This window comes from Kitasatospora sp. NPDC127111 (genome assembly GCF_042677465.1).
GTDB lineage: Bacteria > Actinomycetota > Actinomycetes > Streptomycetales > Streptomycetaceae > Kitasatospora.
Window position 1 is genome coordinate 1 of record NZ_JBHXTG010000017.1, and the last position, 57,671, is coordinate 57,671.

Genomic DNA, 57,671 nt, shown 5'->3' on the forward strand with positions numbered 1-57,671 from the left:
GCCCCGGTGGTGCGGGGGGGGGGCCCCGCGCGGGCGGGCCCCGGACCTCACCGGGCCGCCCGGCCGCCGCCGTCAGGACGCCGCCGCCACCTTCCGGCGCAGCCGCAGGATCATCAGCGTGCCCACCGCCAGCGGCACGTACTGCCAGCAGAACGCCCAGCGGAAGGCGGTGGCCGGGTAGCCGCCGGCGCCCTCCGGGGTGAGCAGGTCGAGCAGGACGCCGATCCCGAAGAGCGTGATCATCGTGCCGATGAAGCCGCCCATGTTGACGATGCCGGAGGCGGTGCCGAGCCGCTCGACCGGGTTGCGGGCGCGGGCGTAGTCCAGGCCGACCAGCGAGGCCGGGCCGTTGCTGCCCATCACCAGGATGATCGCGACCAGCAGCCAGAGCGGCGGCCGCCCGCCCGGCCAGGCCAGCACGAGGGCCCAGCCGGCCGCGGTGGTGGCGATCACGGCGAGCACGATCGGCATCCGGGCCCGGGCGGTGCGGGACAGCAGCCGGCCGAACACGAAGCCGAAGGTCATGTTGGCCAGCACCAGCAGCGTGAGCAGCCCGCCGGCCTCCGTGCGCGACATGCCCTGGCCCTCGACCAGGTAGGGCAGGCCCCAGAGCAGACCGAAGGCGTTCCCCGGGAACTGCGTGGTGAAGTGCACCCAGAGCCCGAGCCGGGTGCCGGGCTCGCGCCAGGCGAGCCGGACCTGCCGGCCGACGGCGGGCCGGGGCGCGGCCGGGCCCGGAACGGCGGTGACCGGCGGGCCGGGCGGGGCCTCCCGGAGGAAGAGCGCGACCAGCGCGAAGACGGCGGCGCCGAGCAGCGCGATCGCGGTGAAGGTGGGCGTCCACCCCTCGCTGTGCAGCGCCCGGGCGAGGACGACGGTGGTGACCAGGTTGCCGCCCATCCCGGCGAGGCCGGTGAGCTGGGCGACGAACGGGTTCTTCGCGGCCGGGAACCAGCGCGCGGCGATCCGCAGCACGCTGATGAAGGTCATCGCGTCGCCGCAGCCCAGCACCGCCCGGGAGGCCAGCGCGGGGACGAACGCCGAGCTGAAGGCGAAGGCCAGCTGCCCGGTGCTGAGCAGCAGGACGCCGAGCAGCAGCACCCGGCGCGGGCCGAACCGGTCGACCAGCAGCCCGACCGGTATCTGCATGGCCGCGTAGACCAGCACCTGGAGGATGGAGAAGGTGGAGAGCGCGGAGGCGCCGATGCCGAAGCGGTCGGCGGCGTCCAGTCCGGCCACGCCGAGGCTGGTGCGGTGGATGACGGCGAGCACGTAGACGCTGGCGCCGATGGCCCAGGCCAGCCACGCGGCGCGCCCGCCGGGGGGCGGCGGGACGCCGCCGCCGGCCGGGGGCGCGGGCTCGGCGGTGGAGCGGGGAGCGGGGACGGACTGGGGGCGGGCTGAACCGGCGGGCTCCACGGGCATAGTGCCCCCCAGGTTAGTCATCCCATCATTGGACGCCCAGCCCGGGGGCGAGCGGGGTCGGACACGAACCACCTCAGCCGGTCACCGTCCAGGACACCGACCTGGTCATGTACCGGTCGCGGAAGGCCTCGTCCCGGACCCAGTCGGTGGTGTCCCGGACGGTGGCCGTGACGGTGCTGCTGCGACCGGGCACCAGGTCGAGCCGGGCGGTGTCGAGCCAGCTGCGGTCCGCCGCCTGCGGCTCCACCGGGACGCCGTCCACCGTCCAGTCGACCTGGAGCTGCCGGGCCCCGGTCAGCGGCAGCGGGCGGACCTCAAGCCGCGGGCGGCCGGTGACCTCGCCCGGCGCGGGCACCGGCGCGTCGGTGGGCCGGACCCGGCGGTAGATCGCCTCGACGATGGCCTCCCGCGAGGGCAGGTTGTACGCCCCGCCGAGGGTGCGCATCACCGAGTCCGGGGTCGGCCGGTAGATCCCGTTGGCGCTCCGGTACGCCCCGACCGTCCCGGCCCCGTCCGGGGACTCCGCGCCCAGCCAGCGCCACCACTTGGACTGCTTGCGGCGCATCTCGTCCGCGTTGTCGGTGGAGAGGTTCGGGTACTCGGCGTCGTCCGGCGCGCTGTCGTACTCGTCACCGAGGTCCCCGACGGTGTGCCCTATCTCGTGCTGGATGATCCGCCCGGCGTCCGCGCTGCCGCCGGCCAGCGTGGTCACCCCGGTGCCACCCGCGCCGCCGTACTCGCTGGAGTTGGCCAGCGCGATCAGGTACTGCGGGCCCTCGTCGTCCCCGGCGTAGCGAGCGGTGGCGGCCTCGTCGGCGCAGAGCAGCCGGGCGGTGCCCTCGCACCAGAAGTGCATGCCGAGCGGGGTGGCGGGATTGCGGCCCCGGCTCTCGGTCTCGGCGATGCCGGAGACCGGGGAGACCACCTCGACCCTCCTTATGTTGAAGAACCCCTGGTAGCTGCGGAACGGCTCGATGTCCATCAGCGCCCGCCAGGCCCGGTCGGCCTGCTGGCGGAAGAGGTCCTGCTCGTCGGAGGTGTAGCCGTCGCCAAGCAGGACCAGGGTGATCCGGTTGGCCGGGTCCCCGGTGCGCCTTATGTCGACGGTCGGGGCGGTGCCGGCGGCGCGCAGGTCGGCCCGCTGCACGCTGTGCGGCGGCACCGCCCGGTCGGCGGGCGCGCCGGGCCCGATCACGCCGAAGGGCGAGGGGCCGGCCAGCTCCAGGGCGGAGGGCAGGACGGCGGTGGACACCAGCACGAGCGCGGCCAGACTCCGGACGAGACGGCCAGGGTTGCCAGGCGGCATACGGGTGCGTCCTCGGGGATCCGGTCACCCGGCGTCGCCCGGGTGGTGGACGCGTAGCCGTACCCGGCCCGGCGTGTCTCCCCATCCTGTCCGGCGAAAATGTCACCGACCTGGACGAACGACCGGGATCGTCCCGGTCATACCGATGAGTCCGACCAGGTGGTCGTTCCTCACCGACCGTGACCTCCGCCGGCCACCCGGCTCAGCCCTTCCGTCCCGGCCGCACCTCGATCACCAGGTGGACGGCCAGGCCGAACAGCAGGCCCCAGAACGCCGAGCCGATGCCGTACAGGCTCATCCCGGACGCCGTCGCCAGGAAGGTCACCACCGCCGCGTCCCGGCCGCGCTCCTCGGCGACCGCCGCGGCCAGGCTGCCCTGCAGCGAGGCCAGCAGCGCGACCCCGGCGATCACCGCGATCAGCTCCTTCGGCAGGCCGGTGAAGAGGCTCACCAGCACGCCGCCGAAACTGCCCACCAGCAGGTAGAGCGCGCCCGCCGACATCCCGGCGACATAACGACGGCGCGGGTCGGGATGACTCTCCGGGCCGGCGCAGATGGCCGCGGTGATCGCCGCCAGGTTGACGCCCGGCGAGCCGAACGGCGCCAGCAGGACGGAGAGCCCGCCGGTGGCCCCGATCAGCAGCCGGTCGTCCGGCCGGTAGCCGAAGGCCCGCATCACGCCCAGGCCCGGCGCGTTCTGCGAGGCCAGCGCGACGATGGTGAGCGGCAGCGCCAGCCCCACCATGGCCGGCCAGGAGAACGCGGGAACGGTCAGCACCGGCCGGGTCGGACCACCCGGGCCGAGGTGCAGCGGCAGCCCGACGGTGACGGCCGCCAGCACCGCGCCGGCCAGCAGCGCGGCCGGCACGGCGTACCGCGGCGCCAGCCGCTTCGCCAGCAGGAAGGCCGCGAAGCTGCCGAGCACCAGGGCGGGCGCGCCCTTCACCGCGCCGAAGATCCCGGCGCCGAAGGAGAACAGGATGCCCGCCAGCATCGCGTTGACGATCCCGGCCGGGACCGCCGCGATCAGCCGCCCGAACAGCCCGGTCACCCCGAACAGCGCCACCACGACCGCGCTCACCAGGAAGGCACCGACCGCCTCCCGGTAGGGGTACGCGCCGAGGCTGGTCACCAGCAGCGCGGCACCCGGGGTGGACCAGGCGGTGATCACCGGCGTCCTGGTCCACCAGCTGAGCAGCAGGCAGGTCAGCCCGCTGCCGATCGACACCGCCCAGATCCAGGAGGCGGTCTGCGCCTCGTCGAGCCGCCCGGCGGCGGCCGCCGCGAGCACCACCACCAGCGGTCCCGAGAACGACACCACGATGCACACCAGCCCGGCCAGCAGCGCCGGGACAGACGCGTCCCGGCGCAGCGACCGACGTTCCCCGCTCGCGACCGGTGTCGTCTCCGGTCGGATCGTCAGCTCATCCGTCATCCCGGCAGTATCCCGAAGCACCCCTCCGAAGACTTCCGAAAAAAGTTTTGAACCCACCTGCAACCCCCGGCGGGGATGCACGTCTGTACATGTGAAGGGCAACGGAGAGCGAGACCGGCGAAGCCGGGGGGCGCCACCGCTCGACAGGAGCGGCGCCGGTCACCTTCACCTCACACACCCGCACCACCATGACCCTGGGGAGACACGTCATGCGCAAGTCCGTTATCACCACTTCTGCGAAGAACGTCCGCTCGCTCTCCGCCCACCGCCGCCTCGCCACCATCGCCGCCACCGCCGTCCTCGCCGGCGGCATCCAGTTCCTCACCACCGACACCGCCTCGGCCGCCGACGCCGGCCAGGCCGCCAACCCCGGCTCCGCCCCGACGGCGTCCGCGGCGGTGCACAACGGCCACGTTCAGGCCGGGCTCTTCATGACGAAGTCCCTGAGCATCACCGCCGGCGGTCCGAAGGTCGAGATCCCGATCGAGGTGGTCAACTTCACCGGGGCGCCGTACCGCAACGTGACCGCCGGGGTGGCCTTCCGCAACACCGTCGACACGACCAACCTGGAGGCCGGCATGCTGACCGTCGAGGTGCACACGCCCCAGGGCTGGCGGAAGGTCTCCCTCGGACGCTCCTCCGACGGGTTCATCGGTGCGGAGACCCCGTACGGCGAGCCGCTGCAGGACGGCCGGGCCACCCACTTCACCTTCCGCGTCGGCCTCTCCGCCACTGCCCCGCACAGCCTGACCCGCATCCAGGTCAACATCTCCGGCTCGGCCGAGGACAACCACGGCGACTACCAGGAGAACGAGATGTCCGTGGTGCACCCCGCCGCCCCCGCCAAGCCCACCCCCTCGAAGACCGCCAAGCCCGCCCCGGCCAAGCCCTCGGCCAAGCCGAGCCCCGCCGCCGAGCCGGCCGCCGACACCACCACCGCGGCCCCCACGGCCCCCGAGGCCACCCCCACCACCGCGCCGGCCACCACCGCGCCCGCGGGCACCCCCGAGCTGGCCCACACCGGCTCCTCCGAGCGCAACACCTTCCTCGCCGCCTCCTCGGCCGCCTTCCTCGCCCTCGGCGCGGGCGTCCTGATCGCCGTGCGCCGGCTGCGACCCCAGCGCTAGTCAGAAGCACGGCCCCCAGGGGCCCGTCCTCGTACGCCGGTACGAGGACGGGCCCCTCGCCGTCCCCCCACCCCACCGAAGCCGACGCGAAAGATCCCGAAAAAGCTTTGAACCCACCTGCAACCCCCGGCGGGGATGCACGTCTGTACATGTGAAGGGCAACGGAGAGCGAGACCGGCGAAGCCGGGGGGCGCCACCGCTCGACAGGAGCGGCGCCGGTCACCTTCACCTCACACACCCGCACCACCATGACCCTGGGGAGACACGTCATGCGCAAGTCCGTTATCACCACTTCTGCGAAGAACGTCCGCTCGCTCTCCGGCCGCCGCCGCCTCGCCACCATCGCCGCCACCGCCGTCCTCGCCGGCGGCATCCAGTTCCTGACCACCGACGCCGCCTGGGCCGCCGACGCGGGCCAGGCCGCCAACCCCGGCTCCGCCCCGACGGCGTCCACGGCGGTGCACAACGGCCACGTTCAGGCCGGGCTCTTCATGACGAAGTCCCTGAGCATCACCGCCGGCGGCCCGAAGGTCGAGATCCCGGTCGAGGTCGTCAACTTCACCGGGGCCCCCTACCGCCACGTCACCGCGGGAGTGGCCTTCCGCGACACCGTCGACATGATCGGCCTGGACTCCACCATGATGACCGTCGAGGCACTCACGCCCCAGGGCTGGCGGAAGGTCTCCCTCGGGCACTCCTCCGACGGCTTCCTCGGCGGGGAGAGCCCGTACGGCGAGCCCCTGCAGGACGGCCGGGCCGCCCACTTCACCTTCCGCGTCGGCCTCTCCGCCACTGCCCCGCACGGCCTGACCCGCATCCAGGTCAACGTCTCCGGCTCGGCCGAGGACAACCACGGCGACTACCAGGAGAACGAGATGTCCGTGGTGCACCCCGCCGCCCCCGCCAAGCCCGCCCCGGGCAAGCCCACCCCCTCGAAGACCGCCAAGCCCGCCGCCGGGGCCACGCAGACCCAGGCCCAGCCCGTCGCCGACCGCACCCCGGCCCCGGTCGCCGCGGCGGCCGTCCCGGCCCCGGCCGCCGCGGCCGTCGTCCCGGCCGTGGCGGAGCCCGCCACCCCGCTGGCCGACGCCGGGCCGACCACCGGTGCCCCCGAGCTGGCCCGGACCGGTGTCGACGCCGGGTGGTTGACCGCCGCCGTCGGCGCCGTCCTGCTCGCGCTCGGCGCGGGCGCCCGGTTCGCCGCGCGCCGGCTGCGTCCCCGGCGCTGACCGGCCCGCGGGCACGAGAAGGGGCCCTCCTCCGCACCACCGCGCGGAGGAGGGCCCCTTCATCGGTTCCGGGTCGTCAGCCCCAGGTGATCAGGCGCTTCGGGCGCTCCAGCAGCGCGGCCACGTCGGCCAGCACCTTGGAGCCCAGCTCCCCGTCCACCAGGCGGTGGTCGAAGGAGAGCGCCAGCGTGGTCACCTGACGCGGGACCACCTTGCCCTTGTGCACCCACGGCAGTTCCCGGACCGCGCCGAAGGCGAGGATCGCGGCCTCGCCCGGGTTGAGGATCGGGGTGCCGGTGTCGACGCCGAAGACGCCGACGTTGGTGATGGTGACCGTGCCGCCCTGCATGTCGTTCGGCGAGGTCTTGCCCTGGCGGGCGGTGTCGATCAGCTCGCCGAGCGCGGTCGCCAGGCCGGAGAGGGTCTTGCCGCCCGCGTCCTTGATGTTGGGGACGATCAGGCCGCGGGGGGTGGCCGCGGCGATGCCGAGGTTCACCTGGCCCTTGATGACGATCTCCTGGGCCGCCTCGTCCCACTGCGCGTTGATCTCGGGGTGGCGCTTGATCGCGGTGAGCAGCGCCTTGGCGACCAGCAGCAGCGGGCTGACCCGGACGTCCCGGCCCAGTTCGCCGCTCTCCTTGAGCCGGCGGACGAACTTCATCGTGCGGGTGACGTCGACCTGGACGAACTCGGTGACGTGCGGGGCGGTGAAGGCCGAGGCCACCATCGCCTGCGCGGTCGCCTTGCGAACGCCCTTGATCGGCACCCGGACGTCGCCCGTGGTCGTGGCCGGCACGGCCACCGGGCCCGCGACGGGCGCCTCGGCCGGCTCGGCCACCGGGGCCTGGGCCGCCGCGGCGACCGCGGCCGCCGCCGAGGCGTGCGCGTGCACGTCCTCGCGGGTGATCACTCCGGCCGGGCCGGTCGGGGTGACGGCCCGCAGGTCGACGCCGAGGTCCTTGGCCAGCTTGCGCACCGGCGGCTTGGCCAACGGTCGGTCACCGGAGGGCTGTTCGGGCACCACCGGCACGGCCACCGGAGCCGGGGCGGCCGGGGCCGGCACCGGGGCGACGGGCGCCGCCGGGGCCTTGGCGGCCACCGTGGTGGTCGTCCGGCGGGCCCGGCGCTGGGTGCCGCCGGTCCGCGGACCGTAGCCGACCAGCACCTCGCGCCGCTCCGGCTCGGCCGGCTCGGCCTTCGCGGGGGCGGCCGCCGGCACGGCGGCGGGAGCGGCCGGGGCCGCGGCGGGGGCGGCGCCCGCCACCGCGACCGAGATGATCACGGTGCCGACGTCGACCGTCGCGCCCTCCGGGAAGAACAGCTGCTCGACCACCCCGTTGAACGGGATCGGCAGCTCCACGGCGGCCTTGGCGGTCTCCACCTCGCAGACGACCTGGCCGTCCGTCACGGTGTCGCCGGGCTTGACGTACCAGCTGAGGATCTCGGCCTCGGTGAGGCCCTCGCCCACGTCGGGCATCTTGAACTCGCGGAGCGAGCGAACTTCGGTGGTCATCTTCGCTCCCCGGTTCAGTACGCGAGCGCGCGGTCGACGGCGTCGAGCACGCGGTCCAGGTCGGGCAGGAAGGCTTCCTCGACCCGGGACGGCGGGTACGGCGCGTAGTAGCCGCCGACCCGCAGGACCGGCGCCTCCAGGTGGTAGAAGCACCGCTCGGTCAGCCGGGCGGCCAGCTCGGCGCCCATGCCCATGAAGACCGGCGCCTCGTGCACCACGATGCCGCGGCCGGTCCGCTTGACCGACTCCTCCAGGGTGGCGAAGTCCACCGGGGAGAGCGAGCGCAGGTCCACGACCTCCAGCCGGCGGCCGTCCTCCTCGGCGACCGCGGCGGCCTCCTGGCAGACCTTGACCATCGGGCCGTACGCGATCAGCGTCGCGTCGGTGCCCTGGCGGACCACCCGGGCCGAGTGCAGCGGGAACATCGGGTCGTCTCCGACCTCGCCCTTGTCCCAGTAGCGGCGCTTGGGCTCCAGGAAGATCACCGGGTCGTCCGACTCGATGGACTGGCGGAGCATCCAGTGCGCGTCGTGCGCGCTGGAGGGGGTGACCACCCGCAGGCCGGCGGTGTGCGCGAAGTACGCCTCGTGCGACTCGCTGTGGTGCTCGACCGCGCCGATGCCGCCGCCGTACGGGATGCGGACGGTGATGGGCAGCTTCACGTGACCGAGCGCACGGGCGTGCATCTTCGCCAGCTGGGTGACGATCTGGTCGAAGGCCGGGTAGACGAAGCCGTCGAACTGGATCTCGACCACCGGGCGGTAGCCGCGCAGCGCGAGGCCGATCGCGGTGCCCATGATGCCGGACTCGGCGAGCGGGGTGTCGATCACCCGGTCCTCGCCGAAGTCCTTCTGGAGCCCGTCGGTGATCCGGAAGACGCCACCGAGCTTGCCGATGTCCTCGCCCATCAGGACGGTCTTCGGGTCGTTCTCCAGCGACTTGCGCAGCGCGTCGTTGAGCGCCTTCGCGATGCTGAGCTGACCGGCCATCAGAGGTTCTCCCCCGCCTCGAAGGAGGCCGCGTACTCGACGTACTCGGCCCGTTCCTCATCGACCAGCGCGTGCGGCTCCGCGTAGACGTGGTCGAAGATCAGGGTCGGGTCCGGGTCCGGCATGCTGCGCACGCCCTCGCGGACCCGCAGCCCGAGCTGCTCGCTCTCGGCGTCGATCGAGGCGAAGAACTCCTCGTCGGCCAGGCCCTCCTTCTCCAGGTGGGCCTTGAGCCGGGTGATCGGGTCCTTGGCCTTCCAGGCCTCGGTCTCCTCGGCCTGCCGGTAGCGGGTCGGGTCGTCGGAGGTGGTGTGCGCGCCCATCCGGTAGGTGAACGCCTCGATCAGCACCGGGCCGTTGCCGCTGCGGGCGTGGTCGAGCGCCCAGCGGGTGACGGCCAGGCAGGCCAGCACGTCGTTGCCGTCGACCCGGACGCCCGGGAAGCCGAAGCCGGAGGCGCGGCGGTACAGCGGGATCTTGGTCTGGTTGGTGGTGGGCTCGGAGATCGCCCACTGGTTGTTCTGGCAGAAGAAGACCACCGGGGCGTTGTAGACCGAGGCGAAGGTGAAGGCCTCGTTGACGTCGCCCTGGCTGGAGGCGCCGTCGCCGAAGTAGGCGATCACCGCGTCGTCCGCGCCGTCCTTGGTGATGCCCATCGCGTAACCGGTGGCGTGCAGGGTCTGCGAGCCGATCACGATGGTGTAGAGGTGGAAGTTCTTCTCGTTCGGGTCCCAGCCGCCGTGGTTCACACCGCGGAACATCCCGAGCAGGTTCAGCGGGTCGACGTCGCGGCACCAGGCCACACCGTGCTCGCGGTAGGTCGGGAAGGCGTAGTCGCCGGTGCGCATGGCGCGCCCGGAACCCACCTGGGCCGCCTCCTGGCCGAGCAGCGAGGCCCACAGGCCCAGCTCGCCCTGGCGCTGCAGCGCGGTCGCCTCGGCGTCGAACCGGCGCACCAGCACCAGGTCGCGGTAGAGGGCGCGCAGCTCGTCCGGAGTCGTGGTGAGCGGGTAGTCCGGGTGCTCGACCCGCTCGCCTTCCGGGGTGAGCAGCTGTACGAGCTCCGGCTGGGCGTCCGTACCCGTGGCGCGGAGGGTGTCAGGGACGCCGGGGGCCGCCTTCTTGCGAGCCCTCGCCGTGCTTTTGACGGTCACGTTCACTCCTCGGTCTGTCCGGCCGCCCGGGGTCGCCGGTGACCGGTCCGGTCACCGCCTCGCGGGGCGCGCGTGGGTGTGCGCACCTACTGCGGGGCAGGTGGTGATCCTTTTCCGACGGCGTCCCTCACGAGAACGTTACCCAGCGGCAGCCCCTGGCGCCCTTGCGCTAGGACGTCCTACTTGTTGGGCTTCGACAACTGCGGGTGTGGCGCAGCTCTCAATTCGGTCGCCTTCAGGACACCAGCGCACGTTATCCGGGCGGAGCCCTCCGCGTAAGGGGGTTACGGGCATCGGTTTGGACTGCTCTGGCCGGATAGCGATCCCGGTCCGGTGCGGGCGATAGGTCTTTCGTAGGGTGATATGGGAGGCTTTGCGGGTGACTGATAACGGACAAATCAGGGTATTCCTCCTCGACGACCACGAGGTGGTCCGGCGGGGTGTGCACGAGCTGCTCTCGGTCGAGGACGACATCGACGTGGTCGGCGAGGCCGGCACCGCCGCCGAGGCGCTCACCCGGATCCCGGCCGTCCACCCCGACGTCGCGGTGCTCGACGTGCGCCTGCCGGACGGGAACGGCGTCGAGGTCTGCCGGGAGGTCCGCTCCCGGCAGCCGGAGATCAAGTGCCTGATGCTGACCTCGTTCTCCGACGACGAGGCGCTGTTCGACTCGATCATGGCGGGCGCCTCCGGCTACGTCCTGAAGGCGATCCGCGGCACCGACCTGATCACCGCCGTCCGGGACGTCGCGGCCGGCCGGTCCCTGCTCGACCCGGTGGCGACCAGCCGGGTGCTGGCCCGGCTGCGCAGCGGCGGCGAGAAGGAGGACGAGCGGCTGGCCCAGCTCACCAAGCAGGAGCGGCGCATCCTCGACCTGATCGGCGAGGGGATGACCAACCGCCAGATCGGCAACGAACTGCACCTCGCCGAGAAGACGGTGAAGAACTACGTCTCCAGCCTGCTCGCCAAGATGGGCATGGAGCGGCGCACGCAGGCCGCCGCCTTCGTGGCCCGTCACCAGGCCGACCAGCAGCACTGATTCGACCCGATCGTCTGTCGTCTACACATAACTGACGGTTTGTCAAGGGACCCCGCCGAGGGGCCCTACTCTCAGGCTGTGACTTTCAGCCAGACCCTCGCCTGTGCCCCGGCCCGCCCCGACCTCTCCGCACCCCCGATAGGGACCCTCAGCCCGCCCGTCCCGCACCCCGCTCTGGCCGAGGTCCTGCGCCGCTACCGGGTCGGGCGGCTGCTGGCCGCCGAGCCCGTCGCCGAGGGCCTGCTGAACCGGGGTTACCGCGTCCGTGCCGAGGCCGGCACGTACTTCCTGAAGTGCTACGTCGACGCCGCCACCGCCAACCGCACCGCGATCTCCGACCACCACCGCGCGATGGCCGCGCTGAACGCCCTCGGGCTGCCCGTCGCTCCCCCGCTCGGCTGCGGCGAAGAGCCCGGCACGGTGGCCGCGTTCGGCGGTCGGCTGTTCGCGCTCTTCCCCTGGGTGGATGGCCGACACCAGCACGGTACCGAGCTCTCCCTGCCGCAGTGCGACGCGCTCGGCGCGCTGCTCGGCCGACTGCACGGCGCGCTGGACGACGTCTGCGCCCCGGTCGCGCAACCGGCCGGCTACCGCACCGCCGACCCGCTGGACAGCGCCGCCCTCGCCCGCGACCTCCGGCTGCGGGCCCGGAACCACCGCCCGCACGGCGAACTGGACGTGCTCGCCGAGCGGCGCCTCACCGAGCGGCTCGACCTGCTCGCCGAGTACGCCCACCGGCGCCCCGCCCCCCAGGCCGCCCCGCCCACCGGCTGGACGCACGGCGACTTCCACGGGCTGAACCTGCTGCACCGGGACGGCCGGATCTCGGCCGTCCTGGACTGGGACAAACTGGGGCCGCAGCCGCGCGCCGAGGAGGCCGTGCGGGCCGCCACCCTGGTCTTCAACGACCGGACGACGGGCGTGCTCGACCTCGTCCGGGTCCGGCACTACTCGCAGGCCTACCGGGCCACCGGGGCCGCCACCGCGGAGCACCTGGCGGCCGCCGTGCACCGGGTCTGGTGGGAGCGGCTCAACGACTTCTGGATGCTCCAGTGGCGCTACCAGCGGGCCGACCACCGGGCCGACCCGCTCTACCCCGCCTCCGCGGGCCAGTTGGCGTGGTGGTGCCAGGAGTACGAGCAGGTCCTGGACGCCTTCGCCAACTGACCCGGGCGGTCAGGGGACCGCCGGGACGGTGGGGGTGGTGGCCGGCTTCGACGGCGGCGGCATCGTTCCGGTCTGGCCGGGCCCGCCGCTCGGCGTGCCGGTCGCCCCGCCCGTCGGGGTGCCGGTCGAGGTCGGGGTGCCGGTCGCCGTCGTGGTGGCCGTCGCCGACCTGGTGCCGGTGGGCGTCATGGTCGGCTGCGTGGTGTGCCGGCCGGACGGCTGGCTGGCCGCGGGGCTCTGGTTGTTGTTGTCGGTCGGCTGGGACGGCCGCCGGCTGTTGCTCTGCGTCGTCGGCGCCGTGGTCGAGGTCGGGCCGGTGCTCGGCGCGGTGGTCTCGGTGGCGGCAGGCGTCGAGACGGAGGCGCTCGGCGTCGAGTTGTGGTTGTTCCCGCCACCGCCGCCGGTGAGCGCGAGCGCGATGCCGACACCCGCCGCGACCAGCACCGCCGCGGCCCCGGCCACCCAGCCCCACGGGCCGCGCCGCCGGTCGTGGCCGTCGTCGTCGCCGCCCGAGCCGTCGTCGCCGCCGTACGGTCCGCCGGGCGCCTGGTAGGGCGTGGCCGGGGTGTGCGGGCCGCCGGGCCCCGGGTACGGGAGCATCGTCGTCGCTTCGCCCGAACCGCCGATGCCGCCGCCGAGCACGGCCGTCTCGTCCGTGCCGATCACCGGGTTGGCACCGCTGTGGCCCAGGGCCGCCAGCCCGGCCGCCGCCGCCCAGGCCCCGCCGGCACCGTGCATCTCGCGCAGCGCGTGCTGGAGGTGGGCGCGGAACTCGTCGGCGTCCTGGAAGCGGTCGTCCGGGTTCTTCGCCAGCGAGCGCAGCACCAGCGGGTCGAGCGCGGCCGGCACCCGCGGATTGGCCTGCGAGGGCGGCACCGGCGGGTCCTGCACGTGCTGGTAGACCACCGAGAGCGGCGTGTCACCGGTGAACGGCGGGCGCAGCGTCAGCAGTTCGTAGAGCATGCAGCCGGCCGCGTACAGGTCGGAGCGGTGGTCGACCGGCTTGCCGAGGGCCTGCTCGGGCGAGAGGTACTGCGGGGTGCCCATGACCATGCCGGTCTGGGTCATGGTGCTGGCGGTGCCGGTCAGCGCGCGGGCGATGCCGAAGTCCATCACCTTGACCGCGCCGGTGGTGGTGATGATGACGTTGGCCGGCTTGATGTCGCGGTGGACGATGCCGTGCCGGTGGCTGTAGGCGAGCGCCTCCAGCACCCCGGCGATGATGATCAGCGCCTGGTCGACCGGCGGCTCCTCCTCGTCGACCAGCAGCTCGCGGACGGTCCGGCCCTCGACCAGCTCCATGACGATGTACGGCGTCGACTCGTCGCCGACGTACTCCTCGCCGGTGTCGTAGACGGAGACGATCGAGTGGTGGTTCAGCGCCGCGACGGCGTGCGCCTCGCGGGTGAACCGCAGCCGGGCGATGTCGTCCTGGGCGAGCTCGCCGCGGAGCAGCTTGACGGCGACGGTCCGGCCGAGCCGGATGTCCTGGGCGGCGAACACCTCGGCCATGCCGCCGCGGCCGAGCCGGTGGGTCAGCCGGTAGCGGCCGTCGCCGACCGTGCCGAGCGGGGCCGCGGTGCCCCGGCCCGGGGTCTGCGGGCCGCCGCCGTACGGCGGGAGCGCGGTGGTGGCGGCGTCGCTACCGGCGTCGGGAGTCCTCGGGGCCCCGCCGGCCGGACCGGCCGCCCGGGCACCTTCGTCGTCGTCCGGCTGCTGCGTCTGTGCCATCGCTCCTCGCCCCGGGCCTTCGCTCGGATCGCGGTGCCCTGTCGCTTCGTATTCCCCGAACGCTACCGCCTCCGGCTGTCCCCCGTAGCACGCCCGATCCGGACGGAACGCATCAGAGCAGGCCATGCCGGTCGGCCGGGGCGTCCAGGTACAGGACGGTGGCCGTCCGCTCGGCGCTGCGCGAGCTGGGGCTGGTCTTGGTGTCCTTCTCGGCCTTGGTCACCACGATCGCGATGATGATGATCGCCAGCACGATCACGCCGAGGATGATGCCGACGATCACCAGGGCCGTGGAGCAGCCTCCGCTGCTGCTCGACGCGGGAGCCGGCTGGAACGGCGGCATCGGCTGCGGCATGGGCTGCGGCGGCGGGGTGTGCGCCTGCTGCGGGAAGGGCGGCGGGGTCTGGAACGCCGGCGGGGGCGTCTGGAACGCCGGCGCCGGCGTGTGGAAGGCGGGCGGCGGCGTGTGGAAGGCCGGCGGCGGGGTCTGGAAGGCGGGCGGCGGCGTCTGGTACTGCGGCTGCCCCCCTTGCTGGAGGAACTGCGGCTGGGGCGTCTGCGGCGCGGCGTGCGCCGAGCGCGGGCCGTCGGTGATCACCAGCGGCGTGCTGGCCTGCAGCTGGCTGGCGCCGCCGCCCTTCTCCGCCGCCATCAGCCGCTCGGCCTCGTCGCGCATCGCGGCCGCGGTCGGGAACCGGTGCGCCGGGTCCTTGCGCAGCGCCTGGGCGACGAAGGCGTCCACCGCCGGGCTGACCGCCCGGTTGATCGTGGACGGCGCGACCGGCTCCTCCTGGACGTGCTTGTAGGCGATCGAGAACGCCGAGTCGCCGTCGAAGACCAGCTGTCCGGTGAGCATCTCGAAGAGCATCACGCCGACCGAGTAGAGGTCGGAGCGGGCGTCCACCGGCTTGCCGAGCGCCTGCTCGGGCGAGAGGTACTGCGGGGTGCCGACCACCATGCCGGTCTGGGTCATCGACGTGACGCCGGAGTCCAGCGCGCGGGCGATGCCGAAGTCCATGACCTTGACGGTGCCCTTGCGGTCGAACATCACGTTGCCGGGCTTGATGTCACGGTGGACCAGGCCCTGGTCGTGCGAGGCCTCCAGCGCGTTCAGCACGCCGACGGTGATCCGCAGCGCCTCGTCGACCGGCATCGCGCCGTACTGCGCGACCGCCTCGTTGATCGCGTCCCGCAGGCCCTTGCCGTCGACCAGCTGCATCACGATGAACGGCGTGCTGGAGCCGTCCGGGGCGATGTCCTCGCCGCTGTCGTAGACCGTGACGATGTTGGTGTGCTCCAGCCGGGCCACCGACTGCGCCTCGCGGCGGAACCGCTCCTTGAACGTCTCGTCCCGGCCCAGCTCGGCGTGCATGCTCTTCAGCGCGACCTGGCGGTCCAGCACGTTGTCGTAGGCGAGGTGCACGGAGGCCATGCCGCCCTCGCCGAGCACCCGCTGCAGCACGTACCTGCCGTTGCCCAGGGAGTGGCCCTCGACCGCGTTGCCGTGCTCGCTCATGGTCCTCTGCTCCCCCTCGGCGCGGCCGTGCCGCCGCGACCGTGTGACGTTCGGTCTCGTCCGTGCGTGTCCGGGCCCGGCGCCCTCGGCCGGCCCGCCCCTGTCGCGTTGCTCGCCCGGCCCGCGACAGGGGCCCAGGGTATCGGCTCGCGGCGACACCGATCGGCGCAGGGCCGACACTGTGTCCGAGCCGCGACCGACGACCCGTCGTACTGCGTGCGGTGGTGCGTCCGGTACCGGATCGTGGCGGTACGTCCGAACACCCGGACCGCGGTGCGCCCGGCGCCCGGCCCGCCGCCGGCCGGCCCGCGGTGGCCGGGCGCGGTGGGCCCGGCCCGGCTACAGGTACGGGCCGGAACGGATCCCGCGGCCCTCGCCCGGCTCCTCGCCCTCCTGCTCACCGCCGTGCAGGCCGGGCGGCAGCGCCCGGCGCATCTGCTCCAGCTGTGCGCGCGCCGCCATCTGCTGGGCGAACAGCGCGGTCTGGATGCCGTGGAACAGCCCCTCCAGCCAGCCGACCAGCTGGGCCTGCGCGATCCGCAGCTCGGCCTCGGTGGGGATCGAGTCCTCGGTGAACGGCAGCGACAACCGCTCCAGCTCGGCGACCAGTTCGGGCGCCAGGCCGAGCTCCAGCTCCTTGATGGAACTGGCGTGGATGTCCTTCAGCCGGGCGCGGCTGGCCTCGTCGAGGGGGGCCGCCCGCACCTCCTCCAGCAGCTGTTTGATCATGCTGCCGATCCGCATGACCTTGGCGGGCTGCTCCACCATCTCGGTCACCGGCAGTTCGCGCGGCCCGTCGGGGTCGTCGTCCCCCGCGGACGCGGCGAAACCCTGGCCCACCGGCAGCCCGTCCGGTCCGACGATCAGCACCTTCTGGCCGTCCTGCGACTGCCCGCCCATGGCCTGGTGGAGCTCCTGCGGCGAGCGCTCGTTCATCGGATTCGTCATGAACAACATTCTCCCTCACTGGGGTTGGTCGGACGGAAGCCCCCGGTCGCACCGCCGTCGGCCGGTTCCGCCCGCCACCGCGCACGACGCTACGCCCCCGCGCGGCGGCCCGGCATCCGTACGGATACTCAGTTCGCGCGGGGGCGTGCGGGAGAACGCGCGGGACGGCGACGCGGGACAGCGGCGTGGGACAGCGGCGTGGGGACGGCCGCGCGGGGGACGGCGGCGCCCGGGCTCAGCCCTTGCGCAGGCGCAGGCCGATCAGGCCCAGGCCGCAGCCGATCAGGCCGAGGCCGGCGCCCAGCGGCAGCTGCGTCGTGGAGGCGTCGCCCCAGCGGGCCGGCACCACGACCGGCGGGACCGCGACGGCCTGCTGGGCCGCCGTCCCGGCCGCCAGCGTCGCGCTGTCGGGGGCTGCGGCGGCGTCCTCGGCCGGGCCGCCGGCCCCGCTCTCGGCGGGGTCCGCCCCGGTGGCGGGCCGGTCCGCCCCGGCGGACTGCCCGGGCACCTCGGCCCCGCGTCCGGGGGCCCGGTACGGCGCGCGGTCGGGGACCGTCCCGGCGCGCTCGGGCGCCGAGGCGGGCCGGTGCCGGTGCCCGGTCGTGTCCCACGCCGCCCACGGGCCGGCGGCCGGCCCGGGCCAGGGGCGGCCGCCCAGGTGCTGCGGCGGCGCGGCGGCCGGGCCGGACACGGCCGACGAGGGCTGCGCGACCGGGCCCGGGACGGGCTCCGCGCTCACCGTGGGTGCGGACGGGCCGGTCGGTGCCGGCGGTCCGCCCGGGGCGGCGGTCGCCGTCGGCGAGGCCTCCGGGGACGGCCCGGCGGAGGGCGGGAGCCCGGTCGCGGACGCGGTCGCGGTGGTGGCTCCCGCGGACGGCGAGCCGGACCGGACGGGACCGGTGGCCGGCCCGTCGGGGCCCGCGGGCCCCGACGGCTCGGCCGGGCCGGACGGCTGGACGGCCTCGGCGGGACCGGTGGCCTCGGCCGGGCCGGACGCGTCGGACGACGGACCCGACGGGAGGGACGCCCCCGCGCCGGCCGACTGCTCCGCGGGCCCGGCCGACTGCTCCGCGGGCCCGGCCGGCGCCGCCAGCGCCGGCGCCCCGACGCCCAGCGGCACGGTGAGTCCGAGCACCGCCACCGCGAGCAGCAGGCGAAGCCGGTGGCCGCCCCGGCGACGGTTGCCCGGGGTGCGACGGCGGGAGCGCGCGGCGGGCAGCGGCCCGAGGGACGTCTTCGAAGGTGCGGCCACGGTCGAGGTCCTTCCGACGGCCGACCGCGCACGGGCGGGGTCGGCGGCGGGACAGCTCCCGACCAGATTCACACAATCCGACATTCCGGGCATTTCGAACGGCTGTGCACCAACCGCCCCGCCGGCCACGCCGCCCGCCGCCGTGGGCCGGGGGCCAGGTCAGGCCCGCAGCACCACCTTGCCGACCTGCTCGCCCGCCTCCAGCGCCCGGTGCCCGGCGGCCGCCTCGGCCAGCGGCAGCACCCGGTCGATCACCGGCTTCACCACCCCGGACTCGACCAGCGGCCAGACGTGCTCGCGCACCGCCGCCACGATCGCGGCCTTCTCGGCCAGCGGCCGCCCGCGCAGGTTGGTCGCGATCACCGCGCCGCGCTTGCGCAGCAGCGCGTTGAGGTCGAGCTCGCCCTTCACCCCGCCCTGCAGCCCGATGATCACCAGCCGGCCGTTCACCGCCAGCGCGTCCACGTTCCGCTGCAGGTACTTGGCGCCCATGATGTCCAGGATCACGTCCGCCCCGGCGCCGTCGGTGGCCTCCCGGAGCGCCGCGACGAAGTCCTGCTCGCGGTAGTCGATCAGGATGTCCGCCCCCAGCTCCGCACACCGGGCCAGCTTCGCCGCGCTGCCCGCCGTCACCGCCACCCGGGCGCCGACCGCCTTGGCCAGCTGGATCGCCATCGTCCCGATGCCGCTGGCGCCGCCGTGCAGCAGCACCGTCTCGCCCGGCCGCAGGTGGGCGGTGAGGAAGACGTTGGACCAGACCGTCGAGACCACCTCGGGCAGCGCGGCGGCCTGCTCCACGGTGAGCCCCTTCGGCACCGGGAGCAGCTGCCCGGACGGCACCGCGACCAGCTCCGCGTAGCCGCCGCCGCTCAGCAGCGCGCACACCTCGTCGCCGACCGCCCAGCCCGCCACCCCGGGCCCGAGGGCGACGATCCGGCCGGCGCACTCCAGCCCCGGGTACGGCGAACTGCCGGGCGGCGGGTTGTAGAAGCCCTGCCGCTGGAGCAGGTCGGCACGGTTGACCGCGGAGGCCGCCACCTCGACCAGCACCTCGCCCTCGCCGGGCACCGGATCCGGCACCTCGGCCCAGACCAGCGCCTCGGGCCCGCCGGGTTCAGGAATCGTCATCGCATGCATGCCCCGAAGCTACTGCGTACCGGGCGCCCCCTCGCGACGGACGCCCCACGGTGACGGCCGGACGTCGACACGCCGGGGCGGCCCCGGCAGGGCCTCCACCACTCCGCCGCCACGCCATTCTTGACGACGTGACGAAAGGCGAGCAGCCCTCCGGGGCACGGCGGACCGGCCTCCGGCAGCGGCTGTCGGAGCGCCGCGCCGGCCGAACGGCGCCCGACGTCGAGGCCGGCGACCGGGTCGTCCTCCCGGCGCGGAGACCGCGGGCACCGCTGCGCCAGGTGTCCGGGCGGCTGCTGCTGGCGCTCGCCCTGCTGGTGGCCACCGCCGTGATCGTCTGGCTGGACCGCGACGGCTACCACGACAACGCCGACGGGAGCCTGAGCTTCCTCGACTCGGCGTACTACGCCACCGTGACGCTCTCCACCACCGGGTACGGCGACATCACCCCGTTCAGCGACAGCGCCCGGCTGACCAACATCTTCGTGATCACCCCGCTCCGCGTGCTCTTCCTGATCATCCTGGTCGGCACCACGCTCGAAGTGCTCACCGAACGCACCCGCCGGCAGTGGCGGCTCGGACGCTGGAGGTCCGCAGTGAGGGAACACACCGTCGTGATCGGCTACGGCACCAAGGGCCGCAGCGCCGTCGACACCCTGCTCGGACAGGGCGTGCGCCGGGCCGAGATCGTGGTCGTCGACCCGCAGCGCAAGGTGATCGAGCAGGCCACCCTGGACGGCCTGGCCGGCGTGGTCGGCGACGCCACCCGCACCGACACCCTGTTGCGCGCCGAACTCCCCCGTGCCTCCCGGGTGGTGGTCGCCCCCGAACGCGACGACACCGCCGCGCTGATCACCCTGACCGCCCGCCAGCTCAACAAGGGCGCCACCGTGGTCGCCGCCGTCCGCGAGGACGAGAACGCCCCGCTGCTGCGGCAGAGCGGCGCCGACGTCGTGGTCACCAGCTCCAGCTCGGCGGGCCGCCTGCTCGGCATGTCGATGCTCAGCCCGCACGCCGGCGCGGTGATGGAGGACCTGCTCACCTACGGCACCGGCCTTGACGTCTACGAGCGCCCGGTCACCCGGGACGAGGCCGGGCGCAGCCCGCGCGAGTGTGCCGATCTGGTGGTCGCGGTGGTGCGCGGCCGACGGCTGCTCAGGTACACCGACCCGGAGGCCGCCACCCTCCGGCTCACCGACCGGATCATCACCATCAGGCCGGCCGTCCCGCCGGGCGGTTGAGGCCGGTGACCCGCTCCGGGCCGCTCACGGGGCAGGTCACCCGCTCGCGCACCGGCCCGCTCAAGGGTCCGCTCAAGGGTCCGCTCAAGGGATCGCTCAAGGGATCGCTCAAGGGGTCACTCAAGGGGTCGCCAGCAGCTCCACCGTCCCGCCGGCGGCCACGCCGCCGGGCGGCACCACGGCGAGCGCCTCGGCCCGGGCCAGGCCGCGCAGCATCGCCGGGCCGTCGAAGGCCAGCGGGACGGCGCCGCGCACGGTCCGACGGACCGGCAGCAGCCGGGTGTCGGCGGGGTGACCGGGCAGGTCGACGGCGGCGGGGGCGAGCACCGGCTCGCCGGCCGACCGGCCGCCCAGGGCGTGCAGCAGCGGCAGCGCCAGCGTGACCGTGCCGGCCACCGCGGCCAGCGGATTGCCGGGCAGGCCCACCAGGTGGCGGCCGCCGGGCAGCCCGGCGAGCAGCATCGGATGGCCCGGGCGGACGGCGACGCCGTCCACCAGCAGGTGGGCGCCGGCCTCGGCGAGCGCCCGGTGCAGGAAGTCGACCGGCCCCGCGGCCGTCCCGCCGGTGGTCACCACCACGTCCGCGGTGGAGTGCCGGACGGCGTCCCGGAGCAGGCCGAAGTCGTCCCGGACCGCCCGCACCCCGCCCACCTCGGCGCCGGCCGCGCGCAGCCACGGCGGCAGCAGCGGGCCGAGCGCGTCCCGGACCAGACCGGGCCGCGGCAGGCCGGCGGCGAGCAGTTCGTCGCCCAGCACGAGCAGCTCGACCACCGGGCGGCGGCGGACGGCCAGCCGGTCGTGGCCGCAGGCCGCGGCCAGGCCCAGGACGGCCGGGCCGACCGGCGTGCCGGCCGGCAGCAGCGCCTCGCCCCGGCGGCACTCCTGGCCGCGCGGCCGCACGTCCTGACCGGTGGTCAGCGAGCCCGGGGTGCGGTCGTGCAGCAGGCCGGCGGCCCGCTCGCCGTGCTCGCGGCGGAGCACCGCGGTGGCGCCGGGCGGGAGCTGCGCGCCGGTGGCGATCTCCACGGCCGCGCCGTCGGCCAGCGGCTCCGCCCGCTCACCGGCCAGCAGCCGGCCGGCCACCCGCCACGGGCCGGGGCCGGCGACCGCCCAGCCGTCCATCGCCGAGGTGTCGAAGGCGGGCAGGTCGGTGAGCGCGGTGAGCGGCTCGGCGAGCGTGCGGCCGAGCGCGTCGGCCAGGTCCAGCAGTTGCGGGGGCAGTGGACGCAGTCCGGCCCGGCGGGCGGTCTCCCGGGCCTGCGCCCAGCCGAGCGTCGCCGGGACGTCGGTACGGAACCGGCCGAGCACGGGGTCCTCCTCCACGGTGCTCACGGCTGGTCCGGCCCGGCCGCCGCGGCCCAGCGCTCGGCCAGCTCGGCGGTCCGCCGGGACGCCTCGGCCACCGCCGCCGGGCCGCCGCCCCGCTGCGCGGCCGCGTAGCCGACCAGGAAGGCGGTCAGCGGCGCGGCGGGCCGGGCCACCCCGTGGGCGACCACCCGGGCGAGGTCGAGCAGTCCGTGGACGTCGACGTCCAGGTCGATCCCCAGCTCGGTCCCGACCTCGGCGATCCAGTCATCCAGCGTGCGCTCCATGGGCCCCATGCTGCCTGATCACCGGTTTCCCCGGGACGTTTGCCCGGTGAGCGGCGCGCGTCGTTTCCCTCACGCGGCCCCGGAGGCGCCGTGAGCCCGGCCCCGGAGACGCCGTGAGCCCGGCCCGGAGACGCCGTGAGCCGGGGCCCGTGAGGCCCCGCGGCCCCGTGGAAGCCCCGCTACCCGCCTTCGCGCTCGCGGGCGCGCTCCAGGTCCTCCCAGGTGTCGCAGTCGTAGGTGACGTCGTCGGTGTCGGCCAGCCGCAGCGTGCGCAGGCCGCCGGTGAGGCGGCGCAGCGGCAGGCCGGCCGGGTCGCCGGCGGCGGCCAGCGCGGTGCGCAGGGCCGCGGTGCGGTAGGCGGCGGCGAGCGGCTGGTCGCGGCCGGCGGCGTCGACCAGGACGACGGCCTCGGTGTCCGGTTCCGCCCCTGCGAGGGCGGTGACGAGCCGGCCGACGGTGCGCTCGTCCAGGAACGGCAGGTCGGCGGCGAGCAGCAGCACGATCCCGGCCGTCACCTCGGCGAGGCCGGCCGCGACGGCCGCCACCGGCCCGCCGCCGGGCGGCTGTTCGCGGGTCCAGCGCACCGCGGCGCGGGCGGTCGGCCGGGCCGGGCCGACCACCACGGTGGTGCGGGCTCCGACGCAGGCGGCGAGCACCCGGTCGAGCAGCGTGGTCTCGCCGACCGTGAGGCCGGGCTTGTCCGCGCCGCCGAGCCGCCGGGCGGCGCCGCCGGCGGGCACGATCACGTCGTACGGCGTCATGCCGCCAGTATCCGCCCGGCGGTTCAGGCCTCGGGCTCGTCCTCCACGATCTCCGCGTCGACGATGCCGTCGTCCTCCTCGGCCGCGGCCCGGGGCCGGGCGGTGTTGGCGGCGGCGCCCAGCTCCAGGATGGCCGGCAGGGTCAGCTCCCCGTACCGCTCGTTCATCGCGGTGACCAGCCCCTCCGGATCGTCCGGGTACGCGGCCAGCAGCCGGTCGAAGTCCTGCAGGTACTCGCCGGTGAAGGCGAGCACCCGGGCGGCCTCGTCGCCCCGGTCGGGCGCCCGGTGGCCGGCGATCACCCGCTGGGCGCCGAGCCCGGCGATCCGGCCGAGGTTGCGCGTCCAGGCGGTGCGCTGCTCCGGGGTGGTGTCGGCCGTCCAGACGTGGGTGCCGTTGTAGACGAAGTCCCCGGCGATCACGGTGCCGATGCTGGGCACGTGCACCACGGTGGAGTCGCCGCAGTCGCCCTGGCCGAGCAGCAGCACCGGGATCACCTGGCGGTCGATCATCAGCGGCTGGGGCAGCAGCGGGGCGGGCACCAGCGGGTGGTCGGGGATGTCGTCGCCGTACACCGGCTTCCACTGCGCGACCTTGGCGGCGGCGGTCCGCAGGATGCCGTCGACCACCGGCGGCGCGGCGAGCAGCTGCGCGTCCGGGAAGAGCTTCAGCACCTCCTCGGCGCCGAAGTAGTGGTCGGGGTGCTGGTGGGTGACGACGATGGCGAGCAGGCGGCGGCCCTTCCCCGCGACCCACTCCGCCAGTTCGCGGCCGGCGCTGCGGGTGAGCTGGGCGTCGACCAGGATCGCGGTGCGCTCGCCGAGGATCAGCGTGGACGTCGCGAAGAAGGCCGACTCGGGGCCGGTGAAGACGGCGACCTCCAGCGGCCGGGCCCCGGCGGGGCCGGTGCCGTCGACGGCGTCGGCACGCTCCTCGGGCGGGGACGGCGTCACTGGTGGCTCCTCGGGTCGGCGGGTCGGACTCCCTGCGCCCTACAGCATGGGAGCACGACCCGCCGATTCCCCGTCAGACACGCCCGGGCGCCGCTCAGGCGGCGAGCGCCTTGGCCTTGCGCGCCGCGTCCTCCAGCGCCCGCGCCTTGGAGTCGGCGGCCTGCTGGACGAAGTCGGCCATCGCCGGGACGGTCGCCGCCAGGGTGAACTCGGGGACGATGAAGTCGACCTCCAGCCCGAGCATCCCGGTCAGCACCTTCTCCAGGTAGGTGGTGACGAACTCGTAGGGCTCGCGCGGGGCGCCGGGCGCGTACGAGCCCCCGCGCGCCGCCACCACCGTCACCGGCTTGCCGGCCGCCGAGGGGCTGTCCCCCGCCGTGCGGCCCATCAGGATCACCTGGTCCAGCCAGGCCTTGAGGCTGGACGGGATCGTGAAGTTGTACATCGGCGTGCCGATCACGATGGCGTCCGCCTGCTCCAGCTCGGCCATCAGCTCCTCGCGCAGGGCGAGGGCGGCCGCCTGCTCGGGGCTCTGCTGCCCGGCCGGGGTGAACGCGGCGGAGATGCCGTGGGCGTCCAGGTGCGGCACCGGCCGGGCGGCGAGGTCGCGGTAGACCACCGTGCCCTCCGGGTGCTGGGCCTGCCAGGCGGTGCGGAAGGCGGCCGAGACCTCGCGGGAGACGGAGCCGTCGGTGAAGGCGGACGAGTCGAGGTGCAGCAGCGTGGGCATGAGGGGACCTCCATCGAATAAGTAGCTGCTCTTTCCCCCGCAGCTGCAGCTACAGTAGCAGCTTACTTTTCTGCAGTCACTGGGGGCGGGCCAGGTAGGCTGTACGCATGGCCCAGCACGAGGTAGCGACCGACGGGATCGACGCGCTCCCCGAGACGTGTACGGCGACGCCCGTCTGCACCGGCGGGGAAGTGGCGCTGACCCGCGTCTTCACCCTGCTCGGCAAGCGCTGGACCGGCCTGATCCTGGCCGTGCTCACCAACAACGGGCCCGGTTACTTCTCCGAACTGCGCCGGACCGTCCCCGGCATCAGCGAGCGCATGCTCTCCGACCGGCTCACCGAGCTGGCCGACGCCGGGCTCGTCCTGCGCCAGGTCGACGAGGGCCCGCCGCTGCGCGTCAGCTACCGCCTCACCGAGGCCGGCGCCGCGCTGCGCCCCGCGCTCACCGAGCTCGCGCTCTGGGCCGAGCAGCACCTGCCGGCCAGCGCGCTCAAGCCGGGCGGCTGCTGAGCCCGCCCACGCGAGCCCGCCCCGACGCGCGAACCCCCTCCGGACAGCCGAAAGCGCTCGGGCCCGCCTGTGGAGAACAGGCGGGCCCGAGCGCTTTCAGGTCCGATGACCGGAGGAGGCGGTCAGCCCTTCCGGCCGGTCAGCTTGGCGAGCCGGTCGGCGACACCCCAGGAGGTGACCCGCAGGAGCGCCTCGATCACGATGTGCCGGCTCATCTTGGAGGCACCCAGCTCGCGCTCGACGAAGGTGATCGGCACCTCGGCCACCTTGAAGCCGGCCTTCACCGTCCGCCAGGCCAGGTCCACCTGGAAGCAGTACCCGGCCGAGGCGACCTCCTCCATGCCCAGGCCGAGCAGGGTCTCCTTGCGGAACGCCCGGTAGCCGCCGGTGACGTCCCGGATCGGCACGTTCAGCATCAGGCGCGAGTACGTGGAGCCGCCGCGCGAGAGCAGCAGGCGCGACTTCGGCCAGTTGACCACCCGGCCGCCCGGCACCCAGCGCGAGCCGAGCACCAGGTCCGCGCCGCGCAGCGCGCCCAGCAGCCGGTCCAGCTCCTCGGGCTGGTGCGAGCCGTCCGCGTCCATCTCGACCAGGACGTCGTAGCCGTTGTCGATGCCCCAGCGGAAGCCGGCCAGGTAGGCGGCGCCCAGCCCCTCCTTGCCCCGGCGGTGCATGACGTGCACGTTCGGGTCCTCGGCGGCCAGCTTGTCGGCCAGCTCGCCGGTGCCGTCAGGGCTGTTGTCGTCGGCGACCAGGACGTGGGCCTCGGGCACCGCGGCACGGACCCGGCCGACGATCCGCTCGACGTTCTCCGCCTCGTTGAACGTCGGGATGATCACCAGCACCCTGCCGAGATCAGCAAAACTCTGCTGGTTCACGGTCACGTACAAACCTCTCGGCCGGTGGCGGGAAGTGCCAGTCACCGTTGCCCGCACTCTGAACGCAGTCCCCGCCGGCGTCCCGCCGACCTGGAAACCACTGTGGAAAACACTGCGTCCTGGCATCCTACTACCGCCCTCTCGCCCCACCGGTACGGCTGCGGCACTCCCCGGCGGCCCCGGCCGTTTCCCCGACGGCGGCGCCGGTCGGCTAGGGTCGATGCCCGGCCTTCGCCCGGGCCACCCGCACCGCGTGCCACCCGCACCGGGCCCGCCCGGGGCGGGCCGGCGATCCGGCACACCAGCCACCGCAGCGAAGGAGCAGGACCGCGCGCATGGACAGGCTCGTCAACACTGTCCGCCCGTACGCCTGGGGGTCGGTCACCGCACTCCCCGAGCTGCTCGGGCAGGAACCCACCGGGGAACCGCAGGCCGAGCTGTGGATGGGCGCCCACCCCGGCGCGCCGTCCCGCGCCGACCGGGGGGCCGGGCCGCGCCCGCTGGACGAGCTGATCGCCGCCGACCCCGAGGGCGAGCTGGGCGCCGCCACCGTGGCCCGGTTCGGGCCCTCGCTGCCCTTCCTGTTCAAGGTCCTGGCCGCCGGCATCCCGCTCTCCATCCAGGCCCACCCGACCCTCGACCAGGCCCGGGCCGGGTACGCCGCGGAGAACGCCCTGGGCATCCCGCTGGACGCCCCGCACCGCAGCTACCGCGACGCCAACCACAAGCCCGAACTCATCTGCGCGCTGAACGAGTTCGACGGCCTCTGCGGCTTCCGCGCGCCCGCCGACGCGGCCGCCCTGATGGCCGGGCTCGGGGTGCCCGCGCTCGACCCGCTGATCGGGCTGCTCGGCGCCGAGGACGAGTCCCGGGCCCTGCGCGACACCCTGGCCGCGATCCTCACCATGGACGGGGACGCCGCGGCCGCCGCCGTCCGGGACACCGCCGAGGCGGTGGACAAGGCCGCCGCCGGCGATCCCGACGGCCCGTACGCGCTGTACACCCGGATCACCCGCGAGTTCCCCGGCGACCGCGGTCTGATCGCCGGCCTGCTGCTCAACGCCGTCCGGCTCCGGCCCGGCCAGGCGCTCTACCTCGGCGCCGGCGTCCCGCACGCCTATCTGCACGGCGTCTGCGTCGAGTTGCAGGCCAACTCCGACAACGTGCTGCGGGCCGGGCTCACCCCCAAGTACGTCGACGTGCCCGAGCTGCTCAAGGTCGTCGAGTTCATGCCGGGCGCCCCCGACCCGCTGGTCCCGACCGCCGTCGACGGCACCCCCGGCGAGGAGCTCTACCCCGTCCCGATCGACGAGTTCCGGCTCTCCCGCTTCGTCCTGGACGGGCACGAGCGCGAGGTCGACGGCCGCGCGCCGCAGATCCTGCTCTGCACCGCCGGCACCGCCCGGCTCACCGCCGCCGACGGCACCACCCTGGACCTCGCCCGCGGCGAGTCCGTGTTCCTCCCCGCGACCGGCACCGGCACCCGGCTCGCCGGCACCGCCGCCACCGTCTTCCGCGCGACCGTCACGCTCTGACCGCGGCACTCCGCCCGCACGACGCACCGGGCCCGCACTCCCCGAGGGGGGTGCGGGCCCGGCGTGCGTCACGTGCTCAGGCGGCGCTGCCGGCCTTGCGACGGCGGACGTAGAACAGCACACCGACACCGGCGGCCATCGAGACCGCGCTCATCAGCGCGAGCTGCGGAGCGGCGTCCGAGGCACCCGTGTCGGCCAGCTGACCGGCCGCGGTGCTCGTGGTGGTAGCGGTGGTAGCTGTGGTCGTGGTGGTGGTCGACCCCGAGCTGCGACCGGTCGAGCCGGGCGTGCGGCCGGAGTCGGCGGTACCGGTCGAGGCGTTCTGCGCCGTCGTGCCGGTGTTCGCCACCTGGACGGTCTGCGCCTGCTGGGCCGGGGTGTTCGTCCCGGTGCCCTCGGCCGGCTTGTTGGCCTCCTGCTTGGCGGCCTCGGCCGCGGCGGCGGCAGCAGCGGCGGCGGCCTTGGCGTCGGCGAGCGCCTTGTCGGCCGCCTCCTTGGCCTGCTTGGCCTTGTCGGCCGCCTGCTTGGCCTGGTGGAGCTCCCGCAGGGCGGCGATCCGCCAGTCGTCCCCCGCGTCCTTGGCGGCCGTGGCCTCGGCCTTCGCCTCGGCCACCTTCGCCTTGGCGGCGGTCAGCTCGACGTCCCGCTGGTGGAGGATGACGAACAGGGCGACCCGCTCGTCCTCGGTCGCGGTCGGCGGCAGCTTGTCGATCGCGTCGTTGGCGTCCCGACGCGCCTTCTCCGCGGCCTCCAGCTTCTTCTCGGCGGCGGCGAGGGCGGCGGCGGCCTTCTTCGCCCGTTCGGTGATCTCGGCGGGCAGCGGCCCGTCCATCTTGGCGTTGACCTCGGCCTGCTTCGCGGCCAGCGCGGTCAGCGCGGCCTCGTAGGCCTTCGCCGCCTCGGCGGCGGCCTGCTCCAGCTCGGCGATCCCGGCGCTGCCGGCCCGGGTCTGGTTCTGACCGCCGCCGGCCTCGGCGAAGGCGGGAGTGGCGGACAGCGCGGCGGGAGAGAGCACGGCGGCGGCGACGAGGCCGGCCGCGAGTGCACGACGGATCTTCAAAACAGTGCCCCCCTAGGCATGTTCAGAATGCGCGTTGGCGCAGGTACGGCCGTGGCGGAGTCGCGAAGGAAACTGGCTCGACGCAGCACGACGATCGCGATCATATAAGCAGTCCGCACCGAAACGACAAGGTGGACTCCCGGCGAGCCCATGTCGCGCGCGGAGGGTTTCCCGCGTCACGCTGGTCTGTACGCCGGACACCCGCGGACGGAAGGCCGGGCCATGCGGAAACTGATCTACGGTATGAACCTGACCCTGGACGGCTACATCGCCGCGGCCGGCGACGACATCGGCTGGAGCGGACCGCCGAGCGACGAGCTGTTCCAGTGGTGGCTCGACCACGAGCGGGCGAGTGGCCTGTCGCTGTACGGGCGCAAGCTGTGGGAGACGATGAGCTCCTACTGGCCGACCGGCGACCAGCGGCCCGGCGCCACCCCGGCGGAGATCGAGTTCGCGCGGACCTGGCGGGACACGCCGAAGGTGGTGTTCTCCTCGACGATCGACGAGGTCGACTGGAACACCCGCCTGGTCACCGGCGACGCGATCGCCGAGATCACCCGGCTCAAGGCCGAGGACGGCGGCCCGATGCACATCGGCGGCGCGACGCTCGCCGGCGCGGCCATGCGCGCCGGGCTGATCGACGAGTACGTGATCGCCGCCCATCCGGTCCTGGTGGGCGGCGGCACGCCGTTCTTCACCGCGCTGGACAGCTGGGTGAACCTGAACCTGGTGGAGACGCGGACGTTTCCCGGCGGCGTGGTCCTGACCAGGTACGGGACCAGGCGCTGAGCGGTTTCCCGCCGTCGCGCGGACGCGTGGACGTCCGCGACCGCGCGAATGGCAGCGTCAGTCCCTCGTCATGTCGACAAATCGCGAGTAATGACCCTGGAATGCCACGGTGATGGTGGCGGTCGGACCATTGCGGTGCTTGGCGACGATCAGGTCGGCCTCGCCCGCGCGGGGGGACTCCTTCTCGTAGGCGTCCTCGCGGTGGAGCAGGATGACCATGTCGGCGTCCTGCTCGATCGAGCCGGATTCACGCAGGTCCGAGACCATCGGCCGCTTGTCGGTGCGCTGTTCGGGACCACGGTTCAGCTGGGAGAGCGCGATCACCGGGACTTCGAGTTCCTTGGCCAGCAGCTTCAGGTTCCGCGACATGTCCGAAACCTCCTGCTGACGGTTCTCGGCCCGGCGGGAGCCGCCGGACTGCATCAGCTGGAGGTAGTCGATGACGATCAGTTTGATGTCGTTGCGCTGCTTGAGCCGGCGGCACTTGGCCCGGATCTCCATCATCGACAGGTTCGGCGAGTCGTCGATGAACAGCGGCGCCTCGCTGACGTCCGGCATCCGGCGGGCGACCCGCGTCCAGTCGTCGTCCGTCATGTTCCCGGAACGCATGTGGTGCAGCGCGACCCGGGCCTCGGCGGAGAGCAGACGCATGGCGATCTCGTTGCGTCCCATTTCGAGCGAGAAGATCACGCTCGGGAGCTTGTGGTGGATCGAGCAGGCCCGCGCGAAGTCCAGTGCCAGGGTCGACTTGCCCATGGCCGGACGGGCGGCGATGACGATCATCTGGCCGGGGTGCAGGCCGTTGGTCAGCTGGTCGAAGTCGGCGAAGCCGGTGGGGACGCCGGACATCTGGCCGTTGCGGGAGCCGATCGCCTCGATCTCGTCGAGCGCGCCCTCCATGATGTCGGCGAGCGGCGCGTAGTCCTCGTTGGTCCGCTGCTCGGTGACGGCGTAGATCTCCGCCTGCGCCGCGTTGACGATCTCGTCCACGTCGCCCTCGGCGGCGTAGCCCATGCCCGCGATCCGGGTACCGGCCTCGACCAGCCGGCGCAGCACCGCGCGCTCGTGGACGATCTCGGCGTAGTACTCGGCGTTGGCGGCGGTCGGGACGGAGTTGACCAGGGTGTGCAGGTAGCCCGGGCCGCCGACCCGGGTCAGCTCGCCGCGCTTGGTCAGCTCGCCGGCCACGGTGATCGGGTCGGCCGGCTCGCCGCGGGCGTAGAGGTCGAGGATCGCGCCGTGGATCAGCTCGTGCGCGGGCCGGTAGTAGTCGGCCGGCTTGAGCACCTCGACCACGTCGGCGATGGCGTCCTTGGAGAGCAGCATGCCGCCGAGGACGGACTGCTCGGCGGCGAGGTCCTGCGGGGGGACCCGCTCGAAGCCGTCGACGCCCTCGGAGCGCTCGTCCTCGCCCTGGCGCCGCTTGCCGTCGCGCTGGAAGCCCCCCGGGCCCTTGCCGCCCTTCTGGAAGCCGCCCTGCGAACCGCCGCCCTGGAAGCCGCCCTGGCCCTGGCCGTTGCCGCGGCTGCGCGAGACCGGCAGCCGGTCGCCCGGGCCGTCCGGGAACGGGTCGTCGGCGAAGGCACCGGCCGGGAACGGGTCGTCGGTCGGCCAGTCCTCCTCCGGCGGCGGGGCGTCGTGGTCGTCGTACTGGGGGCCGGTCACACGTGTTCCCCGTTCAGCGAGTGGTGCGAGTTGGAGCGGGCCTTGCCGGTGGCCGGGTGGAGCGGAGCCGCGCTGCTCATCTCGGGCCACCGCATTTCTACGCCACCGCACCGACGGGTCGGACGCCGTGGCGGGTGGGTGTGTCGGCCGGGACAGCCCACGCTAAGGCGCCGGACGCCCTTCAGCCAAGGCGGTTATCCACAGGGGGTGTGGACGAGCGCCCGGAGGCTGTGGAGAAGTGCCGCAAACCTGTGGACACCCCTGTGGAAAGCCCTGTGGATAACCCGACGATCGATCCACCGTCAACTTGCTGACCTGCGATGACCCCCTCCCAGGGCTGTGCATGAGAAATTCTTCACACACAGTCGGGTGGCCGTGGACACATCCTGCGGCGGGCCCGTCGCTCATGATTGCGAGTAAGACCCGAAATACCCTGGCGATCGTTACCTGTGGATGAGTAGCCTTGACCCCATGACCGCCCCCACCACCGACCGCCGACGGCACGACCGGGAGATACTCGCCCTCGCCGTCCCGGCCTTCGGCGCCCTGGTCGCCGAGCCGCTGTTCCTGATGGCCGACTCGGCCATCGTGGGCCACCTCGGCACCCCGCAGCTGGCCGGGGTCGGCGTCGCGTCCGCCGCGCTCACCACCCTCACCGGGGTGTTCGTCTTCCTCGCCTACGCCACCACCGCCGCGGTCGCCCGTCGGATCGGTGCCGGTGACCGCCGGGCCGCCATCCAGCAGGGCATCGACGGCATCTGGCTCGCCCTGGCGCTCTCGGTCGGCGTCGTCGCCCTGACCCTGCTGCTGGCGCCCTGGACCGCCGAGGCGCTCGGCGCCTCCGCGACGGCCGCGCCGTACGCGGTGACGTACCTGCGGATCAGCGCGCTGGGCATCCCGGCGATGCTGATGGTGATGGCCGCCACCGGCGTGCTGCGCGGCCTCCAGGACACCCGTACGCCGCTGCTGGTCGCGATCGCCGGGTTCACCGCCAACGTCGGCCTCAACGCCGGCCTGGTCTACGGCGCCGGGCTCGGCGTGGCCGGCTCGGCCTGGGGCACGGTGCTGGCGCAGACCGGGATGGCCGCCGCCTATCTGGTCGTGGTGGTCCGCGGGGCCCGCCGGGAGCGCGCCTCGCTGCGGCCCGACCCGGCCGGCATCCGGGCCTGCGCCAGGGCCGGCGGGCCGCTGATGGTCCGCACGCTGAGCCTGCGCGCCGTCCTGATGATCGCCACCGCGGTGGCCGCCGGGCTCGGCGACGACCAGATCGCCGCGCACCAGATCGCCATGACGGTCTTCCTCTTCATCGCCTTCGCGCTGGACGCCATCGCCATCGCCGGCCAGGCGATCATCGGCCGCTGCCTGGGCGCCGAGGACGTCCCGGGCGCCAGGGCGGCCACCCGGCGGATGATCGAGTGGGGCGTCGGCGCCGGCCTGGTGCTCGGCCTGCTGGTGGTCCTCGCCCGCCCGCTGTACGTCCCGCTGTTCACCCCGGACCCGGCGGTGCAGGCGCAGCTGAACACCGTCCTGCTGCTGCTCGCGCTCTGTCAGCCGGTCGCCGGCCTGGTCTTCGTGCTGGACGGGGTGCTGATGGGCGCCGGCGACGGCCCGTACCTGGCCTGGGCGATGCTCGCCACGCTGGCCGTCTTCGCCCCGGTGGCCCTGGCCGTGCCCGCCACCGGCTCCGGGCTGGCCGGGCTCTGGTGGGCGATGAACCTGTTCATGCTGGTCCGCGGCGCGTTCCTGGCCTGGCGGGCGCGCGGCGGCAAGTGGCTGGTCACCGGCGCGGTGCGGGCCTGACGGTGCCCGATGGTCCGTGGCCCGGTGACCGGGTGACCCGGCGACCCGGCGACCCGGCGACCCGGCGACCCGGCGACCCGGCGACCCGCGGCGGAACGGCCGAGGAACGACCGAGGGCCGGCCTCCCCGCGACGGGGAGACCGGCCCTCGGGCCACTGCTACGGAGCTCAGGCAGCGACGACGGCGACGTCGAGGTTGGCCTGGACGTCGGCGTGCAGCTTGACCGAGACCTTGTGGGTGCCCACGGTCTTGATCGGCGAGGCGATCGCGACGGCGCGCTTGTCCACGGCGGGGCCGCCGGCGGCCTTGATGGCCTCGACGACGTCGGCCTGGGTGACCGAGCCGAACAGGCGGCCGGCCTCGCCCGAGCGGACGGCCAGCTTGACCTGGACGCCCTCCAGCTTGCCCTTGACCTCGTTGGCGGCCTCGAGGGTCTGGATCTCGTGGATCTTGCGGGCGCGACGGATGGCGTCGACGTCCTTCTGACCACCCTTGGTCCAGCGGATGGCGAAGCCACGCGGGACCAGGTAGTTGCGGGCGTAGCCGTCCTTGACCTCGACGACCTCGCCGGCGGAGCCGAGACCCGGCACCTCGTGCGTGAGGATGATCTTCATCAGTTGGTCACCCTCTCTTAGCGCGCGGTGCTGGTGTAGGGCAGCAGCGCCATCTCACGGCTGTTCTTCACGGCCGTGGCGACGTCACGCTGGTGCTGGGTGCAGTTGCCGGTGACCCGGCGGGCACGGATCTTGCCGCGGTCGGAGATGAACTTCCGCAGCAGGTTCGTGTCCTTGTAGTCAACGTAGTTGACCTTGTCCTTGCAGAAGACGCAAACCTTCTTCTTCGGCTTGCGAGCAGGCGGCTTCGCCATTGTGTGCTCCATTTGGGGTTCACGGCCCGGCAGGCGTCTCGCGACGCCGGCCGCCGGACCGCACGAAATCTGTCAGCTCTAGAACGGGGGCTCTTCCGAGAAGCCGCCACCGGACGGGGCACCCCAGCCGCCGCCACCCTGGTTGCCACCAGAGGGAGCGCCGGACGCCCACGGGTCGTCGGACGGACCGGACTGGCCGCCGGAGTTGCCACCCCAGCCGCCGCCCTGCTGGCCGCCACCGCCGCCCCAGCCACCGCCCTGGCCGCCGCCCTGCTGGCCGCCGCCGAAGCCGCCGCCGCCGGGACCGCCGGACCGGTTGGCCCGGGTGACCTTCGCGGTCGCCGAGCGCAGGCTCGGGCCGACCTCGTCGACCTCGACCTCGAAGACCGTCCGCTTCTCGCCTTCCTTGGTCTCGTAAGACCGCTGGCGCAGTCGGCCCTGCACGATGACGCGCATGCCGCGCTGCAGCGACTCGGCCACGTTCTCCGCCGGCTGCCGCCAGACGTTGCACGTGAGGAAGAGGCTCTCGCCGTCCTTCCACTCGTTCGTCTGGCGGTCGAAGGTGCGGGGGGTGGACGCGATGCGGAACTTCGCGACCGCCGCACCCGACGGGGTGAAGCGCAGCTCGGGGTCGTCGACGAGATTGCCGACGAGGGTGATGACGGTCTCGCCTGCCATGGTGGTGATGACCTCTCCGGAAGAGTTCCGTTCACCGCTGTTTCACGTGAAACAGCGGACGCGAGCTACCCGAGGCCCGGGGGCCTCAGAGGTGGCTCAGTGGGTGTCCGGGCGCAGGACCTTGGTCCGCAGAACCGACTCGCTCAGGCCCAGCTGGCGGTCGAGCTCCTTGACGACCTCAGGCGTGGCCTTCAGGTCGATGACCGAGTAGATGCCCTCGGACTGCTTGTTGATCTCGTAAGCCAGACGGCGACGGCCCCAGGTGTCGACCTTCTCCACCTTGCCGCCGCCGTTGCGGACGACGGTGAGGAAGTTCTCGATCAGGGGGGCGACAGCGCGCTCCTCAACCGAGGGGTCGAGGATGACCATCAGCTCGTAGTGACGCATGAGTAACCCACCTCCTTTGGACTCAGCGGCCACGGTCTCTCCGTGGCAGGAGGGTTGTGCAGCGTCGGCACCGGAGTAGTGACGACACCGGCCCACCGTAGTGGCCGGGTCCGACAATCGGCCCCGCCGACCCGGAAGAGGGCGCAAGGGGGCACAACTACACCAGTGCAGACGGCACAGCCTACCTGCACTCGGACGGCCGAACAAAACGCATAGGGGTTGTGATCCCCATCCAACCGCCGCAATCTGGACGGAACGGGTTTCCTGCTCGTTCGTCTCCTCGCCAGGAGGTAGGACTCATGGCCACGACCTTCCACGGGCTCCCGCTCACCCTGAACACCGACGGCCACCGGCACCCCCGGGAGAACACCCTGGTCGGCCTCACCGCCGTCCTGGGCGTGCTGTCGTTCACGACCTCGTTCTTCTACGACCTCCACATCCTCACCTCGTGGACCGGACTCTTCGGGATCATCACCGGCTTGTGGGGACAGTTCGTCTCCGTCACCACGGCCGAGCGCTTCGTCCTGGTGGTCGCGCTCGGCGCCTCGGCGGTCGGCTTCTACCTGGGCATCGCCCGCGGCGGCCTCTGGGGCTAGCGCCTCCGGCCCGCACCCGGGCCGGCACCTCCGGCCCGCCCGCACCACCGGCCGGCACCACCGGCCCGCCCGGGGGCGGTCGTCCCGTCCGCCCCTTCAGGAACCCTCGGCGCCCCCGTCGCGTACCTACCTCCAGGAGACAGGTACACGGCGGGGGCGCTGCCGCGCCCGCAGCCGAAGGGGCCCCGGGAGATAAAGTCACCCCGAGAACCTGGGGCCCACCGAGCCCGACCGACGAGGAGCACCGAGCATGAGCCTGCGCCTGAGGACGATCACCCGCGAGGAGCACCTCGCCTTCATCAGGAGCCGTGCCTCGGCCAGCCACATGCAGGTGCCGTCCTGGGGCGATGTGAAGGCCGAGTGGCGTTCGGAGTCGATCGGCTGGATCGACGACTCCAACCAGATCGTCGGCGCCGGCCTGGTGCTCTACCGGCAGCTGCCGAAGGTCAAGCGCTACCTGGCCTACCTGCCCGAGGGCCCGGTCATCGACTGGTTCGACCGCGACCTGGACCGCTGGCTCTCGCCGATGCTGGCGCACCTGAAGTCGCAGGGCGCGTTCTCGGTGAAGATGGGCCCGCCGGTGGTCATCCGCCGCTGGAACGCGCCGACCATCAAGGAGGCCATCGCCGCCAAGCAGGCCAAGCGCCTGCGCGACGTCGAGGCCGACTGGTACGAGCCGCGCGCCTTCGAGGTGGCCGACCGGCTGCGCAAGGCCGGCTGGCTGCAGGGCGAGGACGGCGGCGCCGGCTTCGGCGACGTCCAGCCGCGCTACGTCTTCCAGGTGCCGCTGGCCAACCGCTCGCTGGACGACATCCAGAAGGGCTTCAACCAGCTCTGGCGCCGCAACATCAAGAAGGCCGAGAAGAGCGGCGTCGAGGTGGTCCAGGGCGGCTACGACGAGCTGCCGATCTTCCACCAGCTGTACCTGGTGACCGCCGAGCGCGACCGCTTCACCCCGCGCCCGCTGGCGTACTTCCAGCGGATGTGGAAGGCCCTCACCGCCGAGGACCCGAACCGCATGCGGCTCTACATCGCCTACCACGAGGGCGAGCCGCTGGCCGCGACCACGATGCTGGTGGTCGGCGAGCACGTCTGGTACTCCTACGGCGCCTCGGCCAACCACAAGCGCGAGGTCAAGCCGTCCAACGCGATCCAGTGGCGGATGATGCGCGACTCGTACGCGCTCGGCGGGGGCGTCTACGACCTGCGCGGCATTTCGGACACCCTGGACGAGGACGACCACCTGTTCGGCCTGATCCAGTTCAAGGTCGGCACCGGCGGCCAGGCCGCCGAGTACCTCGGCGAGTGGGACTTCCCGCTCAACAAGCTGCTGCACAAGGCGCTCGACCTCTACATGTCGCGCCGCTGAGCAGCCGCCGCGCCGCCCGCCCCGCCGTGCCCAACACCCTCTGGGAGATGACCCGATGACGCTGTCGCTCTATCTCGACACCGAACGCTGGCGCACCCACCAGCGGTCCGTCCTGGCCGAGTTCCCCGGCCTGGTGCCGGTGGCGAAGGGCAACGGCTACGGCCTGGGCAACCACCGGCTCGCCGAGGAGGCGACCCTGCTCGGCACCGGGGTGCTGGCGGTCGGCACCGCGTACGAGGCGGCCGACGCGGCCGACTGGTACGGCGGTGAGCTGCTGGTGCTCACCCCGTACCGGGTCGGCGAGGAGGTGCTCCCGCTGCCGCACGCCCGGGTGATCCGGACGGTGGCGAACCTGGACGGGCTGCGCGCGCTCAGCGGCGCCCGGGTGGTGGTGGAGTGCATGACCACCATGCGCCGGCACGGCGTCTCGGCCGCCGACCTGCCGGCGGTCGCCGCCGAGCTGGACGGGGTCACCTTCGAGGGCCTGGCCCTGCACCTGCCGATGGACCGGCCGGACGGCTCCAGCCCGGTCGAGGAGGTCGCGTACTGGGTGGACACCGCCCGGGCGGCCGGGGTGCCGGTGCACACCGTGTACGTCAGCCACCTCGGCGCGGCCGGCATGGAGCAGCTGGCCCAGCGCTACCCGGACACCGTCTTCCGGGCCCGGATCGGCACCCGGCTCTGGCTGGGCGACCACGGGGCCCTGGAGGTCCGGGCCACGGTGCTGGACGTCACCCCGGTGCGGAAGGGCGACCGGTACGGCTACCGCCAGCACCCGGCGCCGTCCGACGGCCACATCGTGGTGGTCGCCGGCGGCACCGCGCACGGCATCGGCCTGGAGGCGCCCAAGTACGTGCAGGGCATGTCCTCGCGGGCCAAGGGCATCGCCCGGGCGGGCCTGGCGACGGTCAACAAGACCAAGTCGCCGTTCCACTGGGCCGGCAAGCAGCTCTGGTTCGCCGAGCCGCCGCACATGCAGGTCTCGCTGCTCTTCCTGGACAACGACACCAAGCCGCCGGTGGTCGGCGACGAGCTGACCCTGCAGGTCCGGCACACCACCACGCACTTCGACCGGGTGGTGGACCGGTGACCCGGCGGCACCGGTGACCCCGCGGGGCCGCTGACCCGCGGGGTCGGCGGCCCTCAGGGCTTGGAGGTCTCGGCCGGTTCCGGGGCGGGCGGCTCGGCGAGCCACTGCTCCGGGCCGGCCGGCGCGTACCCGGCGTAGCTCGCCTCCTCGCGGAGGTCCCGGGCGGCGCCGAGCACGAACACGTCCGGGGCCTGGTCGAGCACCCCGCCGGACGGGTCGTCGCTGCCGTCCCAGCGCACCGGATCGCGGTCCGGCAGCAGGACGTCCCGGATCACCATGCCGACCAGGTAGAGCGTGCCGAGCAGGTGCAGCACGATCGCGAAGTGGTACCAGGACTCGCCGATCCCGTGCTGCTTGGGCCCGGTGACGAAGCCCAGGTGGGACCAGATGCCCAGGGTGTAGAGCACCTCGCAGGCCTGCCAGACCAGGAAGTCCCGCCAGCGCGGCCGGGCCAGCGCCGCGAGCGGGATCAGCCAGAGCACGTACTGCGGCGAGTACACCTTGTTGACCAGGACGAACGCGGCCACCACCAGGAAGGCCAGCTGCGCGACGCGCGGGCGGCGGGGCGCCGCGAGGGCGAGCCACCCTATCCCCAGGCAGCAGAGCACCATCAGCACCGCGATGAAGAGGTCGAGGTTCTCCAGCGCCACGCCCCGGCTCTGCATCAGGATCAGCCAGAACGAGCCGTAGTCCTCCTTGCGGTGCTTGCTGAACACGTAGAAGGTCGACCAGCCCTGCCAGTTCGCCAGCATGATCGGCAGGTTCACCAGCAGCCAGGCGCCGACCGCGCCGCCCAGCAGCGCCCGGAACTCGCGCCACTTGCCGGCCCGCCAGCAGAGCACCAGCAGCGGGCCGAGCAGCAGCAGCGGGTAGAGCTTGGCGGCGGTGGCCAGGCCGATGAAGACGCCGGCCCAGAGCGGGCGCGAGCCGGCCCACCAGGCCAGCGCGACGGCGGCCAGCGCGACCGCCAGCAGGTCCCAGTTGACGGTGGAGTTCAGCAGCAGGCCGGGCGCGAGCGCGAACAGCAGGGCGTCCCAGGGGCGGCGCCGGTGGGTCCGGGAGACGGCGACCACCGCGATCACCGCGCAGGCCATCAGCATGCCCGCGTTGATCGCCCAGAACCACTGCTCCTGGCTCTGGGTGGTGCCGCCGCCGGGCGTCAGCCAGGCCGCGACCTGCATGAACAACCCGGTCAGCACCGGGTACTCGAGGTACTGCAGGTCACCGGAGGTGCCCGGGATCCGGTCCACGTACGGGTGCAGCCCGGCCGAGAACCCGCGCCCCGAGAACAGGTGCGGGACGTCGCTGTAGCAGGCGTGGATGTACTGCGGCGAACCCGGCTGGAACCAGGCCTCGTTGTAGCAGGGCAGCTTCTGCGCCATGCCCAGCACCGAGACCACGATCACCAGCAGTGCCAGGAAGCGCGCCGGGATCCACCAGGAGACGCCCAGCAGGGCGCGCCGGCCGGGCGGGCCGCCGATCACCTCGCTGCCGGCCGCCGCCACCGGGTCCTCGTCCGCCGGGACGACCACGGTGTTGGCCGGGGGCGCGGCCGCGGCCGCCGTGGCGGGCACCGCCGGAGCCGGCCCGGCGGCCTCGGTGGGCCCGCCCCGGCCGGCGGATTCGTCACGAGCGCTCGACGTCATGCCGGACATCCTGCCGCACCCGTCCCGGCTGGACGAGGAGGCCCCCTGAGCGGCTTTCAGCCCGACCCGGCCAATCGTGACGAAACGGCGGTGGCGGCCCTCCGGGGAGGACCGCCACCGCCGTTCCGTGCCGCTCGCGCGTCAGGGTGCCGCCTGCGCGCCGCCACCGCTCGCCGACGGCGAGGTGCCCGGCTTGGACGGCTTGCCGGTCGAGGTCGGCGGATCCGTCGGCGTCGCGGTCGACGTCGGCTGCGTGGAGCCGCACAGCGCCGGGATGAGGCAGGTCGGCGTGGGGTTGCCGCCACCCGTCGGGTGGGTCTTGGTCTGCGACGGGCTGGGCATCGTGCCGGGGCAGTCCACGCCGGGGACGCAGGCCGGGCCCTGGGTGGCGGTCGGCTGCGGCTGCTGCTGGCCCGGGTCCGGGGCGGTGGTCGGCGCGGTCTCGGTCGCCGACGGCGAGGCCGTGGCGGTCGCCGTGCTCGGCGCGCCGGAGGAGTCGACCTGGGTGCCGACCGGCTGCGGGCTCGGGAAGTCCATCTTCGGCTCGTTGGCCAGCGCGGCCTTCATGTACCGGGTGAAGACGTCGGTCGGGGTGTCACCACCGTGCACCGAGTCCTTGCCGCCGGTGCCGTTGAGCGAGAGCCGCTCGTGCTTGGCCGGGTCCTCGCGCCACATCGCGACGCTGGTGGCCAGCTGCGGGGTGTAGCCGACCCACCAGGCCGACTTGTTCTGGTCGGTGGTACCGGTCTTGCCGGCCACCGGGCGGCCCAGCGCGTTGCTCTTCGAACCGGTGCCGTTCTTCGCCACGTTCACCAGCACGTCGGTGACGTTGTCCGCGACGGCCGGCTCCAGGGCCTGCTTCAGCTCCGGCTTGTTGAAGCCGGGCCGGGCGGCGCCCTGCCACTCGACCTTCTTCACCGAGTACGGGTCGGCCTGCTTGCCGCTGGCGGCGAGGGTCGCGTAGGCGTCGGCCATCCGGATCGGGCTGATGGTGGAGGTGCCCAGCGGGAAGGTCGTGGTCTTCGGGTCGGCGAAGCTGTCCTTGCGGATGCCCATCTGCTCCGCGATGTTGGCCACGTTCTGGCCGCCGACGTCCTGGTTGAGCTGGACGAACGGCACGTTGTACGACCACTGCATGGCCTGCCGCAGCGAGACGTAGCCGCGCTTGCCCTTGTCCTCGTTCTTCTGCCGGTACGGCTTGCCGGTCGTCTCGTCCATGATCAGCGAGCCGTCCGGTCGGCGGATCTCGGACAGGTCGTCGGAGAGGTAGCGGCTGTCGGCGTTGATCCGCTTCGGCTTGCCCTTCTCGTCCGCCGAGGTGGTCACGCCGACCTGCATCGCGGTGGCCAGCACGAAGGGCTTGAAGGTCGAGCCGACCTGGACGCCCTGGGCGTCGGCGTTGTTGTCGAAGTGCTGGTTCTCGACGCCGTCACCGCCGTAGATGGCGACGATCGCGCCGTCGCCGGGGCGGATGCTGGCGGCGCCGAACTGCACCCAGTTGTCGTTGTCCGGGCGCTTCTGCGGGTTCAGCGTCTCGGCCTTGACGTCGTCGACGGCCTTCTTCAGGGCGTCGACCTTGTCCTTCTCGAAGGTCGTGTAGATCTTGTAGCCGCCCTTTTCGAGGGCCTGCTGGGTGATCGTCTTGTCCTTCTGCATGACGTACCGGTTGGCGACGTCGACCAGGTAGCTGACCTGGCCGTTCATGTTGCTCGGCGGCACCGGCTTGATCGGGTCCGGGAAGGTCGTGCACTTGGCACGCTCCTCGGCGGTGGCGTTCTTGGTCTCCACCATCCGGTCCAGGATCCACTTCCAGCGCGCCTCGGCGCGCTCGTGGTTGCCCTTGAGGCTCGGGTCGTACAGCGCCGCGCCCTTGAGCAGGCCGGCCAGCATCGCGCTCTGGCAGAGGTCCAGGTCCTTGGCGTTGACGCCGTAGTACGCCTGGGCGGCGGCCTGGGCACCGGTGCCGCGGCCGAACCAGCTGGTGTTCAGGTAGCCCTTCAGGATCTCCTCCTTCGAGGTCTCCTGATTGAGCTTCAGGGTGATGAAGAACTCCTTCAGCTTGCGGTCCAGGGTCTGTTCCTGGCTGAGGTAGGCGTTCTTCACGTACTGCTGGGTGATGGTCGAGGCGCCCTGCGTCTGGCCGCCCCTGGCCATGTTGTAGACCGCGCGCATCATGCCCATCGGGTCGATGCCGCTGTCGTTGCGGAAGGTCTCGTTCTCCGCCGCGATGACCGCGTTCTGCAGATTGGGGCTGATGTCGGCGAGCTCGACGATCTGGCGGTTGGTCTCGCCCTTGCGGGTCATCTCCGTGCCGTCGGCCCAGTAGTAGATGTTGTTCTGGTCCTTCACCAGGTCCTTCAGCGGCGGGATCGTCGTCGTCTGGTACAGGTAGAAGACCGTGCCGACGCAGGCCGCGAAGACGATCAGGCAGGCGCTGAGCCACTGCCGCCAGGACGGCAGCCAGCGGCGGAAGCCCTGCTTGCCGAAGCGCGGGTAGTCGATGAACCGCTTCTTGCCGGGCGCGCCGCCGGCACCCGGGCCACCGCCCGGACCACCGGTCGCGCCGCCGCGCTTGCCGCCCTTGGCGGCGGCCTTGCGCATCTCGGCCCGCGTCATCCGGGGCTGCTGAGCGGTTTCGCGGACGCCGGGGGGGCGCCGCCGGCCGAGACCCTCCGAGCTGAGCTCGTCGCGTCCGGCTCCGCTCGGCAGTCCGCCGTCACCCGGGGGCTGCCCACCGCCGTTGGGCGACCTGCGCCGTCGTTCGCTCATGTTCCAGCTACTCCTCGCCAGGCGGTCGAGCCTGAAGGCAGGGTTCACGTCTGATGCCCGCAACCGCCCTAACCCCGGAGGTGGTCCTCGTGCACACGCGACAGCGTACGCAGCCGAGAAATACAACTAATCGGGCATCAGTCGCCAATGACCGCAAAACGGCGGCAGATCATTACACGCCCGTTGCCAAGCACACCCGCGCGTCGCCTTGTGATCACATTCACGCGTGCCCCCCTTGCTCGACCGGGGGCCCAGGTTTACTGTTCTCGATATATCGAGCCGATACATCGGAGCGGCATACCGCCGGGAGCGGCGGGCCGGAGACCGGCTGAGGGGAAGGAGGACACCGCATTGGGCAGGCGCTCGGGAGTGCTGGAGTTCGCCGTCCTCGGCCTGCTCCACGACGCGCCGATGCACGGGTACGAGCTGCGCAAGCGGCTCAACGTCCTGCTCGGTTCGTTCCGCGCGTTCTCCTACGGAACGCTCTACCCCTGTCTGAAGAGCCTGGTGGCCCAGGGTTTCCTGGTCGAGGACAACCCGGACGTCGAGTACGTCCCGGCCACCGCGCTCAACGGCAAGCGGTCCAAGATCGTCTACCGGCTCTCCGCGGAGGGTAAGCAGCGCTTCGAGGAACTGCTCGCCGACTCCGGCCCCGACGCCTGGGAGGACGAGCACTTCGGCGTCCACTTCGCGTTCTTCGGCCAGACCGACCGGGCGGTGCGGATGCGCGTCCTGGAGGGGCGCCGCAGCCGGCTGGAGGAGCGCCTGGAGCGGATGCGCAACTCGCTCGCCAGGGCGCGCGAGCGGTTCGACGACTACACCGTCGAGCTGCAGCGGCACGGCCTGGAGTCGGTCGAGCGCGAGGTCCGGTGGCTCAACGAGCTGATCGAGACCGAGCGGGCCAACCGCACCGGCCGGACCGGGCCGTCCACCGGCGGACCGGCCGACCACCGGGGGCAGGCCGGCGCAACACCCCACAAGACTTCGGACGGCCGTGGCGAGGAGGCCGGATCCCCGGATCCGCCCGGGCCACCGTACGACCGCCCGGGGCGCTCCGCCCAGGAGCGCTGACACCGCGTCCGCCCTGTGCCGCGCGGCAGGAGTGGGCGCCTCGCGCGCCCGTCAAGCAGTCATCGAAGAAGCAGGACGAGTGCCGTCGATCGCCGGCGGCGCTCATGAGATCACAGGGAGCAACCGGAATGGGTTCGGTTCGCGTAGCCATCGTGGGCGTGGGCAACTGCGCCGCGTCGCTGGTGCAGGGTGTCGAGTACTACAAGGACGCCGACCCGGCCGGCAAGGTCCCCGGCCTGATGCACGTCCAGTTCGGTGACTACCACGTCCGTGACGTGGAGTTCGTCGCCGCCTTCGACGTCGACGCCAAGAAGGTCGGCTTCGACCTGGCCGACGCCATCGGCAACAGCGAGAACAACACCATCAAGATCTGCGACGTGCCGCCGACCGGCGTCACCGTCCAGCGCGGCCACACCCTCGACGGCCTGGGCAAGTACTACCTGGAGACCATCGAGGAGTCCGACGAGGCCCCGGTCGACGTCGTCCAGGTCCTCAAGGACAAGCAGGTCGACGTCCTGGTCTGCTACCTGCCCGTGGGCTCCGAGGACGCGGCCAAGTTCTACGCCCAGTGCGCCATCGACGCCAAGGTCGCCTTCGTGAACGCCCTGCCGGTGTTCATCGCGGGCACCAAGGAGTGGGCCGACAAGTTCACCGAGGCCGGCGTGCCGATCGTCGGTGACGACATCAAGTCCCAGGTCGGCGCCACCATCACGCACCGCGTGATGGCGAAGCTGTTCGAGGACCGCGGTGTCATCCTCGAGCGCACCATGCAGCTGAACGTCGGCGGCAACATGGACTTCAAGAACATGCTCGAGCGCGAGCGCCTGGAGTCGAAGAAGATCTCCAAGACCCAGGCCGTCACCTCGCAGATCCGCGACCGCGAGCTGGGCGCCAAGAACGTCCACATCGGTCCCTCGGACTACGTGGCCTGGCTGGACGACCGCAAGTGGGCGTACGTCCGCCTGGAGGGCCGCGCGTTCGGCGACGTCCCGCTGAACCTGGAGTACAAGCTCGAGGTCTGGGACTCCCCGAACTCGGCCGGTGTCATCATCGACGCCGTGCGCGCCGCGAAGATCGCCAAGGACCGCGGCATCGGCGGCCCGATCCTGTCGGCGTCCTCGTACTTCATGAAGTCCCCGCCGGTCCAGTACTTCGACGACGAGGCCAAGGAGAACGTCGAGAAGTTCATCCGCGGCGAGGTCGAGCGCTGAGCGCAGCGGAACTCGCGACTGTCGAGCGCCGCGCGCTGAGCGCAGCGGAACTCGCGACCGTCGAGCGCCGCGCGCTGAGCGCAGCGACGTGAGTCTTTTGTAGGCTCTGTGAACGGGTCTCCGGTCCGCCGGGGGCCCGTTCACCTTTTCCCGGCGAATGTTTCACGTGAAACACGGGCCGGATCCATGGCAGTCTGGGCGGGTGGCGATCACGGAGAACGGAAGCACCCAGCGGACCGCGCACCGCGCCACGCTCTTCGACCTGCTCCGCGGGCGGGACTTCCGCCGGCTGCTGACCGCCCGGGTGCTCTCCCAGCTCTCCGACGGCGTCTTCCAGGTGTCGCTCGCCGCCTACGTGGTCTTCTCGCCGGAGAAGCAGTCCTCCCCCGCCGACATCGCCTCGGTGCTGGCGGTGATGCTGCTGCCGTTCTCGGTGATCGGCCCGTTCGCCGGTGTCCTGCTGGACCGCTGGCGCCGCCGCCAGGTGCTGTTCCACGGCAACCTGGCCCGGTTCGGGCTCGGCCTGGTGACCGGTGCGCTGCTCCTGGCCGAGGCACCGACCTGGCTGTTCTTCGCCTCCGCGCTGCTGGTCACCGCGCTCAACCGGTTCATCCTGGCCGGCCTCTCCGCCGCCCTGCCCCGGGTGGTGGAGCAACAGCAGCTGGTCACCGCCAACGCGCTCTCCCCCACCCTGGGGACGGTCGCCGCGGCCTCCGGCGGCGGCCTCGGCTTCGTGCTGCACCAGCTCATGCCGCCCGGGCCGAAGGCCGACGCGGCGCTGGTCACGGTGGCCGCGCTGCTCTACCTCTCGGCGGCGCTGGCCGCCCGCCGGATGCACCGGGACCTGCTCGGCCCCGAACACCACCCGGACCGCCCCCCGCTCGGCCAGGCACTCGCGCTGGCCGCCCGTGACCTGGGCGCGGCCGTCACCCACCTGGTCCGGGACTGCCGGCCCGCCGTGCACGCGCTGGCCGCCGTCACCGCCGCCCGGTTCTGCTACGGCGTGCTGATCGTCATGGTGGTGATGCTCGCCCGCTACACCTTCAACGACCCGGCCGACAGCGCGGCCGGGCTGGCCACGCTGGGAAAGGCGGTCGGCCTCTCCGCGGCCGGCTTCTTCATCGCCGCGCTGATCAGCCCGTGGTGCACCCGGCGGCTCGGGCTGGCCGGCTGGATGACGCTCTGCCTGGCGGCGCCGGTGGCCTTCGTGCCCGCGCTCGGCCTGGGCTTCTCGCTGGTCCCGTGCCTGATCGCGGCGCTGCTGCTCGGCGTGGTCACCCAGGGCACCAAGATCTGCGCCGACACGGTGGTCCAGGAGTCGGTCGAGGACGACTTCCGCGGCCGCGTCTTCGCCGTCTACGACGTGCTGTTCAACGTCGCCTTCGTGGCCGCCGCCCTGGTGACCGCGCTGGTGCTGCCGCTCTCCGGGCGCTCGGTCGCGGTGGTCCTCGGCGTCGCCCTGGTGTACGCGCTGGCCGCCGTGCTCTACCTGCGGGCGGCCCGCCGGTCCGGCCCGCTCCCGGGCGACCAGGAGCTCCCGGCACCCGCTCCCCGCTGACCGGCCTTCCCCGGAGCCCCGCGCCCCCCTCCGCACCGGCGACGTCGGGGAGAGTCGCTAAGGTACGTCAGATCTGTCGGAGCGACAGCACTCTGTCTCGGGGGACAACCTGATGAGCACACCGCCCAGTAGTCCGTACGGGCCACCGCCCCAGTACGGCTATCCGCAGGCGTCACCGGGGCAACCCGGCCCGCCGCCGACCCCGCAGGCGTACGGTGCTCCGGCTCCGCAGTACGGCCCCCCGCAGCCGGCACCCGCCGGCTACGGACAGCCCCCGGCGTACGGCTACCCGGCCGCGCCCGCACCCGGCCAGCCCGCGCCGGGGTACGGGCAGCCGCCCGCGTACGGCCAGCAGCCGCCGTACGGGCAGCAGGCCCCGTACGGGCAGCCGCCGACGGCGCCGGCACCCGCCGCGCCGGCGAAGCGGAGCGGCAAGGCCAAGCTGAAGATCATCGGTGGTGTGGGTGCCGGCATCGCGCTGATCGTCGGCTACTTCGTCACCGGGCCGAGCGTCAGCAGCGCCAAGGCCGGCGACTGCGTCAGGGCCAGCGGCTCGCGCGACGTCGAGATCGTCAAGTGCACCGACGCCAAGGCCAACTACAAGGTGCTGGCCACGTACTCCGGCACCACCGACACCACCCGCTGCAAGCAGACCGCCGGGACCACCAGCACGGTCTCGGGCAAGAGCGGCCGCCGCTGGAACAAGAAGCGGTACGTCCTCTGCCTCGGCCCGCTGTCGCCCGGCGTCCCGCCGGTCAAGAAGTCCTGATCCGTTCGCCGCCCCAACCTTCCCCGGGGGACCCTTTGTCCGTTCCACCGCCCCAGATGCCCTACGGCGCGCCGCCGCCCGCCAGCGGCAGCAACAACCCCTACGCCGCCGGCAACCCGTACGGTGCCCAGCCGGCCCCGCCCGGCTACGGCTACCCGGCCGCCGCGCCGCCCGCCGCCGGGTACGGCGTGCCGCCGCAGGCCGCCCCGCCCGGCTACGGCTACCCGCAGCAGGCGGGCTACGCCCCGCAGGCGCCGCACGGCGGGCCGGTCTGCCGGTTCTGCGGCGGCTTCCCGGCCGTGGACACCACCGTCCGCGGCCACCAGGGAATCATCATCATCCTGCGGTTCCTGAAGCAGCCCGGACCGTACTGCCGCACCTGCGGCACCGCCATGGTCCGCGACATGTCGGCCCGCACCCTCGTGCAGGGTTGGTGGAGCTACCTGGGCTCGCTCTTCACGCTGATCACCCTGCTGCGGAACCTGGCCGCGCACAACAAGATCAAGGACCTGCCGCCGCCGGCTCCCGGCACCCACGGCCCGCAGCTCGACCCGGGCGCCCCGCTGCTGAAGCGGCCGCACGCGCTGATGCTGCTGCTGCCGGTCCTGTGGATCGTCTCGCTCATCGTGCTGATCACCACCGGCGCCCTGGTGAACAACGACCACGACTACAACTCCCGGCCGTACCACCCGATCGTGGTGCCCACGCCGAGCGCGGTGACCTTCCCGCCGATGCCGTCGTTCTCGATGCCGCCGATCCCGGAGATCACCACCCCGGCCGCGCCGAAGCCCTCCTCCCCGGCGGCCAACGTGCCGAACGACATCGACGTCGCCAAGGCCGGCGACTGCCTGCGCAACGAGAACGGCACCAGCGCCACCCACGACCCCAACCCGCGGATCACCATGCTGTCCTGCAGCGACCCGCGCGCCCAGTACAAGGTGCTCAAGAAGCTGCTCGCCACCAGCGACGACAAGGGCTGCGACAACGTGCCCGACTCGGACAGCAGCTACACGCGCACCTCGTCCTCCGCCGCGCTGAGCTACGTGCTCTGCCTGAAGGGCATCAACGGCACCTGAGGGGTGTCCATGCCGTCCGGGCTCAGCCCTGCTGGGCCTCCCACCAGGCGCGCAGCGCGGCGACGGCCTCGTCATGCGCCATCGGGCCGTGCTCCAGCCGCAGCTCCAGCATGTGCTTGTACGCCTTGCCGACCTGCGGGCCCGGCTTGAGCCCGAGCAGCTCCATGATCTGGTTGCCGTCCAGCGCGGGGCGGACGGCGTCCAGCTCCTCCCGCGCCTTCAGCTCGGCGATCCGCTTCTCCAGGCCGTCGTAGGTGCGGGAGAGCGCCGCGGCCTTCTTCCGGTTCCGGGTGGTGCAGTCGGAGCGGGTGAGCTTGTGCAGGCGCTCCAGCAGCGGCCCGGCGTCGGTGACGTAGCGGCGCACCGCCGAGTCGGTCCACTCGCCGCCGCCGTAGCCGTGGAAGCGCAGGTGCAGCTCGACCAGGCGCGAGACGTCCTCGGTCAGCTCCTTCGAGTACTTCAGGTCGCGCATCCGCTTGCGGGTCATCTTGGCGCCGACCACCTCGTGGTGGTGGAAGGAGACCCGGCCGTCCGACTCGAAGCGGCGGGTGCGCGGCTTGCCGATGTCGTGCAGCAGCGCGGCCAGCCGCAGGGTGAGGTCGGGGCCGTCCTGCTCCAGGTCGATGGCCTGCTCCAGGACGGTCAGCGAGTGCTCGTAGACGTCCTTGTGCCGGTGGTGCTCGTCGCGCTCCAGCCGCAGCGCCGGCAGCTCGGGCAGCACGTGGCCGGCGAGCCCGGTGTCGACCAGCAGCCGCAGGCCCTTCACCGGGTGGGCGGAGAGCAGCAGCTTGTTCAGCTCGGCCTGGACCCGCTCGGCCGAGACGATGGTGATCCGCTCGGCCATCGCGGTCATCGCCGCCACCACCTCGGGGGCCGGGTCGAAGTCCAGCTGGGCGGCGAAGCGGGCGGCGCGCATCATCCGCAGCGGGTCGTCGGAGAAGGACTCCTCGGGGGTGGCGGGGGTGCGCAGCACCCGGGCCTCCAGGTCCTCCAGCCCGTGGTGCGGGTCGACGAAGCCGCGGCCGGGCAGGTCGACGGCCATCGCGTTGACGGTGAAGTCGCGGCGGACCAGGTCCTGCTCGATGGTGTCGCCGTAGGTGACCTCGGGCTTGCGCGAGCTGCGGTCGTACGCCTCGGAGCGGTAGGTGGTGATCTCGATCAGGAAGGACCCCGCCGGGGTGTCCTTGCGCGCGCCGACCGTGCCGAAGGCGATGCCGACGTCCCAGACGGCGTCCGCCCAGCCCTTGACCAGCTTGAGGACCTGGTGCGGGCGGGCGTCGGTGGTGAAGTCGAGGTCGTTGCCGAGCCGGCCCAGCAGCGCGTCCCGGACCGAGCCGCCGACCAGCGCGAGCCGGTGACCGGCCGCCTGGAAGCGGCGGGCGATCTCGTCGGCGACCGGGGACACCCGCAGCAGCTCCTGCAGACCCAGGGTCTGCGCCTCGCTCAGGCCTGGGACGACCTGGGTGGCGGTGCTGGAATGATGGACGCCGGACTCGTGGGGCTCATTGGCAGTGGACACGGCTCACAAGGGTACGTGGCCCGGGGGCCCCGTCGCCCGCGCGTTTTCCGGTGCTCACCCCGAGGCCCGCAACACTGGATCCCCCGCCGCATCGTTACCATGCCGGTGGAGCGAGTCACGGGCACCGACGAGGGCCCGCGGTGCCGCGTGCCAGGACGGCCGAACCGGAGCACGGTCGGTCGCCGTCTTCACCGCTGATCCCCCCGACCGGCCAGCCCGGCGGACGGGGATCCGCAGCATCCCAGCAGCAAGCAGCAAGCAGCGAGCATTCGAGAACGGCGAGGGCGAAGCGCGTGGTCGAGCCGGCACGGCACTCGGACCTGGAGGCGGACGGACCCCCGGGGCGTACCGCGGAACGCACTCCCGCAGGCACGCCCGGACGCGCGCCGGGCCGCCGCGCGGCGCGCACCGCGCGCCGGCTGGCGGGCGCGCTGGGCGCCGCCCTGGCGCTGCTGCCGGCGCTGCCCGCCGTCGCGCTGCCGGCCGGTGGCCCGCGTCCGGCCGGCGACTCCGGCGCCTCCGCCGAGTCCCCCGTGGTGATGACCATCGAGGCGGTGAACAAGCCGGTGGCCGTCCAGAACGGCACCGTGACGATCACCGGGCACATCACCAACGGCGGCAAGTCGGTGCTCAAGTCCGCCCACGCGGCGGTGCGCAAGCCCTGGTCGTCCAAGCCGCTGACCACCCGCAGCGAGTTGGCGACGGTCGTCTCCCGGACGACCCCGCTCAACACCGACGGCGTCGACCTGGAGAGCCCGCAGTACGCGCTGAACGAGCTCGGCCCGGGCCAGACCCAGCCCTACACGCTCAGCGTCGCGGTCAGCGACCTCCAGCTGTCCGGCGAGGGCGTCTACGAGCTGGCGGTGGACGTCTGGGGCTCGACCGCGGACAACCCGCGCGACCGCGCGCTGGGCATCGCCCGGACCTTCCTGCCGTACGACCCGACGCCGACCGAGGCGCAGCCGTCCAAGGTGACCACCCTCTGGCCGCTGGTGCACGCACCGGTGCTGGCCGCGCAGACCATGTCGGACAACGACCAGACCGTCCCGGTGCTGCGCGACGACAGCCTGGCCGCCGAGTTCGCGCCGGGCGGGCGGCTCTACGAGCTGGTGGAGACCGGGTCCACGCTGACCGGCCTGACCTGGGTGGTCGACCCGGACCTGCTGGACACCGCGTTCGCGATGACCAAGCGCTACCGGGTGCAGAAGCCCGGCACCGCGACCAAGGACGACAAGAAGAAGAAAAAGGTCGCGGCGAAGGAGGAGAACACCGTCGAGGGCACCGGCTCCGCCGCCGCCACGGCCTGGCTGGAGAAGCTGCGCACCGCGGTGGCCAAGAACGGCAGCCAGGTGGTCGCGCTCCCGTACGCCGACCCGGACATCGCCTCGATCGCCCACAACGCCGCCGAGGCCGACGGCGTGGACGCCGCGCTCGGCAAGGCGGCCACGGCGGGTCGGCTGACCGTCGAGGGCCGGCTCGCGGTGGACACCCGCTCGGACGTGGCCTGGCCGTACCGGGGCTACCTGGACCAGCAGGTCGCGGGCATGGCGCAGCGCGCCGGCAGCGGCCTGCTGCTGGTGAACGGCGCGAGCCTGCCGGAGCCGGACGCGCTGAAGTACACCCCGACGGCGGTCCGGCCGATCGGCAACGGGCAGAGCGCGGTGGTGGCCGACGAGGAGATCTCCGCCCTGTTCGAGGGGGACCTCGGCACGCCGCAGGCGCAGACCCTGGCGGTGCAGCGGTTCCTCGCCGAGACCTTCGTGATCTCCCGGCAGGAGCCGCAGAACCCGCGCGGCCTGCTGGTGATGCCGCCGCGCGACCTGTCCGCCACCACCGCCAAGGTGCTGGCCACCGCCGTGCAGGCGGCGCAGGCCGGCAAGTGGGTGGAGCCGGTCAAGCTGGACGTGCTCGCCCAGGGCCCGGCCGATCCGAAGGCCAACGGCGCCGTCCCGGCCGCCACCGACTACCCGGCGCAGGTCCGGGCCTCGGAGCTGCCGTCCTCGGCGCTGACCGACACCGTCGACGTCCAGACCGAGCTGGACACCCTGATGCAGGTGCTCACCCTGCCGCAGCGGGTGCGCGGTCCGTTCAGCGCGGCGATGGTCCGCTCGATGTCCACCGAGTGGCGGGCCGACGCGCCGGCCGGGTCGGTCTACCGCAAGGGCGTGAAGGACTACCTGGACGAGCTGACCGAGGCGGTGAACGTCCCGAAGAAGACGTCCATCACCTTCGCCGGGGACACCGGCGTGCTGCAGGTCAGCGTCCGCAACGACCTCACCCAGCCGGTCACCAACCTCAAGCTGGTGCTGACGCCGCTGCAGGCCAACCGGCTCAAGGTCCACCCGGCCGAGGAACTGGTGCTGCCCGCCTCGCAGAGCGTCACCCTGCGCTTCCCCGCCGAGGCCCAGAACAACGGGCCGGTGAGCGTGACCGCCCGGCTCTGGACCACCGGTCCGAACCCCCGGCCGTACGGCCCGGAGCAGACCTTCACCGTCGAGGTCACCTCGGTGACCAACGGCGTGCTCTACGTCTTCGGCGGCGGCCTGGTGCTGCTCCTGCTGGCGGCGCTGCGCTTCTTCCGCCAGCGCAAGCTGCGGGTGGCCAACGACGACGAGGGCGACGCGCCGCTCACCGACGCGCCGCTCACCGACGCGCCGTCGGACGGGAAGGGCGACGGGGACCACGACGCCGGGGACGCCGGGGACAGCGGGGACGCCGGCGGGTCGGTGGACCCGGACGCGACCGGAACCGCCCCGACGGGCGGCCGGGGACCGGCCGACGCCGGGCAGACACCGCGCGCCAGCACCGCAGATGGCCGGGATCGGGCCACCAGTGATGAGAAGGTTGGTCCTTGATACCGCCGACACCCGCCCGACGCCGGGTCGGCCTCCCCCGAGAAAGCGAAGAGGTGACATGACCGGGCGCAGCGAGGAGCGGCCGCCGGGCCGCGGTGAGGGCCGGCCGGGCGCCGAGTCGCCGTCCGGCGACTGGTACGTGGCCGACACCTACGCGCAGGACCCGTACGCGGCCGACGCGTACCGGGCCCCCGAGGACGGCCAGGACCCGTACGGCCTGCGGGCCGACCGGCCGGCCGCGCCGCAGCAGCCGGCCGCCGCGTACGACGTGCCGCCGCAGCTGCCGCCGCAGGGCGGCGGCTACCCGACGCCGGTGCCGCCGGCGCAGTTCGCCCCGCCCGTGCCGCCGGTGCAGCCCGGCTGGGACACCCCGGCGCAGCAGCCGGCCTCGGTGCAGCCCGTCGCGCCGGAGCCGGAGCCCGCCGCGGCCTGGCCGGAGAGCCGGTCCCCCTGGGAGCGGCCGGCGCCGGTCGGCGGCCAGTGGGCCGGCCCGCAGCAGGAGCCGCACGAGCAGCACGAGCAGCACCAGCAGTGGCAGCCGGGCCCGGCGCACTCGGCCTGGGACTCCGAGTCCACCGAGTACGTGGGCGTGGACGCGCTGTTCGGCGGCGACCGGGCCGGTCAGGCCGGTCACCCCGCCCCGCCCGCCCAGGGCGACGGGGCGGGCCTCACCGGTGCGGCCGCCGAGGCCCGCCCGCGCGCCCAGCAGCCCCCCGCCCAGGCCGCCCCGCCGGTCCTGCCGACGCTCGCCCAGCCGCCGGCCGCGGCCGGCACGCCCTACTCCCCGTCCGCGCCGTTCCCCCCGGCCGGCGCGTACCGGGGGAACCAGGGCCCGCACGGCGACGGCGACCACGGCGACCGCCCGTTCGTGCCGCCGATCGAGTTCGACCCGCCGCTCTCCGAGGAGGAGGCCACCATGCAGGTGGCCGCGGTGCAGATCCCGCCCGCGGTGGAGCCGCTGGACGAGCTGGCCGCCGAGGAGCACGCCGCCGCGGCGCCCGCACCCGCGCCGGCGGCCGGCGGTGGCGGCAAGGTCGCCAGCCTGCTGAACTCCAGCGCGATCATGGCGGCGGGCACGCTGGTGTCCCGCGGCACCGGCTTCGTCCGGACGATGGTGATCGCCGCCGCGATCGGCCTCGGCGTGATGGGTGACTCCTACAACGCCGCCAACACCCTGCCGACCCTGCTCTACATCCTGATCGGCGGCGGCGCGCTGAACGCCGTCTTCGTGCCGCAGCTGGTCCGCAGCATGAAGAACGACGAGGACGGCGGAACGGCCTACGCGAACCGGCTGCTCACCCTGGTGATGGTGGGCCTGGCCGGCGTGACCTTCCTGGCCGTGCTCGGGGCGCCCCTGCTGGTGCAGCTGATCGCGCACCCGCTGATGAAGGACCCCGCCAACGCCGACACCACCGTGGCGCTGGCCCGCTACTGCCTGCCGACCATCTTCTTCATGGGCATCCACGTGGTGATGGGCCAGATCCTCAACGCCCGCGGCCGGTTCGGCGCGATGATGTGGACCCCGGTCCTCAACAACATCGTGGTGATCTTCACCTTCGGCGCGTACCTCTGGGTCTACGGCGGCTTCGGCAGCACCGAGGTCACCCCGGGGACGATCTCCCCCGAGGGCGTCCGGCTGCTCGGCATCGGCACCCTGGTCGGCCTCGCCGTCCAGGCCCTGGCGATGGTCCCGTACCTGCGGGCGGCCGGGTTCTCCTTCCGGCCGCGCTTCGACTGGCGCGGCCACGGCCTCGGCAAGGCCGCCCGGCTGGCCAAGTGGACCTTCCTCTTCGTCCTCGCCAACCAGGCCGGCTACCTGGTCATCACCCAGCTCGCCACCGCGGCCGGCAAGGCCGCCGAGAAGGGCGGCCACAACGGTGTCGGTCTGGCCGCGTTCTCCAACGCCCTGCTGATCTGGCAGCTCCCGCAGGCGGTGATCGTCGTCTCGATCATGAGCGCGGTGCTCCCGCGGCTGTCCCGCGCCGCCGCCGACGAGGACGCCGGCGCGGTCCGCGACGACCTCTCCTACGGGCTGCGCACCACGGCCGTGGCGGTCGTCCCGGCCGCGTTCCTGTTCCTCTCGCTCGGCCCCGCGATCGGCCGCTCGATCTACGCGGTCGGCGGCAACGACATCGACCTCGCCAGCGCCACCAACGTCGGTCTGATGCTCTCCGCCTTCGCCCTGGGCCTGATCCCGTACTCGGCCCAGTACGTGATGCTGCGCGGGTTCTACGCCTACGAGGACACCCGGACGCCGTTCTCCAACACCGTCTGGGTGGCCGCCTGCCAGGCCGTCCTCTCGCTGGTGTGCTGGCTCGTCCTGCCCGCCGAGTGGGTCGTGACCGGCATGGCGTTCGGGTACGGTCTCGCCTACGCCATCGGGGTGACGGTGGCGGTGCCGAAGCTGAAGAAGAAGATCGGCGGCCTGGACACCAAGCGGATCGGCAAGACCTACACCCGGCTGGCCGCCGCGAGCGTGCCGGCCGCGCTGGTCGGCGTGGGCGTCAGCCTGGCGGTCCAACAGGTCCTCGGCGGCTGGCCGGGCAGCGTCCTGACGATCGTCCTGGCCGGCGGCCTCCAGCTGGCGGTCTTCGTGCTGATCGCGAAGAAGCTCCGGGTCGAGGAGCTGAACGCGATGCTGGGCATGGTCCGCGGCCGACTGGGCCGCTGACCGGCCGTACCGAGCGGCCGGACGGCTCGTCGCCCTGAGCGGGCGTCAACCGGACGGTCGTGGTCCTCCGCCCCGTCGGGGCGGGCACTGGGCCGCCACGCCGCCCCCGGGTATCCTCCCGGAGCCCGGCGTGGCGGCCCAGTGCCGGATCTGCACCACATCTCTCCACCATCACGCAACCGCTCGCACCTTTCAGCGGTCGTACCCGGGGGAGAAGAGTGGGCACAATTGTCCTGGAGCACAGTGCCTCGGCCCTGACCGCTCCAGCGACTCTCTCAGGCCGGGGCTTCACAAGGGGAGGCAGGACCACGGTGGCTGATGGCACCAAGGCGGTCGTCGACACGTCAGCAGCTGACGGGGCGGCGGATGAGGCCGCACTGGCCGCGGCGATCGACGAGCTCGCCGGCGAGACGGCCCGGGCCACCGCGGCCGCCGGCTCCGACGGTGACTCCGACTCCGACGAGGCCGACCCCGACACGGGCCCGGGTGAGTCCGGCACCGGCCGCGACCGCGGAGCGGACGACGGCGCCGACGAGGCCTCCTCCGACAGCGTCTCCGAGACCGCCCCCGAGACCGCCTCCGACAGCGCCCCCGAGAGCGCCTCCGGCAGCGAGGAGACCTCGGAGATCACCGCGCCGCTCTCGGCCGCCGAGATCCGCGCCGAGCTGGCCGCCGGAGCCGCCGGGCGCAAGGCCGCGGAGGCCCGCCCGGCCGCCCGCCCCGCCCGCCCGCCGCAGGACCCGCAGCCCACCTACGACCCGCGCGACACCGGCACCCTCCCGCAGACCCTGCCGGCCCCGCTGCGCCACAGCGGCGACAAGATCGGCCACCGGTACCGGCTGGAGGAGTGCATCTCCCACACCGAGACCTTCAGCAGCTGGCGCGCGGTCGACGAGAAGCTCCGCCGCGCCGTCGGCGTCCACCTGATGGCCTCCGGCCACCAGCGCTCCCGCAAGGTGCTGGCCGCCGCCAAGTCCGCCGCGCTGCTCGGCGACCCGCGCTTCGTCCAGGTGCTCGACGCCGTCCAGGAGGGCGAGCTGGTCTACGTCGTGCGGGAGTGGCTGCCGCACGCCTCCGACCTCGCCAAGCTGCTCGCCGACGGCCCGATGGAGCCGCACGAGGCGTACCAGATGGTCCGCCAGGTCACCGACGCGGTCGCCGCCGCCCACCGGCGCGGCCAGGCCCACCTGCGGCTCACCCCGCGCTGCGTGCTGCGCACCGACAGCGGCCAGTACCGGATCAACGGCATCGCGGTCGACGCCGCCCTGCGCGGCCTGCCCGCCGCGGGCTCCGACGAGGACGCCGAGCGCACCGACACCCGTGCCATCGGCGCCCTGCTGTTCGCCGCGCTGACCCACCGCTGGCCCTTCCCGGAGAACCGCTACGACCTCCGGGGCCTGCCGAAGAACCTCCACAACACGCCGCCGGACCAGGTCCGGGCCGGGGTCCACAAGGGTCTCTCCGAGCTGGCCGCGCGCGCCCTGTTCGACCGGCCGCCGCACCACGCCGAGCCGTTCCGCTCCCCCGAGGAGCTGGCCAAGGCGATCGCCCTGATGCCGCGCATCCGCCAGCCCGAACCGGAGCTGCCCGCCTACCCGACCCCGCCGCGGCACAACACCCACGCCCTGCCCACCGCGCCCAACCCGACCCGGGTGATCGCCGCCCCCGGCACCGCCACCCCGCCGGCCGCCTCCCGGCCGGCCCCGGTCCGGCGCACCCGGCGGCGGCTGCGCCGGGTGGTCAAGGCGACGGCCTGGACCGTCGCCCTCGGCGCGATCGGCGTCGCCTCCTGGCAGCTGGTCGACAACCTGCGCCACACCGGGCCGACCGTCACCGCGCCGCAGCCCTCGGTCAGCTCTGCGGCCCCGACCGTCCACGCGGTCACGCACACCCCGGTGCCGATCCCGGTCGTCGACGCCGTGTCGTACAACCCGCTGGGCGACCGGCTCGAGGGAACCGACTCGACGAAGAACGCCTTCGACGGGGATCCGCAGAGCAGCTGGACGACGTTCGGCTACAAGGACCCGTTCGGCCCCAACAAGCCCCTGAAGGAGGGCACCGGCCTGCTGATCGACCTCGGCTCCGCACAGGCCGTCAGTTCGGTCAACGTCCAGTTCATCGGCAGCACCACCGCGGAGCTGCGCATCCCGAACGGCTCGGCCGCCGCCAGCCCGCAGACGGCCCGGCCGGGCGACTTCACCGCCGTCGGGAAGAAGACCGGCACCAGCGCCGAGTACGCCCTGGAGAACCCGGCCACCACGCGCTACCTCTTGATCTGGCTGACCAGCCTGCCGAAGGATAAGGGCGAGTTCCGCGGGCAGGTCGCCGAGGTCAAGGTCTTCGGCTGACCCGGCGGCCGCGGAAGGTGGCACGACCGGCGAGGGGTCATGGGGTGACGGTGGCAGACGACGACGCGGCACTGCTCGCGCGGCACGTCGCCGGCGACCGGGACGCCTTCGGCCTGCTGGTGAACCGCCACCGCGACCGGCTCTGGGCGGTCGCCCTGCGCACCCTCGGCGACCGCGAGGAGGCCGCCGACGCCCTCCAGGACGCCCTGGTGTCCGCGTTCCGCTCGGCGCACACCTTCCAGGGCCGCTCGGCCGTCACCACCTGGCTGCACCGCATCGTGGTCAACGCCTGCCTGGACCGCGCCCGGCGCACCGCCACCCGGCGCACCAACCCGCTGGACGACGACCCGCAGCGGCTCGACGCCCTGGTCGGCTCCGCCGAGCCGGCCGACTCCCCGGTGGTCCGCGCCGAGCTGCACCGGGAGCTGGCGGCGGCGCTCGCCGAGCTGCCGGCCGAGCAGCGGGCCGCGCTGGTCCTGGTCGACATGCAGGGGTACCCGGTCGCCGAGGCGGCCGAGCTGCTGGGCGTACCGGTCGGGACGGTGAAGAGCCGCTGCGCCCGGGGCCGGGCCCGGCTGCTGCCGCTGGTCCGGCACCTCCGGGAGGACGGCGCGACGCCGGCCGCGGGCCCGGTTCCACGTGAAACCGGTGCCGCCCCCGCCGCTCCGGAAGCCCCGTCGCCCGGGGCCGGCGCACCACCGGGGAACCC

Annotated in this window: 46 protein-coding genes and 1 pseudogene (1 of these 47 running past the window's edge); 21 read left to right on the forward strand and 26 right to left on the reverse strand. The window is 73.4% G+C overall.

From position 1 onward, the window contains the following. Positions 1 to 72: 72 nt before the first annotated feature. From ACFVHB_RS13590 to ACFVHB_RS13600, 3 genes are all read right to left on the reverse strand, one after another. Positions 73 to 1,425: a nitrate/nitrite transporter gene (locus ACFVHB_RS13590; protein ID WP_380319971.1), complete on the reverse strand. Its 1,353-nt coding sequence runs from the start codon at positions 1,423 to 1,425 to the stop codon at positions 73 to 75. 73 nt (positions 1,426 to 1,498) lie between these two features. Beyond that, a complete protein-coding gene (locus ACFVHB_RS13595) occupies positions 1,499 to 2,677 on the reverse strand; it encodes a M64 family metallopeptidase (protein WP_380319974.1) in 1,179 nt (392 codons plus the stop codon). A 256-nt stretch (positions 2,678 to 2,933) separates the two neighbouring features. Next, positions 2,934 to 4,166: a benzoate/H(+) symporter BenE family transporter gene (locus ACFVHB_RS13600; RefSeq protein WP_380319977.1), complete on the reverse strand. Its 1,233-nt coding sequence runs from the start codon at positions 4,164 to 4,166 to the stop codon at positions 2,934 to 2,936. Between the two features lie 209 nt (positions 4,167 to 4,375). Between ACFVHB_RS13600 and ACFVHB_RS13605 the strand changes: the two genes are divergently transcribed. Together ACFVHB_RS13605 and ACFVHB_RS13610 are read left to right on the forward strand one after the other, a co-directional pair. Next, positions 4,376 to 5,293, forward strand: coding sequence for a hypothetical protein (locus ACFVHB_RS13605; protein WP_380319980.1), 918 nt, complete (start codon positions 4,376 to 4,378; stop codon positions 5,291 to 5,293). A 269-nt stretch (positions 5,294 to 5,562) separates the two neighbouring features. Beyond that, positions 5,563 to 6,522: a hypothetical protein gene (locus tag ACFVHB_RS13610; protein ID WP_380319983.1), complete on the forward strand. Its 960-nt coding sequence runs from the start codon at positions 5,563 to 5,565 to the stop codon at positions 6,520 to 6,522. A 76-nt stretch (positions 6,523 to 6,598) separates the two neighbouring features. Here the strand turns inward: ACFVHB_RS13610 and ACFVHB_RS13615 are convergent, their stop codons facing one another. The 3 genes from ACFVHB_RS13615 to pdhA are packed head-to-tail and all read right to left on the reverse strand — an operon-like array spanning position 6,599 to position 10,178. Next, positions 6,599 to 8,035, reverse strand: coding sequence for a dihydrolipoamide acetyltransferase family protein (locus ACFVHB_RS13615; RefSeq protein WP_380319986.1), 1,437 nt, complete (start codon positions 8,033 to 8,035; stop codon positions 6,599 to 6,601). A gap of 14 nt (positions 8,036 to 8,049) precedes the next feature. Then, a complete protein-coding gene (locus tag ACFVHB_RS13620) occupies positions 8,050 to 9,024 on the reverse strand; it encodes an alpha-ketoacid dehydrogenase subunit beta (RefSeq protein ID WP_380319989.1) in 975 nt (324 codons plus the stop codon). After that, entirely contained in the window at positions 9,024 to 10,178 is a 1,155-nt protein-coding gene (gene pdhA / locus ACFVHB_RS13625) for a pyruvate dehydrogenase (acetyl-transferring) E1 component subunit alpha (protein ID WP_380319992.1), read from the reverse strand. The genes ACFVHB_RS13620 and pdhA overlap by 1 nt, the downstream gene beginning before the upstream one ends. A gap of 379 nt (positions 10,179 to 10,557) precedes the next feature. Between pdhA and ACFVHB_RS13630 the strand changes: the two genes are divergently transcribed. Beyond that, positions 10,558 to 11,217, forward strand: coding sequence for a response regulator (locus ACFVHB_RS13630; RefSeq protein WP_380319995.1), 660 nt, complete (start codon positions 10,558 to 10,560; stop codon positions 11,215 to 11,217). Between the two features lie 78 nt (positions 11,218 to 11,295). After that, complete coding sequence (locus tag ACFVHB_RS13635) at positions 11,296 to 12,384, forward strand: phosphotransferase (protein ID WP_380319997.1); 1,089 nt, start codon at positions 11,296 to 11,298, stop codon at positions 12,382 to 12,384. 9 nt (positions 12,385 to 12,393) lie between these two features. Here the strand turns inward: ACFVHB_RS13635 and ACFVHB_RS13640 are convergent, their stop codons facing one another. The 5 genes from ACFVHB_RS13640 to ACFVHB_RS13660 form a co-directional block, all read right to left on the reverse strand. Continuing rightward, positions 12,394 to 14,115: a protein kinase gene (locus ACFVHB_RS13640; RefSeq protein WP_380320000.1), complete on the reverse strand. Its 1,722-nt coding sequence runs from the start codon at positions 14,113 to 14,115 to the stop codon at positions 12,394 to 12,396. Between the two features lie 112 nt (positions 14,116 to 14,227). Beyond that, positions 14,228 to 15,631 (reverse strand): protein kinase, encoded by a 1,404-nt coding sequence (locus ACFVHB_RS13645; protein WP_380320003.1) that lies wholly within the window; start codon positions 15,629 to 15,631, stop codon positions 14,228 to 14,230. Between the two features lie 339 nt (positions 15,632 to 15,970). Beyond that, a complete protein-coding gene (locus ACFVHB_RS13650) occupies positions 15,971 to 16,579 on the reverse strand; it encodes a bacterial proteasome activator family protein (protein ID WP_380320006.1) in 609 nt (202 codons plus the stop codon). A gap of 235 nt (positions 16,580 to 16,814) precedes the next feature. After that, complete coding sequence (locus tag ACFVHB_RS13655) at positions 16,815 to 17,831, reverse strand: hypothetical protein (protein ID WP_380320009.1); 1,017 nt, start codon at positions 17,829 to 17,831, stop codon at positions 16,815 to 16,817. Between the two features lie 159 nt (positions 17,832 to 17,990). Further along, positions 17,991 to 18,968: an NAD(P)H-quinone oxidoreductase gene (locus ACFVHB_RS13660; RefSeq protein ID WP_380320011.1), complete on the reverse strand. Its 978-nt coding sequence runs from the start codon at positions 18,966 to 18,968 to the stop codon at positions 17,991 to 17,993. A gap of 182 nt (positions 18,969 to 19,150) precedes the next feature. Here ACFVHB_RS13660 and ACFVHB_RS13665 point away from each other — a divergent pair, with 182 nt between their 5' ends. After that, a complete protein-coding gene (locus ACFVHB_RS13665; RefSeq protein ID WP_380320238.1) occupies positions 19,151 to 20,206 on the forward strand; it encodes a potassium channel family protein in 1,056 nt (351 codons plus the stop codon). A 120-nt stretch (positions 20,207 to 20,326) separates the two neighbouring features. On the opposite strand, the gene ACFVHB_RS13670 is transcribed toward ACFVHB_RS13665, so the two are convergent. The 5 genes and pseudogenes from ACFVHB_RS13670 to ACFVHB_RS13690 all read right to left on the reverse strand — a co-directional run bounded on the left by ACFVHB_RS13670 (position 20,327) and on the right by ACFVHB_RS13690 (position 24,242). Beyond that, positions 20,327 to 21,529: a molybdopterin molybdotransferase MoeA gene (locus ACFVHB_RS13670; RefSeq protein ID WP_380320241.1), complete on the reverse strand. Its 1,203-nt coding sequence runs from the start codon at positions 21,527 to 21,529 to the stop codon at positions 20,327 to 20,329. Positions 21,530 to 21,534: 5 nt separating this feature from the next. After that, positions 21,535 to 21,817 (reverse strand): annotated as a pseudogene (locus tag ACFVHB_RS13675) (DUF6457 domain-containing protein); the annotation flags it as partial. Between the two features lie 160 nt (positions 21,818 to 21,977). Continuing rightward, on the reverse strand, positions 21,978 to 22,559 hold the full coding sequence (locus tag ACFVHB_RS13680) for a molybdenum cofactor guanylyltransferase (RefSeq protein WP_380320014.1): 582 nt from the start codon (positions 22,557 to 22,559) through the stop codon (positions 21,978 to 21,980). A gap of 23 nt (positions 22,560 to 22,582) precedes the next feature. Then, positions 22,583 to 23,512, reverse strand: coding sequence for an MBL fold metallo-hydrolase (locus ACFVHB_RS13685; protein ID WP_380320017.1), 930 nt, complete (start codon positions 23,510 to 23,512; stop codon positions 22,583 to 22,585). A 94-nt stretch (positions 23,513 to 23,606) separates the two neighbouring features. Continuing rightward, a complete protein-coding gene (locus ACFVHB_RS13690) occupies positions 23,607 to 24,242 on the reverse strand; it encodes an FMN-dependent NADH-azoreductase (RefSeq protein ID WP_380320020.1) in 636 nt (211 codons plus the stop codon). A gap of 107 nt (positions 24,243 to 24,349) precedes the next feature. On the opposite strand from ACFVHB_RS13690, the gene ACFVHB_RS13695 reads away from it, so the two are divergent. Beyond that, entirely contained in the window at positions 24,350 to 24,754 is a 405-nt protein-coding gene (locus tag ACFVHB_RS13695; protein WP_380320023.1) for a winged helix-turn-helix transcriptional regulator, read from the forward strand. 122 nt (positions 24,755 to 24,876) lie between these two features. Here the strand turns inward: ACFVHB_RS13695 and ACFVHB_RS13700 are convergent, their stop codons facing one another. Next, complete coding sequence (locus ACFVHB_RS13700) at positions 24,877 to 25,638, reverse strand: polyprenol monophosphomannose synthase (RefSeq protein ID WP_380320026.1); 762 nt, start codon at positions 25,636 to 25,638, stop codon at positions 24,877 to 24,879. A 329-nt stretch (positions 25,639 to 25,967) separates the two neighbouring features. On the opposite strand from ACFVHB_RS13700, the gene manA reads away from it, so the two are divergent. After that, positions 25,968 to 27,167: a mannose-6-phosphate isomerase, class I gene (gene manA / locus ACFVHB_RS13705; protein WP_380320029.1), complete on the forward strand. Its 1,200-nt coding sequence runs from the start codon at positions 25,968 to 25,970 to the stop codon at positions 27,165 to 27,167. 76 nt (positions 27,168 to 27,243) lie between these two features. Here the strand turns inward: manA and ACFVHB_RS13710 are convergent, their stop codons facing one another. Further along, complete coding sequence (locus tag ACFVHB_RS13710) at positions 27,244 to 28,227, reverse strand: LAETG motif-containing sortase-dependent surface protein (RefSeq protein WP_380320032.1); 984 nt, start codon at positions 28,225 to 28,227, stop codon at positions 27,244 to 27,246. Between the two features lie 222 nt (positions 28,228 to 28,449). Here ACFVHB_RS13710 and ACFVHB_RS13715 point away from each other — a divergent pair, with 222 nt between their 5' ends. Continuing rightward, entirely contained in the window at positions 28,450 to 29,016 is a 567-nt protein-coding gene (locus ACFVHB_RS13715) for a dihydrofolate reductase family protein (RefSeq protein WP_380320035.1), read from the forward strand. Positions 29,017 to 29,073: 57 nt separating this feature from the next. Here ACFVHB_RS13715 and dnaB read toward each other — a convergent pair whose 3' ends face one another. Further along, entirely contained in the window at positions 29,074 to 30,681 is a 1,608-nt protein-coding gene (gene dnaB / locus ACFVHB_RS13720) for a replicative DNA helicase (protein ID WP_380320038.1), read from the reverse strand. Between the two features lie 471 nt (positions 30,682 to 31,152). On the opposite strand from dnaB, the gene ACFVHB_RS13725 reads away from it, so the two are divergent. After that, positions 31,153 to 32,481, forward strand: coding sequence for an MATE family efflux transporter (locus tag ACFVHB_RS13725; RefSeq protein ID WP_380320040.1), 1,329 nt, complete (start codon positions 31,153 to 31,155; stop codon positions 32,479 to 32,481). A 167-nt stretch (positions 32,482 to 32,648) separates the two neighbouring features. Here the strand turns inward: ACFVHB_RS13725 and rplI are convergent, their stop codons facing one another. The 4 genes from rplI to rpsF all read right to left on the reverse strand — a co-directional run bounded on the left by rplI (position 32,649) and on the right by rpsF (position 34,414). After that, entirely contained in the window at positions 32,649 to 33,095 is a 447-nt protein-coding gene (gene rplI, locus ACFVHB_RS13730) for a 50S ribosomal protein L9 (protein ID WP_380320043.1), read from the reverse strand. Positions 33,096 to 33,112: 17 nt separating this feature from the next. Continuing rightward, complete coding sequence (gene rpsR / locus ACFVHB_RS13735) at positions 33,113 to 33,349, reverse strand: 30S ribosomal protein S18 (protein WP_030304537.1); 237 nt, start codon at positions 33,347 to 33,349, stop codon at positions 33,113 to 33,115. Between the two features lie 78 nt (positions 33,350 to 33,427). Then, positions 33,428 to 34,027: a single-stranded DNA-binding protein gene (locus ACFVHB_RS13740; RefSeq protein WP_380320046.1), complete on the reverse strand. Its 600-nt coding sequence runs from the start codon at positions 34,025 to 34,027 to the stop codon at positions 33,428 to 33,430. A gap of 96 nt (positions 34,028 to 34,123) precedes the next feature. Continuing rightward, positions 34,124 to 34,414 carry a 30S ribosomal protein S6 gene (rpsF, locus tag ACFVHB_RS13745; RefSeq protein WP_148643846.1) on the reverse strand — a complete coding sequence of 97 codons (291 nt, stop codon included), beginning with the start codon at positions 34,412 to 34,414 and terminating at the stop codon, positions 34,124 to 34,126. A gap of 299 nt (positions 34,415 to 34,713) precedes the next feature. Here rpsF and ACFVHB_RS13750 point away from each other — a divergent pair, with 299 nt between their 5' ends. The 3 genes from ACFVHB_RS13750 to ACFVHB_RS13760 all read left to right on the forward strand — a co-directional run bounded on the left by ACFVHB_RS13750 (position 34,714) and on the right by ACFVHB_RS13760 (position 37,469). Beyond that, complete coding sequence (locus tag ACFVHB_RS13750) at positions 34,714 to 35,010, forward strand: hypothetical protein (protein ID WP_380320049.1); 297 nt, start codon at positions 34,714 to 34,716, stop codon at positions 35,008 to 35,010. 250 nt (positions 35,011 to 35,260) lie between these two features. Continuing rightward, positions 35,261 to 36,379 (forward strand): lipid II:glycine glycyltransferase FemX, encoded by a 1,119-nt coding sequence (locus ACFVHB_RS13755; RefSeq protein ID WP_380320052.1) that lies wholly within the window; start codon positions 35,261 to 35,263, stop codon positions 36,377 to 36,379. A gap of 55 nt (positions 36,380 to 36,434) precedes the next feature. Further along, positions 36,435 to 37,469, forward strand: coding sequence for an alanine racemase (locus ACFVHB_RS13760; protein ID WP_380320055.1), 1,035 nt, complete (start codon positions 36,435 to 36,437; stop codon positions 37,467 to 37,469). Between the two features lie 53 nt (positions 37,470 to 37,522). Here ACFVHB_RS13760 and ACFVHB_RS13765 read toward each other — a convergent pair whose 3' ends face one another. Further along, entirely contained in the window at positions 37,523 to 39,115 is a 1,593-nt protein-coding gene (locus ACFVHB_RS13765; protein ID WP_380320058.1) for a glycosyltransferase family 87 protein, read from the reverse strand. A gap of 141 nt (positions 39,116 to 39,256) precedes the next feature. Beyond that, positions 39,257 to 41,731 carry a transglycosylase domain-containing protein gene (locus ACFVHB_RS13770; RefSeq protein WP_380320061.1) on the reverse strand — a complete coding sequence of 825 codons (2,475 nt, stop codon included), beginning with the start codon at positions 41,729 to 41,731 and terminating at the stop codon, positions 39,257 to 39,259. A 504-nt stretch (positions 41,732 to 42,235) separates the two neighbouring features. Between ACFVHB_RS13770 and ACFVHB_RS13775 the strand changes: the two genes are divergently transcribed. From ACFVHB_RS13775 to ACFVHB_RS13795, 5 genes are all read left to right on the forward strand, one after another. Beyond that, positions 42,236 to 42,955, forward strand: a complete 720-nt coding sequence (locus ACFVHB_RS13775) for a PadR family transcriptional regulator (protein WP_380320064.1) — start codon at positions 42,236 to 42,238, stop codon at positions 42,953 to 42,955. 128 nt (positions 42,956 to 43,083) lie between these two features. After that, on the forward strand, positions 43,084 to 44,166 hold the full coding sequence (locus ACFVHB_RS13780; protein WP_238860443.1) for an inositol-3-phosphate synthase: 1,083 nt from the start codon (positions 43,084 to 43,086) through the stop codon (positions 44,164 to 44,166). Between the two features lie 202 nt (positions 44,167 to 44,368). Further along, positions 44,369 to 45,724 (forward strand): MFS transporter, encoded by a 1,356-nt coding sequence (locus ACFVHB_RS13785; RefSeq protein ID WP_380320068.1) that lies wholly within the window; start codon positions 44,369 to 44,371, stop codon positions 45,722 to 45,724. Positions 45,725 to 45,836: 112 nt separating this feature from the next. Next, positions 45,837 to 46,493 carry a hypothetical protein gene (locus tag ACFVHB_RS13790; protein ID WP_380320071.1) on the forward strand — a complete coding sequence of 219 codons (657 nt, stop codon included), beginning with the start codon at positions 45,837 to 45,839 and terminating at the stop codon, positions 46,491 to 46,493. Between the two features lie 56 nt (positions 46,494 to 46,549). After that, entirely contained in the window at positions 46,550 to 47,569 is a 1,020-nt protein-coding gene (locus tag ACFVHB_RS13795) for a hypothetical protein (protein ID WP_380320073.1), read from the forward strand. A gap of 22 nt (positions 47,570 to 47,591) precedes the next feature. On the opposite strand, the gene ACFVHB_RS13800 is transcribed toward ACFVHB_RS13795, so the two are convergent. Continuing rightward, positions 47,592 to 49,016, reverse strand: a complete 1,425-nt coding sequence (locus tag ACFVHB_RS13800; protein WP_380320244.1) for a CCA tRNA nucleotidyltransferase — start codon at positions 49,014 to 49,016, stop codon at positions 47,592 to 47,594. Positions 49,017 to 49,381: 365 nt separating this feature from the next. Between ACFVHB_RS13800 and ACFVHB_RS13805 the strand changes: the two genes are divergently transcribed. The 4 genes from ACFVHB_RS13805 to sigM form a co-directional block, all read left to right on the forward strand. After that, entirely contained in the window at positions 49,382 to 51,943 is a 2,562-nt protein-coding gene (locus tag ACFVHB_RS13805; RefSeq protein WP_380320076.1) for a DUF6049 family protein, read from the forward strand. A 58-nt stretch (positions 51,944 to 52,001) separates the two neighbouring features. Continuing rightward, positions 52,002 to 54,614, forward strand: a complete 2,613-nt coding sequence (gene murJ, locus ACFVHB_RS13810; protein ID WP_380320079.1) for a murein biosynthesis integral membrane protein MurJ — start codon at positions 52,002 to 52,004, stop codon at positions 54,612 to 54,614. A 311-nt stretch (positions 54,615 to 54,925) separates the two neighbouring features. Beyond that, positions 54,926 to 56,962 (forward strand): serine/threonine protein kinase, encoded by a 2,037-nt coding sequence (locus ACFVHB_RS13815; RefSeq protein WP_380320082.1) that lies wholly within the window; start codon positions 54,926 to 54,928, stop codon positions 56,960 to 56,962. Between the two features lie 44 nt (positions 56,963 to 57,006). Beyond that, positions 57,007 to 57,671, forward strand: the 5' portion of a protein-coding gene (sigM, locus tag ACFVHB_RS13820) for an RNA polymerase sigma factor SigM (protein ID WP_380320085.1). Its footprint extends 79 nt past the window's final position; only the first 665 of its 744 coding nucleotides appear in the window; it begins with the start codon at positions 57,007 to 57,009; its stop codon lies beyond the right edge, outside the window.

Excerpts from the sequence above, each read along its gene's own strand:
- ACFVHB_RS13590 (WP_380319971.1), bottom strand. The coding sequence starts at position 1,425 with ATGCCCGTGGAGCCCGCCGGTTCAGCCCGCCCCCAGTCCGTCCCCGCT.
- ACFVHB_RS13600 (WP_380319977.1), bottom strand. The coding sequence starts at position 4,166 with ATGACGGATGAGCTGACGATCCGACCGGAGACGACACCGGTCGCGAGC.
- ACFVHB_RS13605 (WP_380319980.1), top strand. The coding sequence starts at position 4,376 with ATGCGCAAGTCCGTTATCACCACTTCTGCGAAGAACGTCCGCTCGCTC.
- ACFVHB_RS13610 (WP_380319983.1), top strand. The coding sequence starts at position 5,563 with ATGCGCAAGTCCGTTATCACCACTTCTGCGAAGAACGTCCGCTCGCTC.
- ACFVHB_RS13615 (WP_380319986.1), bottom strand. The coding sequence starts at position 8,035 with ATGACCACCGAAGTTCGCTCGCTCCGCGAGTTCAAGATGCCCGACGTG.
- ACFVHB_RS13620 (WP_380319989.1), bottom strand. The coding sequence starts at position 9,024 with ATGGCCGGTCAGCTCAGCATCGCGAAGGCGCTCAACGACGCGCTGCGC.
- ACFVHB_RS13640 (WP_380320000.1), bottom strand. The coding sequence starts at position 14,115 with ATGGCACAGACGCAGCAGCCGGACGACGACGAAGGTGCCCGGGCGGCC.
- ACFVHB_RS13645 (WP_380320003.1), bottom strand. The coding sequence starts at position 15,631 with ATGAGCGAGCACGGCAACGCGGTCGAGGGCCACTCCCTGGGCAACGGC.
- ACFVHB_RS13650 (WP_380320006.1), bottom strand. The coding sequence starts at position 16,579 with ATGACGAATCCGATGAACGAGCGCTCGCCGCAGGAGCTCCACCAGGCC.
- ACFVHB_RS13660 (WP_380320011.1), bottom strand. The coding sequence starts at position 18,968 with ATGCATGCGATGACGATTCCTGAACCCGGCGGGCCCGAGGCGCTGGTC.
- ACFVHB_RS13680 (WP_380320014.1), bottom strand. The coding sequence starts at position 22,559 with ATGACGCCGTACGACGTGATCGTGCCCGCCGGCGGCGCCGCCCGGCGG.
- ACFVHB_RS13690 (WP_380320020.1), bottom strand. The coding sequence starts at position 24,242 with ATGCCCACGCTGCTGCACCTCGACTCGTCCGCCTTCACCGACGGCTCC.
- ACFVHB_RS13695 (WP_380320023.1), top strand. The coding sequence starts at position 24,350 with ATGGCCCAGCACGAGGTAGCGACCGACGGGATCGACGCGCTCCCCGAG.
- manA (WP_380320029.1), top strand. The coding sequence starts at position 25,968 with ATGGACAGGCTCGTCAACACTGTCCGCCCGTACGCCTGGGGGTCGGTC.
- ACFVHB_RS13715 (WP_380320035.1), top strand. The coding sequence starts at position 28,450 with ATGCGGAAACTGATCTACGGTATGAACCTGACCCTGGACGGCTACATC.
- ACFVHB_RS13725 (WP_380320040.1), top strand. The coding sequence starts at position 31,153 with ATGACCGCCCCCACCACCGACCGCCGACGGCACGACCGGGAGATACTC.
- rplI (WP_380320043.1), bottom strand. The coding sequence starts at position 33,095 with ATGAAGATCATCCTCACGCACGAGGTGCCGGGTCTCGGCTCCGCCGGC.
- rpsR (WP_030304537.1), bottom strand. The coding sequence starts at position 33,349 with ATGGCGAAGCCGCCTGCTCGCAAGCCGAAGAAGAAGGTTTGCGTCTTC.
- ACFVHB_RS13740 (WP_380320046.1), bottom strand. The coding sequence starts at position 34,027 with ATGGCAGGCGAGACCGTCATCACCCTCGTCGGCAATCTCGTCGACGAC.
- rpsF (WP_148643846.1), bottom strand. The coding sequence starts at position 34,414 with ATGCGTCACTACGAGCTGATGGTCATCCTCGACCCCTCGGTTGAGGAG.
- ACFVHB_RS13750 (WP_380320049.1), top strand. The coding sequence starts at position 34,714 with ATGGCCACGACCTTCCACGGGCTCCCGCTCACCCTGAACACCGACGGC.
- ACFVHB_RS13755 (WP_380320052.1), top strand. The coding sequence starts at position 35,261 with ATGAGCCTGCGCCTGAGGACGATCACCCGCGAGGAGCACCTCGCCTTC.
- ACFVHB_RS13760 (WP_380320055.1), top strand. The coding sequence starts at position 36,435 with ATGACGCTGTCGCTCTATCTCGACACCGAACGCTGGCGCACCCACCAG.
- ACFVHB_RS13765 (WP_380320058.1), bottom strand. The coding sequence starts at position 39,115 with ATGACGTCGAGCGCTCGTGACGAATCCGCCGGCCGGGGCGGGCCCACC.
- ACFVHB_RS13770 (WP_380320061.1), bottom strand. The coding sequence starts at position 41,731 with ATGACGCGGGCCGAGATGCGCAAGGCCGCCGCCAAGGGCGGCAAGCGC.
- ACFVHB_RS13780 (WP_238860443.1), top strand. The coding sequence starts at position 43,084 with ATGGGTTCGGTTCGCGTAGCCATCGTGGGCGTGGGCAACTGCGCCGCG.
- ACFVHB_RS13790 (WP_380320071.1), top strand. The coding sequence starts at position 45,837 with ATGAGCACACCGCCCAGTAGTCCGTACGGGCCACCGCCCCAGTACGGC.
- ACFVHB_RS13795 (WP_380320073.1), top strand. The coding sequence starts at position 46,550 with ATGCCCTACGGCGCGCCGCCGCCCGCCAGCGGCAGCAACAACCCCTAC.
- murJ (WP_380320079.1), top strand. The coding sequence starts at position 52,002 with ATGACCGGGCGCAGCGAGGAGCGGCCGCCGGGCCGCGGTGAGGGCCGG.